General features: G+C 41.3%; 52 protein-coding genes (1 of these 52 running past the window's edge). 50 read left to right on the top strand and 2 right to left on the bottom strand.

Annotated elements, in window-relative coordinates:
• Positions 1–191: 191 nt before the first annotated feature.
• Positions 192–1,655: an MBL fold metallo-hydrolase gene (locus DN730_RS10250; protein ID WP_115468046.1), complete on the bottom strand. Its 1,464-nt coding sequence runs from the start codon at positions 1,653–1,655 to the stop codon at positions 192–194.
• A gap of 383 nt (positions 1,656–2,038) precedes the next feature.
• On the opposite strand from DN730_RS10250, the gene DN730_RS10255 reads away from it, so the two are divergent.
• From DN730_RS10255 to DN730_RS10345, 19 genes are all read left to right on the top strand, one after another.
• Entirely contained in the window at positions 2,039–2,401 is a 363-nt protein-coding gene (locus DN730_RS10255; protein WP_115468047.1) for a MarR family EPS-associated transcriptional regulator, read from the top strand.
• Positions 2,398–3,399, top strand: a complete 1,002-nt coding sequence (locus DN730_RS10260; protein WP_115468048.1) for an NAD-dependent epimerase — start codon at positions 2,398–2,400, stop codon at positions 3,397–3,399. The genes DN730_RS10255 and DN730_RS10260 overlap by 4 nt, the downstream gene beginning before the upstream one ends.
• Complete coding sequence (locus tag DN730_RS10265) at positions 3,396–4,577, top strand: nucleotide sugar dehydrogenase (protein WP_115468049.1); 1,182 nt, start codon at positions 3,396–3,398, stop codon at positions 4,575–4,577. The genes DN730_RS10260 and DN730_RS10265 overlap by 4 nt, the downstream gene beginning before the upstream one ends.
• A gap of 9 nt (positions 4,578–4,586) precedes the next feature.
• The gene (locus DN730_RS10270) at positions 4,587–5,777 is read left to right on the top strand and encodes a UDP-N-acetylglucosamine 4,6-dehydratase (protein ID WP_115468050.1); all 1,191 of its coding nucleotides are present in this window, start codon (positions 4,587–4,589) and stop codon (positions 5,775–5,777) included.
• A 12-nt stretch (positions 5,778–5,789) separates the two neighbouring features.
• Positions 5,790–6,938, top strand: coding sequence for a LegC family aminotransferase (locus DN730_RS10275; RefSeq protein WP_115468051.1), 1,149 nt, complete (start codon positions 5,790–5,792; stop codon positions 6,936–6,938).
• A gap of 1 nt (position 6,939) precedes the next feature.
• Positions 6,940–8,091 (top strand): UDP-N-acetylglucosamine 2-epimerase, encoded by a 1,152-nt coding sequence (gene neuC / locus DN730_RS10280; protein WP_115468052.1) that lies wholly within the window; start codon positions 6,940–6,942, stop codon positions 8,089–8,091.
• Between the two features lie 5 nt (positions 8,092–8,096).
• The gene (gene neuB, locus DN730_RS10285; RefSeq protein WP_115468053.1) at positions 8,097–9,170 is read left to right on the top strand and encodes an N-acetylneuraminate synthase; all 1,074 of its coding nucleotides are present in this window, start codon (positions 8,097–8,099) and stop codon (positions 9,168–9,170) included.
• Positions 9,163–9,825, top strand: a complete 663-nt coding sequence (locus tag DN730_RS10290) for an acetyltransferase (RefSeq protein WP_115468054.1) — start codon at positions 9,163–9,165, stop codon at positions 9,823–9,825. Before neuB ends, DN730_RS10290 begins: the two co-directional genes overlap by 8 nt.
• 2 nt (positions 9,826–9,827) lie before the next feature.
• Positions 9,828–10,889, top strand: a complete 1,062-nt coding sequence (locus DN730_RS10295; protein ID WP_115468055.1) for a nucleotidyltransferase family protein — start codon at positions 9,828–9,830, stop codon at positions 10,887–10,889.
• Positions 10,890–10,892: 3 nt separating this feature from the next.
• Positions 10,893–11,873, top strand: coding sequence for a Gfo/Idh/MocA family protein (locus tag DN730_RS10300; RefSeq protein ID WP_115468056.1), 981 nt, complete (start codon positions 10,893–10,895; stop codon positions 11,871–11,873).
• A gap of 13 nt (positions 11,874–11,886) precedes the next feature.
• A complete protein-coding gene (locus tag DN730_RS10305) occupies positions 11,887–12,597 on the top strand; it encodes an acylneuraminate cytidylyltransferase family protein (protein WP_115468057.1) in 711 nt (236 codons plus the stop codon).
• A complete protein-coding gene (locus tag DN730_RS10310) occupies positions 12,572–13,342 on the top strand; it encodes an oxidoreductase (RefSeq protein ID WP_211313866.1) in 771 nt (256 codons plus the stop codon). The genes DN730_RS10305 and DN730_RS10310 overlap by 26 nt, the downstream gene beginning before the upstream one ends.
• Positions 13,339–14,709: a hypothetical protein gene (locus DN730_RS10315; RefSeq protein WP_115468059.1), complete on the top strand. Its 1,371-nt coding sequence runs from the start codon at positions 13,339–13,341 to the stop codon at positions 14,707–14,709. The genes DN730_RS10310 and DN730_RS10315 overlap by 4 nt, the downstream gene beginning before the upstream one ends.
• Before the next feature lie 106 nt (positions 14,710–14,815).
• Complete coding sequence (locus DN730_RS10320; RefSeq protein WP_115468060.1) at positions 14,816–15,724, top strand: sulfotransferase; 909 nt, start codon at positions 14,816–14,818, stop codon at positions 15,722–15,724.
• A 706-nt stretch (positions 15,725–16,430) separates the two neighbouring features.
• Positions 16,431–17,075: an imidazole glycerol phosphate synthase subunit HisH gene (gene hisH / locus DN730_RS10325; protein ID WP_115468061.1), complete on the top strand. Its 645-nt coding sequence runs from the start codon at positions 16,431–16,433 to the stop codon at positions 17,073–17,075.
• A complete protein-coding gene (locus DN730_RS10330) occupies positions 17,068–17,877 on the top strand; it encodes a HisA/HisF-related TIM barrel protein (protein WP_115468062.1) in 810 nt (269 codons plus the stop codon). Before hisH ends, DN730_RS10330 begins: the two co-directional genes overlap by 8 nt.
• Positions 17,878–17,903: 26 nt before the next feature.
• A complete protein-coding gene (locus DN730_RS10335) occupies positions 17,904–19,181 on the top strand; it encodes an N-acetyl sugar amidotransferase (protein ID WP_115468063.1) in 1,278 nt (425 codons plus the stop codon).
• A 3-nt stretch (positions 19,182–19,184) separates the two neighbouring features.
• Positions 19,185–20,300 (top strand): N-acetyl sugar amidotransferase, encoded by a 1,116-nt coding sequence (locus tag DN730_RS10340; RefSeq protein ID WP_115468064.1) that lies wholly within the window; start codon positions 19,185–19,187, stop codon positions 20,298–20,300.
• A gap of 257 nt (positions 20,301–20,557) precedes the next feature.
• Complete coding sequence (locus DN730_RS10345) at positions 20,558–21,826, top strand: oligosaccharide flippase family protein (RefSeq protein WP_158541203.1); 1,269 nt, start codon at positions 20,558–20,560, stop codon at positions 21,824–21,826.
• 54 nt (positions 21,827–21,880) lie between these two features.
• Here DN730_RS10345 and DN730_RS10350 read toward each other — a convergent pair whose 3' ends face one another.
• Positions 21,881–23,605 carry an SLC13 family permease gene (locus DN730_RS10350; RefSeq protein WP_115468066.1) on the bottom strand — a complete coding sequence of 575 codons (1,725 nt, stop codon included), beginning with the start codon at positions 23,603–23,605 and terminating at the stop codon, positions 21,881–21,883.
• Between the two features lie 163 nt (positions 23,606–23,768).
• On the opposite strand from DN730_RS10350, the gene DN730_RS10355 reads away from it, so the two are divergent.
• The 31 genes from DN730_RS10355 to kdsB all read left to right on the top strand — a co-directional run.
• Complete coding sequence (locus DN730_RS10355) at positions 23,769–24,488, top strand: COG3415 family protein (RefSeq protein WP_115468067.1); 720 nt, start codon at positions 23,769–23,771, stop codon at positions 24,486–24,488.
• A 46-nt stretch (positions 24,489–24,534) separates the two neighbouring features.
• The gene (cysD, locus tag DN730_RS10360; protein WP_115468068.1) at positions 24,535–25,437 is read left to right on the top strand and encodes a sulfate adenylyltransferase subunit CysD; all 903 of its coding nucleotides are present in this window, start codon (positions 24,535–24,537) and stop codon (positions 25,435–25,437) included.
• The gene (cysN, locus tag DN730_RS10365) at positions 25,437–27,347 is read left to right on the top strand and encodes a sulfate adenylyltransferase subunit CysN (RefSeq protein ID WP_115468069.1); all 1,911 of its coding nucleotides are present in this window, start codon (positions 25,437–25,439) and stop codon (positions 27,345–27,347) included. The genes cysD and cysN overlap by 1 nt, the downstream gene beginning before the upstream one ends.
• A 17-nt stretch (positions 27,348–27,364) precedes the next feature.
• Positions 27,365–28,162 (top strand): 3'(2'),5'-bisphosphate nucleotidase CysQ, encoded by a 798-nt coding sequence (gene cysQ, locus DN730_RS10370; RefSeq protein ID WP_115468070.1) that lies wholly within the window; start codon positions 27,365–27,367, stop codon positions 28,160–28,162.
• 424 nt (positions 28,163–28,586) lie between these two features.
• Positions 28,587–28,958 (top strand): class I SAM-dependent methyltransferase, encoded by a 372-nt coding sequence (locus DN730_RS19450; protein ID WP_115468071.1) that lies wholly within the window; start codon positions 28,587–28,589, stop codon positions 28,956–28,958.
• Positions 28,959–29,470: 512 nt separating this feature from the next.
• On the top strand, positions 29,471–30,520 hold the full coding sequence (locus DN730_RS10380; protein WP_115468072.1) for an Ldh family oxidoreductase: 1,050 nt from the start codon (positions 29,471–29,473) through the stop codon (positions 30,518–30,520).
• A 94-nt stretch (positions 30,521–30,614) separates the two neighbouring features.
• Positions 30,615–31,361 carry a glycosyltransferase family 2 protein gene (locus DN730_RS10385; protein ID WP_147290575.1) on the top strand — a complete coding sequence of 249 codons (747 nt, stop codon included), beginning with the start codon at positions 30,615–30,617 and terminating at the stop codon, positions 31,359–31,361.
• Complete coding sequence (locus DN730_RS10390) at positions 31,354–33,249, top strand: hypothetical protein (protein ID WP_115468074.1); 1,896 nt, start codon at positions 31,354–31,356, stop codon at positions 33,247–33,249. Before DN730_RS10385 ends, DN730_RS10390 begins: the two co-directional genes overlap by 8 nt.
• Complete coding sequence (locus tag DN730_RS10395) at positions 33,246–34,439, top strand: Gfo/Idh/MocA family protein (RefSeq protein WP_115468075.1); 1,194 nt, start codon at positions 33,246–33,248, stop codon at positions 34,437–34,439. Before DN730_RS10390 ends, DN730_RS10395 begins: the two co-directional genes overlap by 4 nt.
• Before the next feature lies 1 nt (position 34,440).
• Positions 34,441–35,169 (top strand): acylneuraminate cytidylyltransferase family protein, encoded by a 729-nt coding sequence (locus DN730_RS10400; protein WP_115468076.1) that lies wholly within the window; start codon positions 34,441–34,443, stop codon positions 35,167–35,169.
• Complete coding sequence (locus DN730_RS10405) at positions 35,159–36,991, top strand: hypothetical protein (protein WP_115468077.1); 1,833 nt, start codon at positions 35,159–35,161, stop codon at positions 36,989–36,991. Before DN730_RS10400 ends, DN730_RS10405 begins: the two co-directional genes overlap by 11 nt.
• Positions 36,991–38,088, top strand: coding sequence for a CDP-glucose 4,6-dehydratase (gene rfbG, locus DN730_RS10410; RefSeq protein ID WP_115468078.1), 1,098 nt, complete (start codon positions 36,991–36,993; stop codon positions 38,086–38,088). The genes DN730_RS10405 and rfbG overlap by 1 nt, the downstream gene beginning before the upstream one ends.
• 11 nt (positions 38,089–38,099) lie before the next feature.
• Positions 38,100–38,510 carry a WxcM-like domain-containing protein gene (locus DN730_RS10415; RefSeq protein WP_245957941.1) on the top strand — a complete coding sequence of 137 codons (411 nt, stop codon included), beginning with the start codon at positions 38,100–38,102 and terminating at the stop codon, positions 38,508–38,510.
• 1 nt (position 38,511) lies between these two features.
• Positions 38,512–39,276 carry a glucose-1-phosphate cytidylyltransferase gene (rfbF, locus tag DN730_RS10420; RefSeq protein WP_115468080.1) on the top strand — a complete coding sequence of 255 codons (765 nt, stop codon included), beginning with the start codon at positions 38,512–38,514 and terminating at the stop codon, positions 39,274–39,276.
• Positions 39,277–39,346: 70 nt separating this feature from the next.
• Positions 39,347–40,264 (top strand): NAD-dependent epimerase/dehydratase family protein, encoded by a 918-nt coding sequence (locus DN730_RS10425; protein ID WP_115468081.1) that lies wholly within the window; start codon positions 39,347–39,349, stop codon positions 40,262–40,264.
• Positions 40,245–41,186 (top strand): glycosyltransferase family 2 protein, encoded by a 942-nt coding sequence (locus DN730_RS10430; RefSeq protein WP_115468082.1) that lies wholly within the window; start codon positions 40,245–40,247, stop codon positions 41,184–41,186. Before DN730_RS10425 ends, DN730_RS10430 begins: the two co-directional genes overlap by 20 nt.
• A 2-nt stretch (positions 41,187–41,188) precedes the next feature.
• Positions 41,189–42,469 carry a hypothetical protein gene (locus DN730_RS10435; protein ID WP_147290576.1) on the top strand — a complete coding sequence of 427 codons (1,281 nt, stop codon included), beginning with the start codon at positions 41,189–41,191 and terminating at the stop codon, positions 42,467–42,469.
• Complete coding sequence (locus DN730_RS10440) at positions 42,453–43,304, top strand: polysaccharide deacetylase family protein (protein ID WP_115468084.1); 852 nt, start codon at positions 42,453–42,455, stop codon at positions 43,302–43,304. The genes DN730_RS10435 and DN730_RS10440 overlap by 17 nt, the downstream gene beginning before the upstream one ends.
• Positions 43,301–45,433, top strand: coding sequence for a DegT/DnrJ/EryC1/StrS family aminotransferase (locus DN730_RS10445; protein ID WP_115468085.1), 2,133 nt, complete (start codon positions 43,301–43,303; stop codon positions 45,431–45,433). Before DN730_RS10440 ends, DN730_RS10445 begins: the two co-directional genes overlap by 4 nt.
• Before the next feature lie 11 nt (positions 45,434–45,444).
• On the top strand, positions 45,445–46,467 hold the full coding sequence (locus DN730_RS10450) for a hypothetical protein (protein ID WP_115468086.1): 1,023 nt from the start codon (positions 45,445–45,447) through the stop codon (positions 46,465–46,467).
• 24 nt (positions 46,468–46,491) lie between these two features.
• Entirely contained in the window at positions 46,492–47,526 is a 1,035-nt protein-coding gene (locus DN730_RS10455; protein ID WP_115468087.1) for a polysaccharide biosynthesis protein, read from the top strand.
• Between the two features lie 3 nt (positions 47,527–47,529).
• Positions 47,530–48,648: a UDP-2-acetamido-2,6-beta-L-arabino-hexul-4-ose reductase gene (gene wbjC, locus DN730_RS10460; protein WP_115468088.1), complete on the top strand. Its 1,119-nt coding sequence runs from the start codon at positions 47,530–47,532 to the stop codon at positions 48,646–48,648.
• A gap of 18 nt (positions 48,649–48,666) precedes the next feature.
• Entirely contained in the window at positions 48,667–49,809 is a 1,143-nt protein-coding gene (wecB, locus tag DN730_RS10465) for a non-hydrolyzing UDP-N-acetylglucosamine 2-epimerase (RefSeq protein WP_115468089.1), read from the top strand.
• Complete coding sequence (locus tag DN730_RS10470; RefSeq protein ID WP_211313868.1) at positions 49,794–50,987, top strand: glycosyltransferase family protein; 1,194 nt, start codon at positions 49,794–49,796, stop codon at positions 50,985–50,987. The genes wecB and DN730_RS10470 overlap by 16 nt, the downstream gene beginning before the upstream one ends.
• On the top strand, positions 50,980–51,933 hold the full coding sequence (locus DN730_RS10475) for a UDP-glucose 4-epimerase family protein (RefSeq protein ID WP_115468091.1): 954 nt from the start codon (positions 50,980–50,982) through the stop codon (positions 51,931–51,933). The genes DN730_RS10470 and DN730_RS10475 overlap by 8 nt, the downstream gene beginning before the upstream one ends.
• Positions 51,930–52,481, top strand: a complete 552-nt coding sequence (locus DN730_RS10480) for a sugar transferase (RefSeq protein WP_115468092.1) — start codon at positions 51,930–51,932, stop codon at positions 52,479–52,481. The genes DN730_RS10475 and DN730_RS10480 overlap by 4 nt, the downstream gene beginning before the upstream one ends.
• A 2-nt stretch (positions 52,482–52,483) precedes the next feature.
• Complete coding sequence (locus tag DN730_RS10485; RefSeq protein ID WP_115468093.1) at positions 52,484–54,397, top strand: polysaccharide biosynthesis protein; 1,914 nt, start codon at positions 52,484–52,486, stop codon at positions 54,395–54,397.
• A gap of 25 nt (positions 54,398–54,422) precedes the next feature.
• Positions 54,423–56,030 (top strand): aldolase catalytic domain-containing protein, encoded by a 1,608-nt coding sequence (locus tag DN730_RS10490; protein ID WP_115468094.1) that lies wholly within the window; start codon positions 54,423–54,425, stop codon positions 56,028–56,030.
• A complete protein-coding gene (locus DN730_RS10495) occupies positions 56,017–56,682 on the top strand; it encodes an HAD family hydrolase (RefSeq protein ID WP_115468095.1) in 666 nt (221 codons plus the stop codon). The genes DN730_RS10490 and DN730_RS10495 overlap by 14 nt, the downstream gene beginning before the upstream one ends.
• Positions 56,679–57,398, top strand: a complete 720-nt coding sequence (locus DN730_RS10500) for a 3-deoxy-manno-octulosonate cytidylyltransferase (RefSeq protein WP_115468096.1) — start codon at positions 56,679–56,681, stop codon at positions 57,396–57,398. The genes DN730_RS10495 and DN730_RS10500 overlap by 4 nt, the downstream gene beginning before the upstream one ends.
• Before the next feature lie 201 nt (positions 57,399–57,599).
• Positions 57,600–57,671, top strand: partial view of a 3-deoxy-manno-octulosonate cytidylyltransferase gene (kdsB, locus tag DN730_RS10505; RefSeq protein WP_115468097.1) — the 5' end (the start) only. The gene runs 672 nt beyond the window's last position; the window shows 72 of its 744 coding nt (coding positions 1–72); the start codon lies at positions 57,600–57,602; the stop codon falls past the right edge of the window.

Raw genomic sequence — 57,671 nt, forward strand, 5'->3', positions numbered from 1 at the left:
GGGTATAAAAATATCAAACTTTAATGTCAAGGGGAGTGGGTAAGGTAGAGTTAAAAAATATCAAACTTTACTTTACTCAGGCCATCTAAAGCGTCATTTTCATATCAAACTATAATGTCGCTGTACACTCCTGTGGGTCGGGTTTCAGCTCGACAAATTTCTTGTCGCAATTCATTTTGAAATTACCATATTTAACCAATTACCACGTCACTCTCTGGTACCGCTTCCTGCAATACCCTCTGCAACATCTTTTTGGCTTTATCATCCCCATGCACTAACTTAACTTGCTTAGGCCTTTTCTCCATCCCTGTTATAAACGACACCAAATCGCGTTGCCCCGCATGAGCTGAATACCCGCCAATCTGCCAAACTTTGGCATTGATTTCATATCGCTCGCCATCGAGTGTTACATAACCATTGGGCCGTTCGTGATAGGTTAAAATCTCACTTCCAGGTGTACCCTGAGCCTGATAGCCGACAAACACCACATCATTACGATGATCCCCCAATAACGCTTTGAGATAATTTACAATCCGCCCGCCTGCACACATGCCCGACGCCGCAATGACGATCGCAGGGCGTGACTGCTTTGCTAAATACGCCACTGTTTGAATATGTTCCTCATGGCTGTTAATCGTCGTTAATTGCTCAAAACTCAACGGATGCCTGTCGCTTTTCAGCACTGTTGTTGCTTCCTTATCCCAATACGGCTTTAACTCGCGATAGACGGTCGTAAACTTACTCGCCAACGGCGAATCAACGACAATATCTAAATCCGACCAATGTACTGCTCGACCACGACTGGTATGGCTAATTGTCTTATCTTGACGAGAAGGGGGCTTCTGGGCGTGAATAATCGACTCAATCTCATACAACAACTCCTGAGTCCTTCCAATTGAAAATGCTGGAACCAGTACCACGCCACCATCCGCCAACGCCCGTTCCATAGAGGCTTGCAAACGCTCACGACGGTGCGCCCGATCTTCATGGTTGCGATCACCATACGTACTCTCCAACACCAACTGATCTGCTCTTACTGGCGGTAATGGTGCTGTCAGCAACGGCGCGTAAGGCGCTCCCAAATCACCCGAAAACACCACAACCCAACGCTGATCTGTCGATCGGAATTCATTCCGACAATCACCTGCGTCCTCTACCCGGTACGTCACATATGCGGACCCCAAAATATGCCCCGCTGGGCTCAACATCACTTGCAACCTTTGTCTCGACTCAACCAACTCAACCTTATGCCAATCACCATACTCAAGCAGCACAATCTGCTGTACCAACCGTGCCAAACACGCATCAATAATGCTGCGATTCCGCGTCACCCCAACTTTCAACGCATCTTCAATCACCAACGGCAACAACTTCGCACTCGGCACACTGCAAAAAATCGGTCCATCAAACCCTGCCGCCAGCAGATACGGCAACCGTCCAACATGATCAATATGCACATGGGTAATCACCAATGCCCGCACTGTCGACACATCAAACTCAATGGCCAATTTTGCTGCTCCAGCTCCCGATCCTGATGTTTCAGCTCCCTGAAACATCCCAATATCGATTAACACACTGTTTTGTGCATCGAGGATCAACTCATGGCACGACCCCGTAACGCCATTCACCGCTCCATGGTGTTTAATTTCATACATCCTTATTACTCCTCTTCGTTTGTAAGTTGGGATTATTCCGAAACCCCCTAAACTGACGGCGCCTGCCTACCATTTATACAACGCTAACATCCACAAATGGGAATATTTACCATTTGTTGACTCAAATTATGACCACTTTTCTTCCATATTGTGTTTACACAAACTAACGCTCTGCATTATCATTGTTCATCTCTTGAACGCATGCCCTCGGCAAGGATCTAGCACGTGGCTATTTCAACAGCACCTCGACTCCCACACATCGAGTTTTCATCTCATGATGTTTGCTTGCCTGCGTCTTACATCTCTCTGTCACAAACACACTGTATATTGTTAGGATTTTTCGCTGTTGCTGCAGCTTACACAACACCTTACGGCAACGCACAATGCTGACAGAAGAGTACCGCTACAAAATTCTAAAAGAGCTAGAAGCAGATCCACACGTGAGTCAGCGTGAGCTTGCGAGGCGCCTTGGTATAAGCCTCGGTAAAGCTAATTTTTGTCTCAAAGCCCTGATCGAAAAAGGTCTTGTCAAAGCTGAAAATTTCAAGAATAACGCAGATAAAAGCGGGTATTGGTATTTGTTGACCTTAAAGGGCATCGAAGAAAAGGCCGCCCTAACGAAGCGGTTTTTAGAGAGAAAGATACAAGAACACGAAGAGCTTACTGCGGAGATAGAAATGCTCAGGAAGGAAGTGCAACAAACAAATCATCAAAATATGACTCAGCGGAACGATCAAAGTATATGAAATATTTAGTGACTGGCTCAGCCGGATTTATTGGTATGCACGTCTGTGAACGTTTGTTAAATGCAGGGCATGAAGTGGTCGGGCTGGATAGCCTTAATGCTTATTACTTACCCGCGTTAAAACAGCATCGCCTTGAGAAACTGCTACCACATGAAAGTTTTAGGTTTGTAAAAATGGATTTATCTGATCGTGACGGTATGGCGACTCTATTTAAAGAAGAGCAATTTCAGCGAGTGATCCATTTGGCTGCTCAAGCAGGCGTGCGTTACTCGTTAGAGGCGCCATTCGAATATGTGGACAGCAATTTAGTCGGGATGATAACGATTCTTGAAGGCTGCCGTCACAACAAAGTAGAGCATTTGGTATACGCCTCGTCCAGTTCTGTGTACGGTATGAACACCAAGATCCCATTTAGCGAATCTGATACGGTAGATCACCCGGTGTCACTGTATGCTGCGACCAAGAAATCTAATGAGCTGATGGCACATTCGTATTCTCATTTATACGATATCCCTACAACAGGGCTACGTTTCTTTACTGTGTATGGCCCGGGTGGCCGCCCTGACATGGCACCTTGGTTATTTACTGAAGCAATTCTTAACGACAAGCCCATCAAGGTATTTAACCATGGCAAAATGATGCGTGATTTCACCTACATTGATGACATTGTCGAAGGAGTTGTTCGCATTCAAGATGTCCTGCCGCAAGCGCAACAGAGCCAAGGCACTACTGCGCCTTACTCGATTTACAATATTGGCAATAATCAACCCATTCAACTGTCCGAGTTTATCGAAGCGATTGAAACTGCTTGTGGTAAGTCAGCCAAGAAAATCTACATGGATATGCAGCCAGGAGATGTGCCAAAAACCTACGCAGATACAGCCCAACTAGAGGCTGCCGTAGGATACAAACCCGCCACGACGATACAAGAAGGTATGGTGAAGTTTGTAGAATGGTATAAGATTTTTCAGGCAAAGCTTAAGGAATCGGGTAAATGAGCCAACAACAACTTAAAATAGCCATTGCTGGTACAGGCTATGTCGGTCTTTCTAATGCCATGCTGCTAGCACAGCACAATGATGTAGTCGCGGTCGATATCGTGCCAGAAAAAGTCGAATTGCTGAATAACAAACAGTCACCGATAGCTGATGCTGAAATTGAAGATTTTCTAGCGAATAAAGCGCTTAACTTCACTGCCACTTTAGATAAGCAGCAAGCCTACCGAGGTGCAGACTTTGTCATCATCGCTACGCCAACGGACTATGATACTGAAACCAACTACTTTAACACAAAAAGTGTAGAAGCAGTGATTCAAGACGTTAATATGATCAACCCAGATGCCGTGATGGTGATTAAATCGACGGTTCCAGTGGGCTATACCAAGAGCGTTAAAGAGAAGTTTAACTGCGATAATATCATCTTCTCTCCGGAGTTTTTGCGTGAAGGAAAAGCTCTCTACGATAATTTATATCCTTCCCGTATTATAGTCGGTGAGCGCACTGAGCGCGCCCAACAGTTTGCTGATTTGCTTAAGCAGGGTGCAGTCAAACAAAATATTGAAGTGCTATTGATTGACAGCACCGAAGCTGAAGCGGTGAAGCTGTTCTCAAATACTTATCTAGCGTTACGAGTGGCTTACTTTAATGAACTCGATACCTACTGTGAGTCGCATGGTTTAGATACTAAGCAAATCATTGATGGTGTCTCTCTGGATCCACGCATTGGCAACCATTACAACAATCCCAGTTTTGGTTACGGCGGCTACTGCTTACCAAAAGATACTAAGCAGTTACTGGCCAATTACCGAGATGTACCGAATAACTTGATCAGAGCGATTGTTGACTCTAACTCAACGCGCAAGGATTTTATTGCCGACTCAGTCATCAAGCGTACTCCTAAAGTCGTCGGTATTTATCGTTTAGTAATGAAAACGGGTAGTGATAACTTTCGTGCCTCGGCCATCCAAGGCATTATGAAGCGTATCAAAGCCAAAGGAATTGAAGTTGTGATCTATGAGCCAGTGCTAGAGCAAGCCGAGTTTTTCCACTCCCGCGTGGTTAAAGACCTAGCAGAATTTAAACAGATCGCAGATGTAATCGTCGCAAACCGCTTAGCAGAAGAGCTTGGCGATGTGAGCGGAAAGGTCTACACACGTGATTTATTTGGGAATGATTAGAGAGATATTATGAGTGATATTTTAAGCTTAATCGGCAGAGATAGAGCTCTGTTTAGTGCTGATATCAGCGAAAATGAAGGGAAACTATCGCAGATCGTCTCAGCGTCTAAATTTCTAGTTTTAGGTGGTGCAGGCTCAATCGGTCAAGCTGTCACAAAAGAAATTTTCAAACGTAACCCTAAGAAGTTGCATGTTGTTGACATTAGTGAGAACAACATGGTGGAGCTGGTGCGTGATATTCGCAGTTCGTTTGGCTACATTGAAGGTGACTTTCAAACATTCGCGCTGGACATCGGCTCAATAGAATACGATGCTTTTATAGCAGCAGATGGTGGCTATGACTACGTACTGAACCTATCAGCGCTGAAACACGTCCGTAGTGAAAAAGACCCTTTTACATTAATGCGTATGATTGATGTAAATGTCTTTAACACCGAAAAGACCATCCAGCAGGCGATTGATGTTGGTGCTAAAAAGTATTTCTGTGTCTCAACGGACAAAGCTGCGAATCCAGTAAATATGATGGGCGCATCAAAACGCATCATGGAGATGTTTTTAATGCGCAAAAGTGAGTTTGTCGACATATCTACCGCGCGCTTTGCTAACGTTGCTTTTTCTGATGGTTCACTGCTACATGGATTTAACCAGCGTATCCAAAAGCGTCAGCCAATCGTTGCTCCGAATGATATCAAACGCTATTTTGTGACACCGCAAGAGTCAGGTGAGTTGTGTCTTATGTCTTGTATCTTTGGTGAAAATCGTGACATTTTTTTCCCTAAATTAAGTGAAGCCCTGCACCTAATCTCCTTTTCAGATATTGCCGTTAATTACCTCAAGCAGCGCGGTTATCAACCGTATTTATGTTCGTCAGAGGATGAAGCTCGTGAGTTAGTTCATACTCTTCCTGAAAAAGGTCAGTGGCCGTGCCTGTTTACTGGCAGCGATACAACTGGGGAGAAGGATTTCGAAGAGTTCTTTACCGAAAACGAGGTTCTTGATATGTCTCGTTTTGAAAATCTTGGCGTTATTAAAAATACACCTGAGTATGATCAAGCGTTACTTTCTTTGTTTGAAAGTAGCATTTTAGAGATGAAAGCGGCTCGTAGTTGGTCAAAGGAGCAACTCGTCGAGCTATTTTTTAAGATGATTCCTGGTTTTGGACACAAAGAAACTGGCAAATATCTTGATGGTAAAATGTAGGTAGTCTGACTTATGAAATCCCCTTCGATCGTTAAGTTTATTAGAGATACTTATCAAACGAACGAGTTTATACCTCTGCACGTACCTACATTTCAAGGCAATGAGAAATCCTATGTAATGGAAACACTGGATACTACCTTTGTTTCAAGTGTAGGCAAATTTGTAGATGACTTCGAGCATAAAATCGAAGCCTACACAGGTACAGCGAAAGCGGTTGCGACGGTCAATGGTACGGCAGCGCTACACACGGCATTATATATGGCTGGAGTACGACAAGGTGACTTGGTTATTACTCAGGCACTAACGTTTGTTGCTACATGTAACGCGTTGTACCACATGGGCGCTGAGCCTGTTTTTGTGGATGTGTCCCCCGTAAGTTTAGGTCTGTGCCCAAAAGCCGTAGAGGCATTTTTGAGTGATCAAGCAGAAGTGACAGAGACCGGCTGTATACATAAACCTACCGGTAAGCGAATCCAAGCTGTGGTGCCGATGCATACTTTTGGTCATCCGATAGAGTTAGATGAGCTATTAGCCATTTGTCAGAAATGGAGCATTGCACTGGTTGAAGACGCGGCTGAGAGCTTGGGTTCGTTTTATAAAGACAAGCATACAGGTACGATCGGTGATTTTGGTGCTTTGAGTTTTAATGGGAACAAAATCATTACCACTGGAGGCGGTGGTATGGTGTTGTGTCAGTTGTCTGATAAAGGGGGGCGTGCCAAGCACGTGACAACTACGGCCAAGGTTCCTCATGCTTATGAGTTTTTTCATGATGAGCCAGGTTTTAACTATCGTATGCCAAATATTAACGCTGCTCTCGGGTGTGCTCAGATGGAAGTTCTAGACAACTATCTTCAACAAAAGAGGTGTTTAGCAGAGCACTATCGTCGCTTTTTTTCAGGCTCTGAGTATCAGTTTTTCAGTGAGCCAAATTATGCGCAATCGAACTACTGGCTTAATGCAGTTATCTGCCCAGATCAAGAAAGTCGTGAGAGATTATTAAAAGAAACCAATGCTGCCGGTGTGATGACACGCCCTATTTGGAAACTGATGCACCGCTTGCCTATGTTTGAGAATGCGATTCGAGCAGATCTTAGCTTTTCAGAGTTTATTGAAGAGCATCTAGTGAACTTGCCAAGCTCGCCAGTTGAGGTTAAGTGATATGAGAAAAATTGCCGTGTTTACTGGAACCAGAGCCGAGTATGGTTTGCTGTATTGGTTGTTGAAAGATATTCAGGCTGATCCAAGTCTAATATTGCAGCTACTTGTGTCAGGGACGCATCTTTCCCCAGAATTCGGTGAGACCTACAAACAGATAGAAGATGATGGCTTTGTAATAGACGAGAAAGTTGAAATGCTCTTGTCATCAGATTCAGCGGTCGGCACCGCTAAAAGTATAGGGCTTGGAGTAATCGGCTTTACTGATGCGCTTGCTCGTTTAACGCCGGATGTTTTGGTGATTTTGGGGGATCGTTTTGAGGCGCTTGCCGTTGCTCAAACTGCCATGATTCTGCGCATTCCTGTTGTTCACTTGCATGGGGGAGAGATCACCGAAGGCGCTTATGATGATGCAATTCGTCATGCGATAACCAAGCTAAGTTATTTGCATTGTACGTCGACTGAAGAGTATCGTGATCGCGTTATTCAGCTTGGTGAATCACCGGATAGAGTTAAGAATGTCGGTGCTGTTGGTCTGGATCATTTGTCTCGCGCCTCGTTTATGAGTATAACTGAGTTGAGTGACTCTTTAAATTTTCCTCTTAGCCCTTCTTATTTTGTAGTCACCTATCATCCAGTTACATTAGGTGAGGAGCCTCCAGAACAAAGTTTCCAAGCTATGCTGGATGCACTAGATGCCTTTCCAGACTATCAAGTGATTTTGACTTATCCGAATGCAGATGATGGAGGGCGTCGAATTATCCCACTGCTGGAAGCTTATGCTGCTCTTCGATCTAAGCGTATACTGGCTATTCCTTCTCTTGGGCAAGTCCGTTACCTCAGTGCTGTAAAACATGCCTCTGCGGTGATAGGTAACTCATCAAGCGGTATTATTGAAGTGCCTTCTTTTGACGTGCCAACCGTGAATATAGGTATGCGTCAAAAAGGTCGTCTCTCTGCTCGAAGCGTTATTGATGCAGAGCCTAGGGTAGAAAGTATCGCTTCAGCCATAGAGTGTGCTGTCTCTAGGGCATACAAGGAGAAGGATGAGATTATTCTTAATCCATATGGTTCTGGTGACGCAAGTGGTCAGATAATAGATATGATTAAAAATATGATATTCGCCCCATACAAACAGTTTTTCGATGTTAGGTAGTAGTTATGACAGTAGTAATTGCTGAGGCTGGAGTTAATCATAACGGCGATGAAAAGCTTGCATTTGCCTTGATTGACGCAGCTAAAGAGGCTGGAGCTGATATCGTAAAGTTTCAGACATTTAAAGCCAAAAACTTAGTAACAGAAGATGCAAAACAAGCAGAATATCAAATAGCTAATACCAAGAGAGAAGAGTCGCAGTTTGCAATGCTTAGTCGGCTAGAGCTGCCTTATAAAGCTCATCATGAGCTGGTGAATTATTGTAACTCTCAAGGAATTGAATTTTTGTCGACAGCTTTCGATCTTGAAAGCCTTGATTTCTTAGTAAACGACTTGGCTCTCAAGCGATTAAAGCTACCATCGGGAGAGCTAACTAATGCGCCTTTAGTCTTGGCTCATGCCCGCACTGGTTGCGATTTGATCGTTTCAACCGGCATGGCTTCATTGTCAGAGATTGAGGCTGCTCTGGGCATAATAGCATTTGGTTATACTGCGAATGGATCAACACGCCCTTCTTTGCAAGCTTTCCAAGAAGCCTATGTTTCTGACATAGGACAAAAGGTCCTGAAAGAAAAAGTGACGATTCTTCACTGTACTACTGAATACCCTGCGCCGATGAAAGAAATTAACCTCCGAGCTATGGATACCTTGGGACAGGCATTTGGCTTATTGGCAGGTTACTCGGATCATAGTGAAGGAATCACAATACCAGTAGCTGCTGTGGCTCGCGGTGCGGTATTGATTGAGAAACACTTTACGTTAGATAAAAATATGGAAGGACCTGACCATAAAGCATCGCTTGAGCCGCAGGAGTTAAAAGCAATGGTAGCCGCAATACGTCAGGTAGAACAAGCGCTAGGGTCTCGAGTTAAGAAGCCAACAGTATCTGAAGTGACTAATAAACTTGTCGCAAGAAAAAGCTTGGTGGCCGCCAAAGATATAACAATTGGCGAACTGATGACAGAAGCAAACTTAACGATCAAGCGCCCGGGATCAGGAGTGTCTCCTTATCTATACTGGGACTATATCGGTACTGTGTCGAGCCAAAACTATAAGGCTGGAGACTTGATCCGTGAATAGGTCATGTAAACAACCGATTGTTTTGATCGGTGGTGGTGGCCACGCTGCGGTACTTGCCGAAATACTGCTCATGCAAAATAGAGAAATTGTTGCCGTTATAAGCCCAGAGGCAATTCATGAGCGGGCTATATTTAAAGGAATGGTACATCTCAAAGAAGATAGTGATGTGTTCACATTTGATAAAGGCCAAGTAAAATTAGTTAACGGTATTGGTATGTTACCAAAGTGTACATTGAGAAAAAAAGTGAATGAACGTTATCTACAATTGGGTTACCAATTCGAATCTGTGATTGCCGACAGTGCATATGTGTCACCGTCGGCTCTAATTGAAGAGGGAGTCCAGGTTCTTCCCATGGCTATCGTGCATACTGGTGCAATTATAGGGTCTCATAGTATTGTAAATACAGGTGCGCTTGTAGAACATGATTGTAAGGTAGGCTGCTATAACCATATCGCTCCTAAGGCTACGCTTTGTGGTCAAGTTGAAACAGAACAAGATGTTTATATAGGTGCAAGTTCTGTGTTGACTCAGAATATGAAGGTTGGGAATACATCAGTAATAGGGGCTGGCGCTATAGTTACAAAAACATTAAAGCCTTGTAGTATTTTTTATCCTGCTAAAGGTACTCTTAAGCAACAAGAGCATGGATTATAGAGATGAGTCATAGTTGGCAAAAAGCATTAATAAGTGGGTCTAGTAGTATTAAAAAGGCGCTTAGGATTATTGACAGCGAAGCTTTGCGAGTGGCCTTAGTGGTGACTCCAGACCGGAAATTACTGGGAATTATTACCGATGGTGATATACGTCGAGCCTTATTAGATGGACTGTCTTTAGAAGAGCCTGTTAGTAAAATTATGAATACTAGCCCTATTATCGCTTCTGACAGTGCGACGAAAGATCAGCTAGTTGCTTTAATGGAGAAACACCAAGCTCTATCAGTTCCTATTGTTGGGCAAGATGGTGTGGTAACAGGACTTGAAACACTCCATAGCGCCTTAAGTAAGAAACGCTATCAAAACCCTGTCTTTATAATGGCTGGTGGTTTTGGAACACGACTGAAGCCTTTAACAGACAACTGCCCAAAGCCTATGCTTAAGGTTGGCGATAAGCCGATATTGGAGACGGTTATTAAGAGTTTTATAGCATCAGGTTTTAATAATTTCTATATTTCAACTCATTATATGCCAGAGCAAATTCATGAACACTTTAAAGGTGGTGAAGAGCTTGGAGTTAGTATTTTTTATGTGCATGAAGAGTCCCCTCTAGGGACTGGTGGGGCACTTGGACTGCTTCCAGATAATATCCCACAAAACCTCCCTCTAATCATGATTAATGGTGACGTACTAACAACGGTTAATTTTGAGCGCTTGCTCAAGTTTCATGAAGAGAATAATGCTGATGCCACGATGTGTGTACGTGAATATGACTATCAAATTCCTTATGGTGTGATTAATGGTGAAGGTAATAGAATTACTAGTATGGTGGAGAAGCCTGTTCATCGTTTCTTTGTTAATGCTGGAATATATGTATTATCACCAAGAGTCGTAAACTCAGTTGAGAAAAATGAGAGGATTGATATGCCTTCTCTTTTAGAGAAGCACATGAGGGATCGTCAAAATATACTGATGTTTCCTATTCATGAATACTGGTTAGATATTGGTCGAATGGATGACTTTAAAAGAGCGCAAGTCGATATTCACACTTTGGGAATGGAGTAATTTATGCAAACAGTTGCAGTTATTGGTCTTGGTAATATCGCTAAAAGACATCGTAGCAACCTTAAACACCTATTCCCAGATTGTAAGTTATTGGCTATGTCTGCCAGTGGTAGGGTGCCAGATGAGCTTGTATCGAATTGTGATGAAATAGTTACATCTATAGAAGAAATTATTTTAGCTAATACAGAGTTAGTTGTGATTGCATCTCCCGCCTCTCTTCATGTTCAGCATGCTATTCCACTTCTTAACGCTAGAATACCCACGTTAATAGAAAAGCCGATCTCAATGAGTTCTTCGGAGAGTCAAAGAATAATAGATGTATCTTTAACGCATAGTGCACCTGTAGCGGTAGGTTACTGTCTACGCTATCTGCCTTCTGCAAACTATGTCAAAAATGCTTTAGATAAATGCCTGATTGGAAAGATATATAACGCTTACATTGAAACAGGTCAATATCTCCCAGATTGGCGGCCAAATATAGATTACCGTGATAGCGTCTCTGCACAAGAAAATTTGGGAGGCGGAGCCTTGTTAGAACTCAGTCATGAACTAGATTATGCTCAATGGTTATTGGGCTCGTTGAATTTAGAGCATGCTATTTTAAGGCGTAGTGAAGAACTCAGTTTAGATGTTGAGGATTGTGTTGATATTATATTTAAAAATGACGCTGAGACTGTAATTAATATTCATATGGATATGCTTCAGCGCAAAGCATATCGTAAATGTCGATTCGTTGGGTCAGCAGGGGTCTTAGAGTGGGATCTAATTGGAAATAGTCTTAAATTAATAGACTCTGAATCAGAGACTATGCTTTACGAAAATCCAAGCTGGGATAAAAATCAAATGTATCTTTACATGTTGGAAGATTTTATTAATAAGATAGAGGGGAAATGTTATTCGTGTGTTGATATAAATGAAGCTCATCAAATCATAATACTAATTGAAAATATTAAATCATCGTATAACCAATATCAATCAAACTGAGGTTTACTAGAGTATGCGAAATCATGCCTTTGTTTTTGCTCGAGGAGGCTCTAAAGGGCTACCTGGGAAAAATGTTAAGCGTCTACTAGATAAGCCTTTAATACAATATTCAATTGAAACAGCCAAAGCATGTCCGTCGATAGACATGATATTTGTTTCGACAGATGATCGTACGATCGCTAGTGTGGCGCGAGAAAATGGCGCGATAGTAATTGAGAGACCTGAAGAGCTAGCGTCAGACACCAGTCCAGAGTGGTTATCATGGCGCCATGCCGTTGAGTGGGTGTGTGAACATTACGGTAATTTTGAAGGCTTTGTTAGTCTACCCACAACCAGTCCTTTAAGAAGTGTAGAGGATGTCGAGAAAGCTATCTATCAGAGGATAGCTAGTGATGCTGATATATGTGTCTCTATCACTCCTGCAAATAGAAGTCCCTATTTTAATATGGTAAAGAAACTAGCCAATGGATCAGTCACACTTGTTAATAGTCTCGAAGAAGGGGTTTTTAGACGTCAAGACGCCCCTGAAGTCTTCGATATTACGACGGTAGTATATGTGGCCGCCCCAGATTTTGTGCTAGGTAGTGACAGTTTGTTTAGTGGAAAAGTAAGTGGTGTCGAAGTGCCTAAGGAACGAGCTGTAGATATTGATGATATATACGACTTTATGCTTGCTGAAGCTATTTTGAAGAGTGAAAATGATGGAAAAGCTGTTAGAAAATAAGAAAATTTTAATTGCTGGAGCTGGAGGGTTATTAGGGGCGAACTTAGTCTCAGAGGTCCTTGAGCAAGGAGCTAGCGTTATAGCTGCTGACTTGAATGTTGCGGGGTTGAAAGAGTGTCTTCTCTCCAAGGGGGTGAATGTTAATTCCAAAGATATAGAGTTAATAGAGCTTGATATCACAGATGAAAGTAGTGTTGAGAACATTTTTTTTAATCATGACTTTAATGGTGCTGTTAATGCTACTTATCCAAGAAATAAAGAATATGGAAAGCATTTTTTGGATGTTAGTTTAAATAGTTTTAATGAAAACCTATCATTGCATCTAGGAAGCGCATTTTTATTTTCTCAACAGGCAGCCGCCTATTTCATTAGAAAAGGTGAACCTTTTTCACTTGTTAATATATCATCTATTTATGGTGTGGTTGCCCCTGATTTTGATATATATTCTAATACGTCAATGACGATGCCGGTAGAATATGCAGCAATAAAGGCTGCCATTTTGCATCTGAATAAGTATATTGTTTCTTATGTTAAAAATAGTGATTTTCGAATAAATAGTGTGAGTCCTGGTGGGATTTATGACGGACAGCCTGAGATATTTTTGAACGCATATAAGGAAAAGACAAATGGTAAAGGGATGCTATCTGTTAAGGAAGTATTAGGTGGTGTTATGTTTTTACTTTCTGAACAATCAAGATATATTACTGCTCAAAATATAGTGGTTGATGATGGTTTTAGTTTATGATTGAAAGTTCTTTAGAAAATCTTAAAGATTCTGGCTTTATGGATTGTATTTCAGAAAAAACAAATTTGGAAAAAGATGCAGTTTATGGCTTTTTTTACAATTTTATCTTGTTCGAAAGTAAAAGTGATAAGGTTTCTCGCTCTTTCTTTCTTTCTTTCTTAGTTTTGTTTTTTGTACCTATAAGGCTACTTTTTAAATTCAATCGTAAGAATAAAAGTTTTCATGATGTTGCGTTCAATATTTGGAATGATGATTATAAAGTAAAGGTGTATGAAGAGTACTATAAAGATTTGGTTTCTCTTTTAGGTCTGAAATCTATATTTCATTTAAATTCCTTCTCTAAAAAGGAAAGAGTTGGTGATAAAGAATATGTGGCGCAATATATAGATAAGGTTCTGGTTCTTAAATTACTTTTTAATGTTTGCTTTAACCTTAAAGTTTTAAGGCAGTGTTATGTTTTGAGTCGACTTTATAAAGTTAATCTTTTTTATGTGCTTGCAAGGTTTATGAATGTTTTTTTTAAATCTCATGGGCTTGCAAAGGATATAAGAGTAAAGGTTTATGTGACTGCAAACGATTTGTCTGCGTCGCTTTTAAATTATTTTATGTTTAAAAAGTTTGGAATTAAATATATATTGATTCAGTCTTCTCTAAGGGATAGCCGTCTTTTGCAGTATAAGGGAGCTGATATAATATATTGTTATGGGGAGCATCAAAAGTCTTTATATGATAGTAAGGTCAATCAGTTTGCTAGAATAGTTAGTTGCGGTAGCATTAAAAATGCTAATTATCTTAATAAAAAAACCATCAAAGAATATGATGTATTGTTAGTTGAACAGTATTCAGATAAATCAGACTATATTTATTCCACTAATGAGTCATATATGAAAATTTTGAAAAATTTCATACGCTTTTCTCAGGAATTCCCAAACTTAAAGCTTGTATATAGAACTAGACCTGATAAGAGATCTCAGAGAGGGCGTATTAAGATTTATGATTCTATCTTCAATGAACTGGAGAACTCATCTATAGAACAGGATTCAGAGGGTGCATCATATGACCGAGTAATTAGATCTAAGTTAGTTATTGGATATTTTTCAACTTTATGTTTTGAATCAATTGGATTGGGTGTTCCTGCGACCTTTTTTTATTATAATGATCATCAGTTTGAAGTCTTTGATTATGATAATTCAGGAGAGGATGTTTTAGTTACTGACTCCTCTTATGAGGTTTTTAAAAATAAGTTGCTGGATAGGTTAAATAGCGATAATTCAGATTATTTTTCAAAGTATAAATCCATTTACATGAATCAAAAAGATGGTTTAATTGAGACTATCTCTGAAGACATCAAAAAAAGCGTTTTGTGATTGCGCTGTTTGCTATGTTTAGTTCAGGTGATGTATTTCTGGTTTTAAAATTAAAGTGTTTGATGGTGTTTCTAGTTAGTGTTTTTATGATTTTAAAGAGGTGGGAATGAATATATTAGATTTAAATGGTTGGGCTAAGTCTCTAGATGATATGATTATAATTGGTGGAAGTGCTCGAAGTGGAACGACAATGATGGGGAAGTTAATTAATTCTCTTGAAAATACGGAGTATAAATTTGAGCCTCCTGTACTAGTCTCTCTACTTTTGAAGTTTAAAGAGCTTCCCATGAAATCTGTTAAAGAGATTCTTCAATTCTATTTTTATGATGATTTTCTTCTGAACTCTTTGGCGGGAAGAAATGTTAATATGAATTTGAATGATGATAGCTGTATTTTGCATTCCAAATCTAAAGATCAAATATTAAATCGTCAGAACTCATCGTTTAGGCAAACTCAATTGGAGGACTTGGTAAAGGATATAAATTTTAGTTTTAAGCTTCCCGATGTTACATTCTTTCTTAATGAAATGGATCAATTGTTTCCAGGTAATAGAAAAATCCTAATGCATAGATCATACGGTGATGTAATAAGCTCCTTGCTTATGAAGCGATGGTTCTCTGATGAATGCTTAGATCAAAATCACCCTTGTCAAGTATATGCAACGCGATTAATAAATGGAGTTAAGGTGCCGTTTTGGGTAGAGGATGACAGTTTATGGCTAAAAAGTAGTGAGATTGATAGGTGTTCTCAATATTATCTATCTATTTGTAGAAGTATATTAAATGCTAATGATTCAATAGTGGTTGATTATGATCGATTTGTTGAATCGCCTTTTTCTTCTTTTAGGAAGTTGAGTGAAGTAATTAATCTAAGCTTCACGGAAAAGACAGATGAGTTACTTGGAACAATATACAAAAAAGAAGGTAATAGTTTTGAAAATTTTTCAGGTTTTAATAGTGTACTATTAAAAGAACTTAAAATTATTGATGAAAAGGTCAAGGATAAGGCGATCTGAATTTCATTTTAAAAGAGTTTTTAATGGGTAGTAAGGCTATAAGTTGACTTTTTGTGGAAAGTTATTATTTGATGGTGAACGAGGTTAATGCGTTTAAATAAACCAGTGTTAGGTCAATGCTTGTATATAATTCCTTATTCGTGCCTGAAGAAAATTAATTTATTTTAAATTGTATGTTTCTTAATGATGATATTGGTTTCAGTTTAACTATATTGTCTTTTATTCTAAAATGATGTAGTGCAAGAATGTTTTTATGAAGGCGATTGTTTGTGGTATTGCTGCATCGATAGAAATCTCTTTTTTTACTGGTTAATATGTCCTCTATTTATTATGTTGTTATGCGAAAGATGGAGGTTCTTCGATGATTATTCCTGTAGAATATTTGACGATTAAAACAGCTTTTTCTGCTGGGGGAATATGTGGGTGTTTATGTTAATGGTAACAAAATTCGAGTGACATATTATGTCTCCGATCGGTTTGTTGGGTCAACAATCTGAACTTTTTACAAGCCTATAAAGCGCAACTAATAGTACGAAATTCTGGATGTGAACGATGTTACTGGTACAATTACCTATCTGTTATTGAGTTTTTTAGATATGTTACAGGAAAAATATTGCTGTGAATGCAGGATTTTCGATCTCGTTCAATTAGCAGCTTTTACGATGACAGTTAGATACTGTCTGTAGATAATTCAATGGGGTATTCAATGACACAAAGTTTAAAAGTGGCCCTGATCGATTATGGCATGGGCAATCTCAAGTCCATCAAAAATGTGATTGCGCATATTGGGGAACATGAGGTTCTGTTAACAGCAGACCCAGTCGAGATAGATCAGGCCGACGTGGTGTTTTTGCCTGGAGTGGGTGCATTCGGCGATGCGATGAAGAATCTACGCGCGCGAAATCTGGACGCTATTCTATCCGAGCAGGTGCTGGTTAAGAAAAAACCGACTATTGGGATTTGTCTAGGTATGCAGCTGCTGTTTGAACGCTCCGCTGAGGGGGGAGACCACCAAGGGCTTGGCTGGATTCCTGGTCATGTAGAGTATTTGGATTTACCCGCTGGCTTTCGGGTACCACACATCGGTTGGAATGATCTTATCCTTGAGCAGGATAATCCTTTTTTTGCGGGGTTGGGGGCAGACAGCAACTTCTATTTTGTTCACAGTTACCATGCGATCTGCGACCCTCAGTACTTACTGGCAACAGTCGACTACGGTATGAAGGTGACGGCTGCTGTTCAGAAAGACAATGTGGTGGGTATGCAGTTTCACCCGGAAAAGAGTCAGACAAACGGTTTAGAAACAATGCGACGCTTTTTTCAGTGGGCACAGGAGTATAGACATGCTTAAAACGCGCCTTATTCCTTGTATTATCACCAAAAATGAGTTGGTGGTGCAGAGTTTTAATTTTCACCGTTACTTGCCAATTGGCAATATTAGGACGGCCATTGAATTCTTTTCTAACTGGGATGTGGATGAAATTATGATCATTGACATTGATGCCAGTAAAGAAGGCCGTAGCCCGAATGTGAAAGTGGTGGACCTGGCTGTTCAAGATTGTTTTATCCCATTAACGGTGGGGGGAGGGATCAAAACCATTGCTGACATTCACAGTTTGCTTAATGCGGGTGCTGATAAAGTTTGTTTGAACCGTTCTGCTGTTGAAAACCCTGCGTTCGTTACTGAGTCCGCCAGACTCTTTGGTAACCAGTGCATTACTGTGTCTATTGATGCCATTGCAACGGAGCAGGGCTACAAGACATGGGATTATGTCAACCAGCGGGTGATGGCGGAAACGCCTGCAGAGCTGGCGCGAAAAATGGAATCCTATGGTGCTGGTGAAATCCTGCTCAATTCGGTAGATCGTGATGGTTCCCGCTTAGGATATGACGTCGAGTTGTTGCAGTCCGTTACTCAAGAACTGAAAATTCCAGTGATTGCCTGTGGCGGTGTTGGGCATTTCGATCATCTGAGTGATGGTGCTTTGAAAGGTGGTGCTCAAGCTGTTGCTGCGGCTAATATTTTCCAGCATACCGAACACAGTACCATTGCTGCCAAATCCCATTTGCTGCGTTCAGGCGTGGATGTGCGGCTTAGTTCTGCGGTGAAATATAAAGACTTTGAGTTCGATGCCTTAGGGCGTCCATACTAAACTGGTAAGCACTCTAAGAGGCTGAAATGAATTACTGTAAACGATGCTTATACCCTGAGAACCACCCTCTTAATTTGTGGATTGATGAAGAAGGTGTATGCAGTGGCTGCCGTGTGCATGAAGAGAAATATAAAATAGATTGGTCTGCTAAAGAAAAAGAACTGGCAGAGTTGCTGAATCATTACAAGGAGCGCCCTGGTTCGTCTTATGACTGCGTTATTCCAGTCAGTGGTACGGGTGATGATTTCTTTGTAGTAGATACCATAAAGAATAAGTTTGGCTTGAAGCCTCTGCTGGTGACCTACAACACGCACTTCAATACTAAGGTGGGAGTTCGTAATCTGGCCAGGCTGATTACTGAGTTGGATTGTGATCACATGTATTCCACCGTTGGCCCAGATACGGTTAAGGAAATCACCCGGCTGACACTGCAGAAAATTGGCGATATGTACTGGCATGTTTTGGCGGGAAGTGCCACGTTCCCTGTACAGGTGGCTACCAAGTTACATATTCCGCTGGTTATCTGGGGGGTAAATGGTTGGCTGGATCAGGTGGGTATGTTTAGCCACCATGACCGGGTAGAGATGACCAAAAAAGTGCGTAAAGAACATGCATTGCGTCGTCACGATGCAGAAACTCTGATCGGTGGCAGTGACAAAGTCTCAGACAAGGATTTGCAGGCCTTTACCTATCCATCCGACGAGCAGTTGGAAAAATCGCGTGTACGTGGCTTATATCTGGGTAACTATGTGTTTTGGGATTCCCAGAAGCAGATTGAAGATATGATTGAAAAGTATGGTTATGAAACGATGGAGCAGGAACGTACCTTTAATCATTACGAGTCTATTTATTGCTGGAACAATGCCAGTGTTCATGATTATGTGAAATTTTTGAAATTTGGTTATGGCAAAGTGTCTGATCACGCATCAAGAGATATTCGACTGAAACGAATGTCCAGGGAAGAGGGTATCGAACTGGTGAAAAAATATCAGGACGTAAAACCCCAAGCCTTGAATAAATTCCTGCAGTGGGTTGGTTTAAGTGAACAGCAATTTATGGATTACATTGAACCTTTCCGTGATCCAGAGTTGTGGCGCAAAGAAGCGAATGGCGAATGGACTCTGCTGGACTCAATTGTTAACCATGCTGATGATGAGGGTGTGGATCCAGTGCGTCTAGAGGTGAATGATCCCAGAGAGTACAAACTGACAGGACTAATGGAAGAGCACTCGCTTGATGACGATTATATTCTTTACGGCCGAGCCTATATGGACGAAGCCAACTACAAGGCCATCGAGGGGTAAGTCATGCGTTATTGTACAAAATGTGTCATGCCCGACACGAAACCGGGCATTGTGTTGGACGAGCGTGGCTACTGCAATGCCTGCCGTTCACGTGAAGTAAAAGGAACCATCAATTGGCAAGAACGAGCCGAACAGCTTGATTCCATTGTTGCTGATATCAAAGCCGCTAAAAAGCCTTTTTACGATGCGGTCATTCCTGTCTCTGGCGGGAAAGACAGCTGGTTTCAGGCTATGAAGCTGGCAGATCATTATGGTCTGAAAGTACTTTGTGTTACCTTGGGATCACATATGCCCACTACAGAAGGTATTGCGAACCTGAATAATATGATCAAAGATCTGAATGTGGACCACATGAAGATTACGATTAAACCTAGTGTGTTTAGAAAAATTCGCCAAAAATGCTTCCTGCGTCAGGGGGAGCCAAACTGGGCTGAGCACTGTGCGATGTTTTCTAGTGTCGTTAATGTCGCATTGATTTACGAAGTGCCTTTAGTGGTATGGGGTGAAGACATTGCCTTTGAATTTGGTGGATTGCAGCATGATGTCAGCAAACCCAGCGCATTGGGTATTAATAAAAGTGATCTGATTAAAGAGAAGACCATCCATTACTGGTTGGATGATGATGTTTCAGAGCGGGATATTTTCTTTTACAAATACCCAGACTACGAATTACTCGAAGAGGCGGGCATTCAAAGTATCTACCTTGGTCATTATTTATGGTGGGATGGTCGTAAAAACTACGAGGCTGTAGCCAAACGCGGTTTTGTTGGGCGCAGTAAGGTGCCTTTTTCTGGAGATCGACTCAATTACGATAATATTGATGAGAAGCTTTGTGAGATTAACATCTGGTTCAAGTATTTGAAATTTGGTTTCTGGCGAGTTACAGACCAGTGTTGCTATGATATCTGGAATGATCGTCTAAGTCGTGATGATGCCATTGATATAGTAAATCACTTTACCGATCAATTCCCTCAGGAGTATTTCCAAGACTTCCTGCGCTTTCATATGATCACAGAAGAACAATTTTGGGAGACCGTTGATAAATTCCGTAACAAAGATATTTGGGAAATGATCGACGGTAAGTGGCGGTTGAAATACCCGTTAAAGCATCAGGGCTGATAATAACTCGGATAAAATAGGGAGTGTGTAGTTTTATCTTCCTGTGTAGTTTGGATATTATGCGTGACCAGCTCTGTATATCACTGATTAGTCAAATGCAGTTATTGGGTCGGTTTACATAGAATCCTCGCCTTTTCGCGGGGATTTTTATATTGGTGTCATGCTTAAGTATTCGAAAAATCAATCTAGTTTAGCCAATATTCGATTTAGCTGACAAAATTAGAAAATCAAACCGAATAAATGTCGGGAGTGAAAAATTGAATTTTTTTTTAAGGTTTGTGAAAGATAGCAAAAACTCTGTATTTATTGTATATCTTTCCAGCAACATCGTATCAGCATTAATTGGATTTTTGATGGTGCCTATTGTTACTCGATTGCTTACCCCTGAAGAGTATGGCGCTTTTAGTATTTTTCAGACTTTTATTGCTGCATTTGGAATTTTCGTTGGCTTAAACGGTAAAGGGCTAATTCTTAGGAATCTTTTTGATGAAAATAAATCAAGTGATATAAAGCACTATATTTCAGGAAGTATGTCTATAGCTCTATTGAGTTCGCTCGTGATCTCAGTTCTATTAATAATCTTCTTGATTTTTTTTGATATAAATATTAATAGTGAATTTATTTTTATTGCTTTGGTGATAGCTTTTTTTACATACCTGATTGATTTGAGAAAAATAATCCATCAAGGAATGAGTCAACCACTGATGTACTCTTTTTATCAAATTGGAAGTACATTAATGACCTTGATTTTTGTTTTTGTTTTTATGCAATACTATAGCTTTGGGCTAGATGGAAGGGTTTTATCTGCGCTGCTTGGTCCAGCATTATTTTTTATTGCGGCATTGTATAGTTTCAAGAGGAGCGATTTTTTATCTTGGGGCGTGCCTAAAGCTAATGTTTATAAAGAATTACTGAAATTTGGAATACCAATGCTTCCTTATTCTATATTTGGAGTTGGTTTTTTATACGTTGATCGCTGGGTTGTTGCTTCAAAAATAGGAATGCATGAGGTTGGTCTTTACAGTGCAGCAATTCAGCTTATATTACCTATTACTATTTTCTTCGACTCTTTGGCAAAAGCTTACTCCCCATGGCTCTATAGAAAGTTGTCTGACAAAGAAAATCATTTTTCCTTAATCAGGCATCAGGTCTTGTTAATTGCTGCTTTAGCTATAATGCTAGCTCCGGGATATTTTATTTTGAAATTCCTTGCTGATGTTATATTTCCTCAAGAGTATCATATTGGAAGCAGTTTGTTTTTTATAATTTATGTATCATATTCAATTATCGGAATTTATCGAATTATAAATACCTCATTGTTTTACTTTTTGAAAACAAAACATATATCTGCGATTACTTCATTATGTTTCTTTATATATATAGCTTCACTTTTACTTCTTGTAGATGATTTTGGTCTAATCGGTGTTGCAACCTCCTATTTAATATCTTCAATTTCACACTTATTGCTGACAATTATCGATAGTTTTATAGTTGATAGAAATGATCGAAATTTATGTCTCCGCTAATTATATAAAATTGAATCAAATTTATCTGTTTTGTTTATAAAATTCTCAGTGCGTTTAGAAAAACGGAAAAACTATCGGAGTCAATATCAATACACTAACACTATATAACACAGAAATAGGTAGCCCTGCTTGTATAAAGTCAGACACTCTGTAGCGTCCAGGTGAAAACACCATGAGATGGGTTTGATAGCCAAACGGGATTAAAAAGCAGGCGCTTGCACCATAGGCAACTGCGAGAATAAAGGGAGTAGGGTCTGCGTCAAAGCTATTGGCGATACTCAGTGCAATGGGGAAGGCTAAAGCTGCTGCAGCATTATTGGTGACAGTTTCAGTCAATAACAAAGTCAAGAAGAAAATGCTTATAAAAGCAATATATACATCCACAGAGCTCACATATTCTTTGAAAAAGTCAGCAATTAGTCCAGCCGCAGCAGAATGCTCAACACCATAGGCAATGGCTAAAGCTGAACCAATAACCATGACTAACTCAAATGGGAAGCGGTTGCGCAGCTCAGTAGTAGTGGTGAGTCCAGAGACAAGACAAATCCCCAACAAGAGCAAAAGCCCCTTAAACAAAGGTAATAACCCTATTCCAGAGGCGACGATGGTGGTGAGAAAGCCGCCAATCACTATGATACTTGCGGTTAGGCTTAGCTGAGCGCTTTGGCTCCGTTCACTAAGCAAATGAAAATTGCGATCAACGGCGCGGTTGTTGCTAAAATCATGGCCGACGGCCAACAGTAGGCAGTCTCCGACTCTAATTGGGATTCGCCCCAACTGTCCTTGTAAGCGTTTGTTGCCGCGCCGTATTCCCACTACTCCGGCGTCAAACATGGCTCTGAAGTCAATTTCTTGGAGGGTGCTATTTGCAATATCTGCATCACTGGTTACAACGGCTTCGAGTAGATTGCTGCCCATTAAGTCATCGACACGTTCGCCTAGCACAGAAAGTCCTGGAAAGCGCTGTAAAGTCTGTACTTTGGTGATTTCCCCAGTAAAAATTAGGATGTCTCCGGCTGCTAGTACCTCATCAGGATGTACTGGGGAAATTAACTTGCCTTGACGTTCGAGTTCCAACAGAAACAAGCCATCTAGTTTACGTAATTGATTTGTTTCAATGTCGTGACCAACCATAGGTGAATCTTTATCTAATTCTGCGGTTAGAAAATAGGATTGTTCCTCAGTGATTTCTTGCTGATGATTCGGTAAAAAATGGCTGATGAGCAAAATACCAGCAAGACACAGCAGGGCTACAGGTATGCCAACCCAAGCGAAGCTAAACATACTAAACTCCTCTAGTCCCGCATTTACCGCAAAAGAGTTAACGACTAAGTTTGTGGAAGTGCCGACTAATGTGGTGATGCCACCTAGTACCGACGCATAAGACAAGGGAATTAATAAGCGCGAAGGGGCGACATGTCGTTGCCTCATAATGCTGTTCAATAGCGAAGAAACGACTGCAGTATTGTTCAAAAAGGCGGATAATAAAGCACTGCTGGTCACTATTCTGAGTCTTGATTGAGCTTCACTGCGATGCAAGAGAAATTCAGCCATGCGATGAAATAAGGGGGATTTTTCTAGTACTCCAGAAATAAGAATGAGTAGCACTAGAGTTGCTAGAGCTGAGTTTGTATACCCCTGCAAAAAAGTATTGATAGGCACTAAATCAAACAGTAGGTAAATCGCCGCTAGCACGGTGAATGCGGTGGCTGGGCGTATACTTGTTTTCACCAAAGTGATCAGTAGTGTTGCTATCGACAATAAAACGATTATACCCACCTAGGTTCGCTCCGTTTAAATAGGCAAAGAAGGTGGTATTTTACGTCGATTACTACTAAAATGTCGATATTTTAATCTCATTATTTTTTATCTAGATTTTAATAATTTCAATAAAAACAATGAGTTAGTCTATACTTTTGGTTAAATAGGTTTCTGCCAGGTTATGCTCGATAAAAATAAAGTCGAAGCAATTAAGTTGCGTTTGGCGGGGGTGCCCCTACAACAAATCTGTCATACCACCAGCTTATCGGCACCCACAGTGCTTAAGGCGATGAGTCAGTTTGAGTTGCATGGTTGGCAAGGGTTGCAGAACAAAAAAGGCGGTCGCCCGAAGTGTGATACTTACGATATAGGAGAGCAGGTGATTTCTACTCTCCTTCTGTGTGAAGGTTGCTGGCTAGATCGTGACCTTTGGGCATCACGACTTAGCGAGCAGATGCAAAAACAGATCAGCGCGCGTAGTGCTATGAGGTATTTGCAAGACGCTGGTTTGACAATGCCAGTGTATGGCTGGCGACAACTGATTGTGAAATCATCTCAATCGAAATGGTCCCATCGTCTACGTAAATTGCAACATGATAGGGCTGCGAGGCTGGCACCGACCATCGCTTGCTGCAAAGAGGTCGTGGTCAATAAGCAGCGCTTATTTGTACTAACAGTGCAAAGCGAACGAAAGAAAGTGCTCTGGCAAGTAAATCGTAACTGGCCAAATATAGGTTGGTTAAGGAAGGCGTTACTAGAGCTTGAGAATGACAAATCGTGTTATGCATTGATGGTAGGGGTGTCTGCAGCTTCTGCAGCGGGTATTGCAACAGAGCTGGGGAATATGGGTATAAAGCTGCTTATTCCCTCTCCAGAAGAAACAAAATTACCGTGGTATTAGTGTAAGCAGTCATCACCCATTGAATACGACAACAAGAGGATAGGATATGTCTTCATTGACACACTTAAAACGACTGGAAGCGGAAAGCATTCATATTATGCGGGAAGTCGTTGCTGAAGCAGAAAACCCCGTTATGCTTTACTCGATTGGCAAAGATAGCGCCGTCATGCTGCATTTGGCAATCAAAGCCTTCGCACCGTCACTGCCGCCGTTTCCGTTGCTGCATGTGGATACCCGTTGGAAATTCCAAGAAATGTACAAGTTTCGCGATGAGATGACGAAAAAATTTGGCTTGGAGCTGCTTGTTCATGTTAACCCTGAAGGTGTTGAAAAGAACATCAATCCGTTTGATCATGGCTCGGCGTTGCACACGGACATTATGAAGACCGAAGGCCTAAAACAAGCGTTAAATCAGTACGGTTTTGATGCGGCGTTTGGTGGTGCTCGCCGTGACGAAGAAAAGTCCCGCGCTAAGGAGCGAGTCTTTTCCTTCCGTACAGCTGATCATCGTTGGGATCCGAAAGGTCAGCGTCCGGAATTGTGGAAACTCTACAACGCCCGCAAACATAAAGGCGAGAGCATTCGAGTCTTCCCGCTGTCCAACTGGACAGAGCTCGATATCTGGCAATATATCTACTTAGAAAGCATCCCGTTGGTGCCACTTTACTATTCTGCCGTGCGTCCAGTGGTAGAGCGCAATGGTGCACTTATCATGGTCGATGATGAGCGCATGCCATTGCGAGAAGGGGAAGTGCCAATGCTGAAAAACGTACGTTTTAGAACACTCGGCTGCTACCCACTAACCGGTGCGGTGGAATCAACCGCAGCAACCCTACCGGAAATTATTCAGGAAATGCTTTTGACGAAAACATCAGAACGCCAGGGGCGTGTCATTGACCATGATTCCGCAGCATCAATGGAGAAGAAAAAACAAGAGGGGTACTTCTAATGGCGCATTTATCTGATCTAATTGAAACGGATATCGAACAGTACCTAAAGCAGCACGAAAACAAAGGTCTGCTGCGTTTTATTACCTGCGGTAGTGTGGATGACGGTAAAAGTACCTTGATTGGTCGCTTGCTATTTGACTCAAAGATGCTGTTTGAAGATCAGCTTTCAGCCATGGAAACGGATTCCAAAAAATACGGCACTCAAGGGGAGGGGATTGATTTTGCTCTGCTAGTAGATGGTCTGGCAGCGGAGCGTGAACAAGGGATCACCATTGATGTGGCTTATCGCTTTTTCTCCACAGATCGCCGCAAATTTATTGTGGCAGATACGCCGGGGCACGAACAATATACCCGTAACATGATCACCGGAGCGTCAACTGCAGGTGCGGCGATACTCATGGTTGATGCCCGAAAAGGTATTCTCACGCAAACTCGCCGCCATAGTTTTCTGATGTCACTGATTGGTATCCGTAAAATCGTGGTAGCCATCAATAAAATGGATTTGATGGACTATTCTGAAAAGGTGTTCAATCAAATACGAGACGACTACCGCGAATTTGCCAAAGACCTGGGTTTCGACGAAATTGTCTTTATACCGATGTCGGCGCTCAAGGGGGACAATATCACCGCCCACAGTGAGGCAACGCCTTGGTATCAAGGGGCGACCCTGATGGGCTTCCTAGAAGCGGTTGAAGTGGATGAAGATCGCTTGCAGCGTTTACATTTCCGTATGCCGGTGCAGTGGGTAAACCGTCCTAACCTAGATTTTCGGGGTTTCTCTGGCACCATCGCAAGTGGTGTGATTCGCCCAGGTGATGAAGTACGCGTCCAGCCTACTGGTAAAATCAGCACGGTTGCGTCTATCTACACCTATGATGGTGATTTAGATGAGGCCGTGGCTGGGCAGTCGGTCACGCTCACGTTTAGAGATGAAATTGATTGTTCTCGCGGTGACGTGATCTCTACAGTGGAGCAGCCGGCCCAAACCGCACAGCAATTTGAAGTCACTATAGTGTGGATGCACGAAGAGCCACTGCTGCCCGGGCGCCCTTATCTAATGAAGATCGGTACGCAAGCGGTGACTGCGACGGTTACGGATATTAAATACCAAGTCAACGTGAACACGTTGGAGCATACTGCCGCTAAAAAACTAGAGCTAAATGGTATTGGTGTTTGTACCGTGAGCCTAAACAGGCCAATTGCTTATGATGCTTACAAAGCCAACCAAGACACCGGTGGCTTTATTCTCATCGACCGTATGAGCAACAACACTATCGCTGCGGGTATGATTCATTTTGCCCTGCGTCGTAGTCAAAATATTCATATGCAGCATGTGGATGTGGACAAACTAGCTCGGGCTCAAGCTAAGGGCCAGAAACCGTCCATTTTGTGGATGACAGGGCTATCGGGGGCGGGCAAATCTACCATTGCCAATCTAGTGGAGAAAAAACTTCACGCCATGGGAGCTCATACCTATCTGCTTGATGGTGATAATGTGCGTCACGGTTTGAATAAAGACCTTGGCTTTACCGATGGTGATCGTGTTGAGAATATTCGTCGGGTAGCGGAGGTTGCCAAACTGATGGTAGATGCAGGCTTGATCGTCATTACTGCGTTTATTTCCCCATTCCGTTCTGAGCGAGATATGGCTCGGGAGCTTGTGGTAGAAGGTGAGTTCCTAGAGGTTTTCATTAATACACCACTCGATGTGGCGGAAGACCGTGATCCAAAAGGTTTATACAAAAAGGCCCGTCGTGGTGAGATTAAAAACTTTACTGGTATTGATTCGGCTTACGAAGTACCAGAGCAAGCTGAAATAACATTGGATACTACCAAACTGACTGCTGAGCAAGCGGCGGATCAAGTGGTGAAATACCTGATAGAAAACGGCATGGTGCATAGTGCCTAAAGAAAATGGAGACAAGAATGGATAATCAACAACTGGCAGAGCTACTGCCTGCCATAGAACAGATTGCTCTGAATGCCGGTGGTTGCATTATGGAGATCTATCGGCGCGACTTTGAGGTTGATTTCAAGGCTGATGAGTCGCCACTAACAGAAGCTGATAAAGCTGCTAACACGGTTATTGTCAAAGAATTGCAGCAACTGACACCACATATTCCTATATTATCGGAAGAGGCCGTCGAAGCTTTTAAAGGCCCGAATGTAAACGGCTTGTATTGGTTAGTGGATCCACTAGATGGCACTAAAGAGTTCATCAAACGCAATGGTGAGTTTACGGTAAATATTGCTCTGATAGAAAATGGTAAACCAATACTTGGTGTGGTTTATGCGCCTGTACTTGAAACGTCCTATGTGGCTGCTCGGGGATTGGGGGCATTTAAAATTTATAGGCAAATGAGGGCGTCTATCCAAGTGAATGAAGAGGCTACATTGCAAGCTTATCTTAAAGTAGTAGGCAGTCGCTCCCATGTGAGTGAGGAGGTTCAAGAGTGGCTCGGCAAGCTTACTAACTATGAAATGGTGTCCATGGGAAGCTCCTTAAAGTTATGTTTGGTTGCCGAGGGTGTGGCAGACCTGTATCCGCGTATTGGCTTGACGAGTCTTTGGGATACGGCGGCGGCGCACGCGGTAGTATTGCAGGCTGGAGGGGTAGTTGCAGACACCGAAGGTAATGCACTTTCCTATAGCAACCCAGAAACTGTACTGAATCCATACTTTTTGGTAGGTAATATAGATCTAGTTAGCTCGCTTTGTTCGTGATCATAGTGAGAAGGGCTTTCCAGTGCTTGAGTATTGAGGTATGCGCTTTTTGGGCTTTGAAAAAAAGTGATATAAATATCATCAATGACAAACTCTCCAGAAATTTGAGATCGATTTGGAAAAATCTGATAGGGGTCACAGGATGTTTACAATGCGCATTTTTTATAGTGCATGTTCTTTTGGTTGCATGTGCAAATCAAAGCCCGATTCGAGAATGTTTTCGTTGGCGGAGATAGCTGTCATTTCAATATAGTTTGGCTTATTCGAATATTATTTAAACTCGTCTAATTAATTTGTTTAACTTAAAATTATAGTAAGTAGCAATGAAAAGTAATTCAGCTGATTTAGGCGTTCTGCATAACAAAGTAAAGCACGAATTAGTCCCAAAGCACTGAGATGTTGGTGAGTCCGATCAGAGCTTCCAATGTTACTCTACCACCTCGAACAAACAACAAACTTTATAAGCTTTTTTGAGGAAGCAATCAAAAAACTCGCACAAAATTTGAAAGATCAGAGTGTAGTTTCTGATATCGGTGTAGGTGTGGGTATGACTAGCGCTTTAATATCAAAAATGAAAGGCGTTCGGAAAGTTTGCGCGTATGAGATTAGTGAGTCTGGAAAGTCTCAGGTACCATTTGTTTTGAGGCATTTCAATGCGCCCTCGGAGAAAATTGAGTATATATCTGGTACGTTTCGAAACATGAGTGTGTCGGCTTCCTGTGATTTGATTGTTATGTGTGGTAGTTTTCACCACTGTGATGACGCTGATCTTCCTTTGTTATTTAATAGCCTGTAAAACTGGGTGGGAGGATATTGTTGGCTAACGAACACTACGTTGATAGTGTCTGGGTTTTTAAACGTTTGATAGCATTGATTAAATATAAGCTACTTCAAAAGCAAGCATCATATACATTCGGACGTTTAAATACCCCCGATCCCAGCGATGGGGAGCAGTAGAGGGAGTTGAGTGCTTTAAAAAAGATTCTCAGCGATAATGGTTTTTTATACGAGATTTACGAGCATAATGATGATTTATGTAAAGACAAGCCAAGCTGGTATGCGGCATTAGGTGGGCACTAATACCATGCTGATCTTACACCTGTATAGTTAATGACGGTTTACGCTAAGTCAAATGAGATCATTGATTTCTACCTAAATCAAGCCAACGAATATAATCAGTTTGGTTAAGTGGAGATTGCAGAGCGGCGAATTGCCATGGGTGTTGTTAAGAGATGGTTAAATAAGATATTGCAGTTTTTTTAATTTACGGTGAGGATTAGTAAAATTAAAATGTCAAGAGAGAGTGTGATGCTTAAAAAATATTCATATGAAGATCTGGTTGAACTTTGTAAGGGGGTGCTTATCGCGTCTGGGTGTAATCAGTTCTCAACTGATGCCGTAGCAGAGGGGCTTTGTGAAGCTTCTTTGCGTGGAGTAGACTCTCACGGTATTCGATTGCTGCCACATTACCTGAACTCACTGAAGGAGGGTAGAAAAAATGGGAACCCAGACTTCGGTCTAACCTACAAGTACCCCTCTGTTGCTCGTTTAAACGCTGACAATGCTGTTGGTTTGGCTGCAGGGCGATTTGCGATTATTGAAGCAATGAAATTAGCGGATGAGTACGGTGTATCTGCTATTTCTGTCCACAACTCCAGTCACCCTGCTGCTATGGCAAGCACTGCTTTAACCGCAGCACGAAAAGGGTATTTAGTATTTGCCTTTACAAATGCTGATGCGCTTGTTCTGTCTGAGAATGGAACTCGACCTTTCTTTGGGACTAACCCTGTATGTTTTGCGGCCCCTAGGCGAAATGAAGAGCCATTTTGTCTTGATATGGCTGTTAGTAAGATGCCTTGGAACAAAGTATTGTTGGCTAAAAACACAGGCGATAAACTACCCGACGGGTACGTTGCTGATAGTGATGGACTTGAGACAAATGACCCAGTTGAGGCACGCTCTTTATTTCCGGCTGGGGAGTATAAAGGATTTGGGTTGGCTGCCATGGTTGAGGTAATGTGTGGTGTTTTTGCTGGTGGGCCAATTGGTCGCGAGCTAAAAGCTATGTACAATGCGCCGATGGATCAAGGACGAGACTTATCTCAAATGTATATCGTGATGAAGTGTGATGCGAGTGTGTCTGAGTCACTGTTTCTAGATAGAATGTCTGACTTAACTCAAATGGTTCGTAATGAGCCTGCTAAGGAAGGAAAGAAGGTGATGATGCCAAATGACCCACAAATAAATAATGCCAAAGAAAGAGATAAGAATGGCGTTCCTTTAGACGAGGTCACCATAAGTTTGCTTAGTGAAGCAGCTGAGAGCTTTGGCTTGAGTATGCCACAAGCAATTAAGTAGTAATTTCATTTGTCTCGAAGTTGTATCTCCGAAATGAGGTGCAGCGAGTATTCCTCGAAGTTGCATCTCGAAAGTGAGGTGCAGCGAGTATTCATTGAATAGCAGATTCTTTACTTGGAGAGCGGGTCGCGTGGTTCCTTATGATGTCTTGATTCGCTGCAAAAATGAAATGGCTGATCTTCCTGATGCAGCTAGAGCACTTGCAGCACAAAGTATTTCCCCAAACAAAGTTGTTTTTGTTGACAGTGGTAGTACGGACGGTTCTAGAGAGTTTGCTCTGGAAAACGGCTATGAAGTAGTCGATTATGTCACGCCCAAATTTAACTACAGCGAGTCTCTTAACCTAGGGATGGAGTGTTGCACGAGCCCGAGAGTTCTTGTCTTATCAGCACATTGCATTTTGGTTGATACGATTAGTGCTGAGCGTCTTCTTGAGTCTATGGATATTTTTAAAGCTGCAGGCGTTTTTGGTCGCCAGATTCCAACGGAACGTAGCGACCCTCTGGATATACGAGATTTGTTAACAGTGTTCGGGCGAGAGAGGGTGATCTATGAAGAACATCCGTTTTTCCATAATGCATTTTCAATGATTCAACGAACAATGTGGGAAGAAGTGCCGTTTGATGACCGTATTAATGGCATCGAAGACAGACTTTGGGCGTTGGAGGTTTGTCGGCGTGGTCATAAAATCGTCTACGAGCCAAACGCGGTAGTTTATCATGAACACGGCCTAAACCAGACTTCCGACCCAGCTCGTGCGCTGCGTGTTTGTCGGGCGCTGGCAACGCTTCATGACGACGATATTGTTAAGTTCTCGCGAGAAATACGTGCAGATGTCTGAGGTTCGATTTATTCGCAAAAAACCAAATGATAGCTGGCTTTCGAAATGTTCTAAGGCTACCGATATCACTTATATAAGTGACTCACCAAGTTTGCGAGCCGAAATGGCTAACTTAGGTTTAAAGGTAGTTGGCACTCATAATTTCACTAGTTTGGTCTTTTGGTCTCGTTTAATTGACGAAAGAGATGCCGCATTAGATTGTGTGGATACACAGTTTTTACTAAGGATTCTCAACCTTTCATCTAGTCTAGATAATTCTCTTAAATTTCATTTGAGGTTTGCAATTACAGAGTTGCTTTATGAAATGCTTTTAGCTGAGGTGGTTCTTACTGAATATGGTTATCAGCAATTTTCTTTTGATGAGGGATTTATAACAAATCGAATAATGAGAGAGCGATATGGCTTAGATCGTGACCCTATTTCCGGAATTTTTTACGATCAGACTTCAACTAGCTATAAGAGCAATGAGCAAGGTCTTCCTGATAGGGTCAAAAAGTCGATAGCTTCGTTAGTATCGACAGCTTTATTTGAAACATCACTCGTGTGGGCAAGGTTTTTTTGCAAACGCGGTATTCTTGCAACCAGTCCAGGTTCTGGTTTGAGGGGGGCTGTAGAGGGGGTATTTTCTAATGAGGAGCCTCTGCCACCTATAGTTTATCTACACGGTAGTGTAGGCCATGGAAAAAGTTTTTCGGGACTGTTTGCCAGATTGCAGGCTTGCTTTAATCGAAACGCGTCAGAGGTTATGGCTTTTCCTCTTTCAAAGAGTAATCCCCTTCAAGAACCAGAATTATATTCTAAAGTGGCAAGTGTTGCGGGCTACATTGCAACTAAATCTCGGCTTGCAGAGGGAGGAAGTGATTCTAAGCTATGTGAATCTCGATTATCGGAATGGCTAGTTTATATTCTCTCAGATTGGGCGGTCAAACGTAAGCGTGATGACTATGTAGTGCGTCGCTTCGTAGATATAATGAAGCCTTCAGCGGTTGTTGCGCAACACTCGTTGGATTTAGCTGCGAATCTTGGTTCTGTGGCGAAGTTAAGACGTATTCCCTCGTTTTTGATTTCTCACGGATCTCACGTGATCAACTCTTCTGTGTCTGCCAATGAAGAGTGGAGAATTCATGCCAAAACTATATTTGACGGGCCGTATGATTACACAGCTATTCAAACGCCTGCTTCAGCTAAGTTTTATAATGATTTGTCGAGGTTGGCCGCTGCTTACGACACTGGACCACTAATAGTTAATGGCAAGCCTAGATTTATGGAAAGGCATAAACGAGAGCAGCTTTTTGGACAACATGCTAATAAGCAAATCATTCTGCACGCTGGAACGCCCAAGCCACCCTATGCTTTACGTCCTCTTATTTATGAAACTACAGATGAATATTTAGAGAATATTCGAAGTTTTGTGGAAGCTGTCTCAGTTAAATCTGATGTGTATGTTGCGATCAGGTTTAGGCCTAGTTGGGGTATCTCGAAAGAAACTATTGAGCAAGCCTTGCCTTCGACAAAAAACTGGGGAGTTTATAGTCAAGGAAGTTTTGATGAATATTTGGAGCAATGCGATGCGTTAGTGAGTTATTCATCGACTACCATAGAGCAAGCGCTTTATGCCGGTTGTCCTGTTATTCTTTGGTCTGCGGGCTTAGGTTATGAGCATTTGTCAGCTTTTTCCTTGGGTTTCGAGAGTGATGAAAAATTAACTGGAGTTTGGATGAGTGATAAACAGAGCTTGCAAAGCGATTTAGAAGCCATCGCGCGTTGGCGCTTGTCAGATGCCGAAAAAGATAGGGAAACGTTTCAGTTTGTTTATGACTCTTTTAGATCGAAACAAAGGAATCTTATGAAGCTTTCTGAATTAAACAGAATTGGTGAATCAGTGTGATCGATATTATCGTTGTTGGAACTGGAATGTATACGATTGGGAGGAATACAGATGGTTTCGGTACCATAGTTCCTGCCATAAATGAATGGGCTAAAACAAGTGGAACAAATGTCGTTGTGCATCTTGTTGGCTCTCATGGGAAGAATAATTCTGAAATTAGAGAAAAAATTACTGCATTTCGGAAACTGACTACCAGTGAGCTGGAGTTTGTGCTTTATCCTCAGGATGATGTGGAAGACAAGAAAGCTTATGTAAAGGTTATGTCTTCAGTTGTTAATCCTGCTGCTTGTGTTATTGCTGTTCCTGACCATTTACATTACGAAGTTACAGTTGAGGCTATAGAAAACAAAATACCTTCTCTGGTAGTTAAGCCGCTTACTCCTACTTATAAAGAGTCTTTGGCTTTGTCTCAGCTTGCCAAGAAGAATGATACTTATGGTTGTGTTGAGTTTCACAAGCGTTTTGACTTGGCAAACAGGATGTTTCGAGACAGCTATCAAAAAGGTGAAATTGGGCAACCACTCTATTCAATTGTTGAGTACAGTCAACAGGTCAGCATTCCTTCTCAAGTTTTTAGAGGGTGGGTAGAAACGACCAACATATTCCAATACTTAGGTGTTCATTACGTTGATATAATTCGATTTGTTACAGGAGCTACTCCTCTTAGGGTCTCTGCTATAGGACAAAAAAAGTGCCTGAAAGGTATGGGAATAGATACTTATGATTCAATTCAGTGCACTGTTGAGTGGGGGTTGCCCGGCGAGAAACAAGTTTTTGCACAAACCTTGTTGGTAAACTGGATAGACCCTAAAAGTTCGCCAGCGATGTCTAATCAGAGAATTAAAATGATTGGCACAAAAGGTCGTTATGAATCAGATCAAACCAATCGAGGAGTAGCGGTATATTCTGGCGATAGTATGTACAATACACCAAACCCATATTTCTGTGTTCCTTATGGTACTGAGGAAGGTTCGATAAGTTGGGAAGGTTATGGGATTGAAAGCGTCTCAACGTTTTTAAACGATTGCGTGCACCTTGCGAACGGCGAAACTTCTTTAGACAAACTAAACGGCTCTCGTTCTACCTTTGAAGAGAGTCTCGTAAGTAGTGTGGTGGTAGAGGCATGTAATAAAAGTTTGGAGCTGTCTGGCGAATGGATAGTTATCGACGAAATTTTAGAAGGAGTATGAAATGTTGAACAGCGTACATGCCATGATACCCGCTAGATACGGTAGCACACGTTTAAAGCTTAAAAATCTATGTATGATCGGTAGTAAGCCCATGGTATCTCATGCAATTGATGCTGCTTTGGATAGTAGCGTTTTTGGCAGAGTTTGTATTAATTCTGAAAATGAAATATTTAAGCGTATTGCAGATAGGCATGGTGTAGATTTTTATCATCGTACTTTTGCGTTAGGGTCTTCGGAAACTAAGAGCGATGATGTAGTTAAGGATTATTTTGACAATAACCCAGATGCAGACATATTAGCCTGGGTGAATCCAACTTCCCCATTTCAAACAGGTGAAGAAATTGAGCGAGTTGTCAACTTTTTTGTAAAAGAGAATCTAGACTCTCTTATTACAGTTGAAGAGAAAATGGTGCACTGTGATTATGATGGAGAGCCAGTTAATTACTCGACCAGTGAACTGTTTGCCCAGACTCAAGACCTGACTCCCGTTAACCCATTTGTATACTCTGTCATGATGTGGCGTCGTGAACCTTTCTTAAAAGAGTATGAAGAAAAAGGACACGCTTTTTTTTGTGGGCATTTTGGCACTTATCCAGTCAGTAAACTGACTGGGATTATCATAAAAAACTCGTCTGACTTAATGATGGCTGACTATTTAATGCGGTGTAAGGAAGCTGAGAGTGCTGGCTATGAATTAAAATATGATGAGATTGTGGAGCATGGGCACTAAAAAACTGGAGGTATATTTTAATAACCCCGATCAGCCTCACAATAGTGAAGTCTTGTGTTGGAATAGGGTAGACAGAGAGGCTTCTGGCGAGAAAGTTGTTTCGCTTTTGGACTATATAGAAGCCCATAGCGATGTATGTCGATCTCATTTCTTAGCTTTGATTGAGGAAATAAAGGGTAAGGTGGTTGAGCCACTTTCGGACCCTATAGGACATGACAAGAGCGTTAATGAAAAAATCTGGCATTATTCTCGTTTCGCCGAATTATCCAACCATGCGAAATCGAAGAACCTTGATGTGCTGTTAAAGGTAGTGGCAACTAAGTTGTACTTTGAGCGGGGGAGCTATCAATCATTATGCTTTATAGGGTTTCCACAAGATCTTTTGTTGGCTTTGTTCGCGTATTTTCCCGGTTCTGAATTTTTCCCTTCGGCTGATACGGGGGCGCTGGCTACCCAGCCTGCATTGCAACATGCGCATAGCGGTGGCGTTCTAAAACTTAAGAGCATCGCTTATTTTTGGGTACTTTTATTAGGTTCGCTTCGAAATCTTTTTAGTCGTAGAAAACGTATTGGTGTTCCAGCAGATATTGATGTGCTTTTTGTGGATTACTTGTATGAATTTGATGAAAGTGATCTTTCTGGATACCGATCTCGATATTGGTCGAAATTACCTGAAAGGTTAAATGAAGTAGGGAAACGTGTGGCATGGCTTCATCTTTTTGTGAAACATAAGAAAACTCCTTCAATACGGATTGCACGTGAGTTAGTGCGTCGATTTTCCGCCAAAGGCGCTTGCCACACTATATGGGAAGATAGTTTTAGTTGTGCTGATATTGTGAAGGCGTGGTTGATGCACAAAAATCTAAGGGCGAGAGCGCGCAAACTCCGAAACGAGTTTAGTCGAAACTCTCCACATCCTTTGTGGCCCTTGTTGGAGTATGATTGGATTCGTTCGTTTGAGTCGGTTGAGTCGTTAAAGAACCTTGTATTTGACCAGTCTTTGATGCATTTGCTGCCGAAAGATCTATCAAAAGCGTCGGTAATATATATTTGCGAGAATCAGCCTTGGGAATATGCAATATGCGATGCAGCTCTAGCGCGAAATTGTAACAATGTTGTTGCATCATTGCAGGCTACTGTTCGATATTGGGATATGCGTTACCTGCAAAATATTTGTAAGCCGCATTATGTGAACGGAAAGTTTTTAGAAGCACCACATTTTGTGGCCTGTAATGGTCATGATTCAGCTCAAAGACTTGTAAATACTCCGAGCTTTGCGCTTCATCAGGTTGAATCATACAGAATGGGGAACCACCATAATAATGGTGCTGTGTGTATTCGCTCTTATAATGAGCTTGTTGTTGCAGGGGAATATACTGACGCTTATACATTGGCTCTCTTCGCCTGCCTTCATCGCTTGGGTGAGACGTTTTTGTCAGGTTTTCGTGTTTTTTACAGGCCTCACCCTTCAAGTCAGCTGGAAGTGCCAGGGATCTATTTAAATTGGCTTGAGACGATTCCAAAAGAATATGATCTGAGTCGGGCCCGTATGATCATTACAGATGCTAATACCAGCTTTGCAGCAGATTGCTGGGAAAGAGGCTTACCTCTTGCGTGTTATGTCGAAAGGGCGAGCTTAAATATGTCGCCAATATACGGAAAAGCAGGCGTGCTTTTTTTTAATGATCCTATTGATTTAGGTGAATATCTAGGCAAACATTTCCCGGGCTCGGACAGTGAGCGGCCAACTAATTCTCTCTTCAATTCGAATGAGGGATGTCGGGGATGGTTTAATATTTTAGGGCTAAAGGAGAACAGTTGATGTCCCTCAAAGAGACATTTCGTGGTAAGCGAGTTTTAGTAACAGGTCATACAGGTTTCAAAGGCTCTTGGTTAAGTCTTTGGCTCTCCTCTCTAGGAGCGCATGTGTATGGTGTTTCAGATGTTGAATATGATGAGCCATCAAATTTTTCTGTAAGTCGAGTACCTGAGGTCCTAACAGAAGATATTCGTTGTGATATCCGTGACCTAGACCAACTTAAAAAGCATGTGTCTCGTATACAACCAGATTTCTTGTTCCATTTAGCGGCACAGCCAATTGTTAGGCAGTCCTATTCTGATCCAATGACTACCTTCACAACAAATGCAATTGGCTCATTAAATATCTTTGAATCAATTCGAGAAATGGACAGTGAACTGGTATGTATTATGATAACCAGTGATAAAGTTTACGAAAATAAAGAGTGGATTTGGGGGTATCGTGAGCAGGATCAACTTGGTGGGATTGATCCTTATAGCGCTTCAAAGTCAATGGCAGAAATTGGGATCAGATCTTACTACAAAAGCTTTCTAGCTGCTAAAGAGAATATCAAAGTTGCTGTTGGTCGCGCAGGAAATGTTATAGGAGGTGGGGATTGGGCTTCCGATAGAATAGTGCCAGATTCAATGAGGGCTTGGGCTGCTGGTGACGACGTAATACTGAGAAACCCCCACTCCACTAGGCCTTGGCAACATGTCCTAGAGCCGCTAGGGGGCTATTTGCTACTAGCGCAATATATCAAGAATGCAGAGAAGAGTTATGAGTTAGAGGCGTTTAATTTTGGTCCTAGTGCCGAGCAAAATGCATCTGTTGGTGAACTCGTTAACCTAATGGGTGATAGGTGGGGAGAGTGTCGCGTAGAAGCTGAACAGAACCTATCTACGCAAAAAGAGGCTGGTTTACTTAGATTGAATTGCGATAAAGCGCAATCGCTTTTGGGCTGGACAGCCGTGCTTGATCTAAGACGATGCGCAAATATGACAGTAGATTGGTACAAAGCGCATTATGGGAAGCAAGAAGACATGCAGCTGCTCACATTTAAACAAATTGCTGAATACGAAGAAGGGTTGTACCAGGTTATTGCTAAGCAGACAGTATGAGGGGTGACTTAATGGAAGTGCGGTCGAGTAGTTTGCAGGTGATATCTGTTCCCGGCGGGGATGTGAAGCATGCGCTGAAAGTGTCTGAAAGTGATTTTCGGGGATTTGGCGAAGCATATTTTTCGACGATTGAGTACAAGTCTGTAAAAGGTTGGAAGTTGCATAAGGAGATGGTTTGCAACTTAGTAGTTCCTGTGGGCACTGTTAAATTCGTAGTAAGAAACGCTGCTGGTATGTTCAATGAGTACGTTATTGGCAGCACTAACTATTGTCGGTTGACTATTCCCCCTGGCCATTGGTTCGCGTTTCAGGGGCTTGCTGAAGAAGTAAGTGTCATACTAAATATTTCCAGTATTGAGCATGATCCGAAAGAGTCGGATAGATGTGAATTGGGTGCATTTAATTACGAATGGGATGTTTGAGATGAAAACAATAATATTAGCTGGCGGATTTGGTACCAGATTGGCGGAATACACTGATATAGTACCCAAGCCAATGGTTGAGATCGGTGGGAAACCCATTATTTGGCATATAATGAACCATTATGCCAGATATGGGCACAACGACTTTTTATTAGCATTAGGCTACAAAGCCGATTTTGTCAAAGATTATTTCTATAATATAGCGTTTAAGACATCCGACTTTCGTATCGATATGGCGACCGGAGAGTGCGAAACGCTCAGTAAACAGGTCCGTGATTGGAAAGTTTCGTTAATTGATACAGGGTTGGACTCCATGACAGGGGGGCGTATCAAACGCCTTAAGGAGCATCTGAACGGAGAGCGGTTTATGGTGACGTATGGAGATGGCCTGTCGAATGTAGATATTAATGAGCTTGTCAAATTTCATGAATCTCACGGTAAAATGATTACAATGACTGCTGTCAGACCCAAAGCACGATTTGGTGAGTTACTATTTTCTGATGATGGACAAGTAACTAGCTTTAAAGAAAAGCCTCAAGTTGATCAAGGTTGGATCAATGGTGGGTTTATGGTCGTAGAGCCTTCTTTCCTGGATCTTATAGAGAATGATGCAACTGTTTTGGAGAAAGAGCCTTTGGAAAAAGCGGCTGCAATGGGAGAACTAATGAGCTTCTGTCATGAAGGCTTCTGGCAGTGTATGGATACTAAGCGTGATCGTGATAACCTAAACGAACTCTGGAATACTGGAGCGCCTTGGCTTAAGTAAAGGTGCTGTATCTTTGCGCATGGGTAGTTACGATTTAGTTTAATTACGGAATTTCAGTAAAGGAAAAGTAATGAAAGTAGAGAAATACTTGGTCCTCGGTGGAAGTGGGTTTATCGGTAGCAATATTGTTAAAGAGTTGCAGCGACGAGGCCAAAATGTTACTTCTGTTTCGTTACATAGCGTAGACCAGGATTGCCGAATTAGTGGAGTCCGTTATTTAGAGGTTGATCTAACAATTGAATCAGAGGTTCAAGTTCTCTACAGTGAGCAATTCGACTATATTATTAACGCTATGGGATATGTAGATCATTCTTTATATTCAAAGGGGGGGGATAATGTAGTCAAGGCTCATTTGCTATCTACCTTGTTACAGTTTCAGTATATACAATTAAATGTCCTGAAACGCTATCTGTATATCGGTTCTGCTGATGAATATCCGCATCAAAATACTGTATTGTCGGAAGTTACTAGAGAAGAACCGGTGTCTCCTTATTCTTTTTCTAAAACTACTGTAGTGCACTTTCTACAAATGCTCTCTCGTTCTGAGCAAATCCCCACCACTGTAGTTCGAGTTTTTCTAACTTATGGGCCAGGACAAAATGAACAGCGTTTTATTCCCCAAATAATTAGCGCTGCAAATGCAAATAGAACCATTGAAACAACGATAGGTGAACAAAAGCGAGATTTTTGTTTTATCGATGATTTAGTTGAGGGAATTGTTTTAGCGTTGCATAACCCAAGTGCAATCGGTGAAGTTATAAATCTTGCATCTGGAAAGGAAGTTATGATCAGGGATGTGGTGCAAAAAATAGTGGACCGACTAGGCGGAAGTATAAATTTTGGGGCTCGCCCATACCGACCTAGCGAGGCTATGTATCAAGTAGCTGATACTAGAAAGGCTTATAGCCTTATAGGCTGGACACCAAAAGTCGCCTTGGACGAAGGGCTTAAAAGAACGATAGAGTGGTATGACAACAATGATAGTTGAAGATAAACGCGAACCTCTTGTATCGGTGCTAATGAACTGTTATAACGGAGAAAAATACCTACGTGAGGCGCTAGATAGTGTTTTGGCGCAGACTTACCAGAATTGGGAGCTAATTTTCTGGGATAATCAGTCCACAGATAACTCTAGAGCCATTCTTGAAGAATATTTACCCAATGAGCGTATTCGCTACTTTTACGCACCGATTCATACAAACTTAGGAGGAGGGAGAGCAGCAGCATGGGAATACATCAGAGGAGATTATTTGTGTGTTCTCGATGTGGATGACTATATGCTTCCCAATAAGGTTGCACTTCAGGTACAGCACCTTGAAGAGAATGAAGATGTGGGCGTTTCAATTTCTAATACCCTTTTTTTTAGTGATCGTTTTGAAGAAAAACTATACTCTGTTCCACCTCGAATTGATTTAGGGTTGCAGTATCTCATAAGAAAATATTATGTTTCGCTGGAGTCGACCATGATCTCAATGAAACATGCAAGGAAACTCCAAGAAGGTTTTTCATCTGAATATAGTCATATAGCTGATTTTGATTTAATCGTTAGAGTTTGTTCCATTTCAAAGATTAGTTATCTTGATGCCGTATTGTCAGGATGGCGTGTGCATAAAAATAGTGGTACATGGTTAGAGTCGCATCGTTTTAATATTGAGATTATTAAATGGTGCGACTCTAGGATTGAATTACCTGAATTTAAAGAAGTATATGATGATATATCTTTTCGTCGTAAACGAGCATATTTTGAAAATTTGATGTTTGATGCTTCAAAACTTTCATTTAGAGAATTGTTTAAATTAAACTCGGCTTCGACTTCTAAGTTGTATCTGGCTCTTGGGTTGATGTTTTTACCTTTTTATAACGCATTGTCCAAGTACCGAACTCTCAGATTTCAAAAAAAATGGTGGTAGCTTTGAATCGAGAGTATGGGGTTGAAAAGCCTCACCTAACATTTGGATATCGGCAATTAGTAAAGGTGTTTGTCCTATATTGGGTGCTGGTTTTTACATTAAGATTTTTATTAAACACTCTTTTTCAGTCAGAGCTTTATTTTAGTGCTGTAACTCTATTTAGTATACTTTTTTTATTATTTTGTTCCTTTCCAAAGTTGAATTTGTACTTCTTTAAGTTGTGCCTAATTGACCAAGTATTACTTGTTTTAGGTTTTGTTTTTTGTGGTTATGGGATTATAATATTCGATTATATTTTTTTTCAAACTTCCTTTATAATTTTCATAGTACCTATATTACTGTTTCTTTTAGTTTTAGGGAGGGATGTTAGAAAGATTGTTGTAAGAGGTTATCTTTTTTTGGGTATAATGGTCTCACTGGAAATAATTTTTGAATTTATTTTTTTTAATCATTATTTTTTGGGTCTTGGAGAAGATTTTTTAACCACATATGATTATTTAGAGTATCGTTCTTTGTTTAGCCATAATGAATCTTATGCGGATGATAGAGCTGTAGGTGGCATTTTGAGGGTAGATGGACTATTTGGATATAACCATACCACAGGTGCGTTTTTGGCTGTATTAGCCGCTTTCTTTTTTGAATATGTTAAATATGCAGCTAGATATCGGATTTTCTATGCTTTATATTTTTTTCTTTTTTTGTTGGGGGTTTTTGCATCGACTTCTACTACTGCAATACTTGCTCTAGCTTTATCTTTATTTTTTTCAGTTTTCCTTGATGTTGGTGTGAAGCGATTAACTAAGGGAGGGCTATTCTTTTTTGTTGTGGTTTTTTTTGTGGCATTTTACTTCTCGTCATTAGGTGGGTTTTTATTTGACAGACTAAATCAAAACTTGGAATCCACTTCGTATGTCTCGGCTTTCATTCCGGCATTTCAGGATTTCTCTCATTTTTTGCGTTATTTGGCGGGCTTTAACTCGGCGCATTCCTTTATTGCAGAGTCAGACTTATTTCGAATAATCTCGAATTTTGGAATCATAGTTGTCTTTATTCTCTTTTATAGAGTGTCTAGACTTTATCTTTGTGTTTTTCGATCCAATTGCTATGCAAATGGTGTGTTAATATATCGGGCATCAGGAAGTGCAGTATTGGCTGGTTTCCTAGTTTTGATTCATACTTCAGCTACACTAGGTTGGAATGTAGGTAGTGCAGTTTTCTTATTTTATAGCTTATTGATGGTTCACTTTTATCAAAATAGGGTTGGGAATGGGGCAGATGTTTAAAATAAGATTTTTTGCTAAATTTTTGTTGATGATCGTTTTGTATCTACTGGTTCTACTCAGGAAGGGGAAAAGTATTGGTCAGGTCAGAGTTCTCATTTTTCACGAGGTTCTAGAGCTAGATCGATTTAAAAAAGTGATTTCATTCTTAGGGAGAGACTGGAATTTTATAACTCCCAGTCAATTTATTGCTTTTAATGAGGGTAGAGCCACATTAAAAGGAAGAAATTTACTGGTAACGTTTGATGATGGTTTTATATCTAGCTGTCATGCTCAAAACCAAGTTTTGCAACCCAAGGGGATAAAGAGTATCTTTTTTTTGGCGACTTCATTTATCGGTATTGATTCTTATGATAAATGTAATCTATTTATTAAAGAACAGTTTGATGTTGATCAATATGGGTTCGAGCATGCTCGATTCCCGATGAGTTGGAGGGAAGCGAACTTATTAAGTGATTCTGAAAATCTTATAGCATCTCACACCGCAACTCATCCTAGACTTAGTGATATTTCTTTAACTCGCTTGAAGCGTGATATTGATTTGGCCTCTTCGCAATTGGAGTCCGAGATGCAAGTTTTCAGTCAGAAAGATTTTGCATTTCCATTTGGTGGTATTTCTAGTATAGATCGTGAATCATTTGAATTCTGTAGTTTACGGTTTGAAAGAATTTACTCTGGTTTTCGTGGTAATAATACCCCAAATTGCAAGTTGATTTTTAGGGACTCCATTAACTTAAATGAGCCACTTTTTTATACGAAAGTTTACCTGTCGGGTATTCTTGATATGAATAGGTCTAAGATCTTCAAAATTCTTGGCTGTAAAGAGGTTGCGTCGTGAAGTTTTTTTTAAAGCCAAAGTTTTCTATTTTAGATGCTTTTGCGCATCCTGTTAAACATTCTCATTTTGATAGGTTGTTTGGTGCCAGTGCTCAAAGTCCTTTTTGGTATTCTCGCAGTTCGATTTCATTACTTCAGGTTGCTATATGGAAGTATAAAATCGTTGGTTCTAAACCCACGGTTTGGGTACCTTCCTATATTTGTCAAGATGCCTTGGAAAATCTTCGAATATTCGGATGTGAAATTGAGTATTATGATGCCGGATTTGACTTGAAATATTCAGGCGTTGCAAAGCAATTAAAAGAAGTAAAAAGTGATGACCTAGTTGTTTATGTACACTATTTCGGTAGGAACGAAGCAATAGGACTTGCAGCAATCGCTAATCTAGTTAAAAAGTCCGGCGCTTGGTTGATTGAAGATGCCGCTCATTGTTTAACTCAACAAGGAAATGTCGGGCGTTACGGTGATTTTGCTCTTTACAGTCCATACAAACGTTTTAATATTCCTAATGGTGGTTTGCTTGTTGCGGGTGAGTCAATAATGTCTACTTTAGTGGACAACAGCTTCATTGGAAGTCGCGACTTTATGTATTCTACGTTTAGATCTGATTTAGCCGTTTTAGGTATAAAGGTTGGCAAATCGTTCGGATGCATTTCTAATATTAAATGGTTTGCTAAGGAGTTCGTTAGATCGATCATCGGCTCTCGTAGATACTCCTATTTATCTCACTCATCTTCCGAGTTGCTCTTGCGCGATAACACTCCTAAGTTTGTAGACTCTCCAGAAGTTAGTTATTTGTCTCCATTCTTGCTAAAGTTATACCTTGGTTCTATTGAGTCACGTACAAATAAACATCGTCTGATCAATTATGCTTATGAAAAGCTCATCGATGTTATCCGTAAAATATATAATTTTGATGTGGAAATATTTTGGTCTGACTCTTCTTATTTGTTCGAAATTAGGGTTTTATCATCGGCTGACTCGTTAAAACTCTCTGAGTTGTTATATGGTTTCGGGCTTCCAGTTATAAGGTGGCCTAATCTTCCCAAAGAGTTAGAGTACATAGAATCATCTGCTTATTCTGTTTATGAACGATCCATCTTCCTTCCAGTGAATGAATCGATATCCTTAAGCTCTATCTATCGTATAGTCAGTTCAATTGTTACTAATGATCTATCTTCTAAGGTGGATTCTTATATTTCAAGTTTGCCTAGTTCTTTTGTTCAAAGTAATTCATATATGAATGCACGTTTAAGCCTTACTGCTGGAGAGCTAGTTACCTTAGATGATGTGTCAAGCAAGACTGGAGTTGTCGGTATAGGAAGGCGCATTAAAAAGCTTGGAGCCAGTATTAACTTATTCAGCTTCGGTCCTTCTTTATCTGGTAACTTTGCTGAGTTATCTAATGACCTCGAACATTTTGGGTGTAAATATGGATTTTGGTTTAAATTAAGAGCTCTTGTTATTCATCCTAAATTAGTATTATCTCCTGATTCATTATTTCTTTTTTGGTATTCAGGTTTTCGTAAGTTGCCGATTAGGTCTTGGCGATCTTCAGTCATTGATTTGAAGTTGTCTGACGATTCTATTCGGGCAAATCTTAATAAAAAATGGCGTAATCAACTTGTCAAAAGTGAAAGTTTTGATTTGGATGTTAGTTTTTCTAATGAAGTTGAACATATCCTAGAAATTGCCCGGTTGAATGAAGAGTATCTTAAATCTATTGATGCTAGTGGAACGAATAGTAAGTTTATAGATAACTTAATTTCAGAATGTTCTTCTTCTAGATCTGACCTTGATTTAGTATGTTTAAGGGCCTGCCATGAAGGGGATTTAATTGGTGGAGTAATACTTGCGATATCTCCCGAAGAGTCTACTTATTTCGTGGGTTGGTCTAACGATAAGGGGCGTGAACTTTATGTGATGCAGCGTTTACTTTGGAATTCAATAGTTTATGCCAAAAACACTTGTTCTTGTGAGTTTTTTGATATGGGTGGTATTGATGTTCTAAATACACCGGGTGTTGCTAAGTTTAAAATCGGTCTCAATGGCACTCCCTATACGACAGCCGGAACTTATATCTATGTTCCGCGATGTTTTCGTGCACTTGTAGACTTTCTGTTTTTTTAGGCTTTTATTTCGTGTCTCTGAGTATTGAGTTATTAGTATTTATGACTAGAGTTTTAGTTAATGGAACAGCAGCAAAAGAGGGAGGGGCGCTAACTATATTGAATAGTTATATAGAAAGTAAATCGGCTGATTCTCAAGATTTTTTCTATATTTTTTCGCCTATTTGCCCAGACGTTATGCCGGTAAACTCTAAATGGATACGCTTTCGAACCGGCGGTTTTTTTACATTATTTTTTTCCCTATTTCTTTCTGGGTTATTCGCTGTGTTTCTTCGCTGTGATAAGGTGGTTAGTTTTTCAAATATAAATACGATGCTTACTTTTTTTTATGTTAAGCGTGTCACCTATTTTCATAATATGCTAATTTTAGAATCAAATTCGATTAAGTATCGATTCTTGCGCTTTTGTCTTAGGTTTTTTTTCCAGTATAACTCCAAGTTTATATTTCAAAGTTATTATGTAAAAGACAAATTTTCTACCGTTTTGGGATTGCCACGTTTTTCATCAGTTTGTTGGCCTGGCATAAAATCCTACAAGAATGTCAGACAAGATACCTATGAAATTCGAGGTGGTGATTTTTATTCTCTAGTTTTGCCAATTACTGATACGTCAAATGATAATAAGAATTTCGATTACGCTCTTCAGCTGTTATCATTGGATAGTGACAGTAAGCTTCGTTTTAGTGTTACATCCTCCCCAGAATCAGGGGCCTTATCTTCGTGTGATTGTTTGAGTTTCGTCGGTAGCGTTCCTCATGATGCTTTTTTAGATAGTTTGAAGCGATACGATGGTGTTTTAATTTTATCTAAAACTGAATCGCTTTGTTTGCCTATATTTGAGGCACTAAATCAGCAGGTGCCGGTTTTTGTTTTAGAGCAGGATTACATTAAAGGTCTTTATCAATTATTTGGTGATATAAAGGGGCTTTATGTTTTTTCTGATTTTAGGTCGTTAATAGAGTCTCTAGAGCAAGCGGCTTTAGACACTGATGATTATTATGATAGCCGTTATGTTACTTCAGATTGGGATTTCTAATTTTATTTTAGTTTTTGGAGTGTTATGTTTAAAAATAGAGTGTTGATGATATCTGGAGGAACTGGCTCTTTTGGTAATGCCGTTCTTAAGAGGTTTTTAGATACCGATATTGCTGAGATTCGTGTTTTCAGTCGCGATGAAAAGAAACAGGATGATATGCGAAAGAAGTACGCGAATCCTAAGCTTAAGTTTTATATCGGTGATGTGCGCGATTATCAAGCGGTTCTTAATGCGACTCGTGGTGTGGATTATATCTTTCATGCCGCTGCACTAAAACAGGTTCCCTCATGCGAGTTCCACCCAATGGAAGCTGTCAAAACCAATGTTCTGGGTACTGAAAATGTGCTTGAGGCAGCTATCCAGAACCAAGTAAAGCGAGTCGTGTGTCTGAGCACTGACAAAGCAGTTTATCCTATCAACGCTATGGGGATCTCTAAGGCGATGATGGAAAAAGTTATGGTTGCTAAATCTCGCAGTGTAGATCCTAGCAAAACCATTATTTGTGGCACTCGTTACGGTAATGTGATGGCATCGCGTGGTTCGGTTATTCCGCTGTTTGTGGATCAAATACGAGCAGATAAGTCGCTGAGCATAACAGACCCTAATATGACTCGCTTTATGATGACTCTTAGCGACGCAGTTGATCTGGTATTATATGCTTTTGAGCATGGCAACAATGGTGATATGTTTGTGCAGAAAGCTCCAGCGGCAACAGTTGAGGTGCTGGCACAAGCGGTGTCGGACTTACTCGGTAAGCCCGATTATCCTATTAACGTCATCGGTACACGGCACGGCGAAAAATTATATGAAGCTCTATTGAGCCGCGAAGAAATGGTCTGTGCTGAGGACCTGGGCGACTACTACCGAGTTCCACCTGATCTGCGAGATTTAAACTATGGTAAGTTTGTTGAGCAAGGAGAACAGGAAATATCTAAGGCGGAAGATTACAATTCGCACAACACTCAGCGTCTAGATGTAGAAAGTATGCAGCAATTACTGTTGAAGCTTGAGTTTATTCGAGAACTGCGCGACGGACGTTACGTAAACCCCGAGGAGTAATCCATGCGAGTATTGGTAACTGGTACCAACGGCTTCATTGGTAAAAACCTGTTGGCTCACCTGACCGAACGAAAAGACATTGAGGTAGTATGTTTTACCCGAGAACACTCTGAGTCAGAATTGCCTGCCATGCTGGACGGTGTGCAGTTCGTATTTCATCTTGCTGGTGTAAATCGACCACAAGACACCGCCGAGTTTGTAAAGGGTAATGTAAGCTTAAGTCAGCAATTGGCTGAAGCCATTAGGGCGACGGATTGTAAAGCTCCGGTTATTTATACATCTTCAATTCAAGCGGAGCTGGATAACCCTTATGGTTTATCCAAGCGAGCTGCGGAAGATGTCTTGCTGGCCCTGCGCGACGAGGGTGTGCCTGTTTCTGTCTTCCGTTTGCCGAATGTGTTTGGTAAATGGGCTAAACCCAATTACAACTCTGTAGTAGCGACCTTTTGTCACAATATTGTGAACGACCTCCCCATCCAAATTAATGACCCTGATGCGGCGGTTAATTTGGTATACGTTGATGATGTGATCGAACATTTTCTCGCACTGCTGGATGTTAATCGTGTTGGCAAAGGGTTTGAAACTGTTCGGTCGGTCTACCAAATTACTGTAGGTCAACTCGCTGAGCAGTTATATCGCTTTCGAGATAGCCGCCAGAGTTTGATTACCGAGCGTGTGGGGAATGGATTGGTTCGTGCTTTGTATTCCACTTATCTCAGTTATGTGCCGAAAGAGCGTTTTACTTACGAAGTTCCCAAATACGGTGATCCGCGTGGCGTATTTGTAGAAATGTTGAAAACACCAGATGCTGGTCAGTTCTCTTACTTCACAGCGCTCCCCGGTATTACCCGTGGTGGCCATTATCATCATACAAAAACAGAGAAATTTTTAGTTATTAAGGGTAGAGCTTGTTTTAAGTTTCGGCATATAGACACAGGTGAGTTTTACCAACTGGAAACCAACGGAGAAGAACCCGAAATAGTCGAAACAATGCCTGGCTGGGCACACGACATTACCAATATTGGTGATAATGAAATGATTGTTATGTTGTGGGCGAATGAGGTTTTTGACCGAGAAAAGCCAGATACCTACGCTTGCCCGTTAACGTCTGCTTCCCAGTAAATTAAATGGTACCGTGATATGACAACTACTGTTGCAAAACTAAAAGTAATGAGCGTGGTAGGCACGCGTCCTGAAATCATTCGTTTGTCTCGTGTGATGGCCAAATTGGACGAGCACTGCGAACACATTCTTGTGCATACTGGTCAGAACTACGATTATGAACTGAATGAAATTTTTTTTCAGGATTTAGGCATTCGCAAGCCTGATCATTTTTTGAGTGCTGCTGGTAGCACAGGTGCTGAAACTATTGGTAATGTGATTATTAAGGTTGATCAGGTACTAGCTGAGGTAGAACCCGAAGCTGTATTGGTATTGGGAGATACCAATAGTTGTATGGCGGTACTTCCAGCCAAGCGCCGTAAGATCCCGACCTTCCATATGGAAGCGGGTAACCGTTGCTTTGATATGCGCGTACCGGAAGAAATTAACCGCCGTATTGTTGACCACACTTCCGATATTAACTTGAGTTACAGCACTATTGCGCGTGATTATCTTGTGGCAGAAGGTCTGCCTCCGGACCGTATTGTTAAGACCGGCAGTCCGATGTTTGAGGTGCTGAACTATTACCGCGAAGGTATCGATGCCTCTACGGTGTTGGAGCGGCTGAATCTTGAAGAAGGGCAGTTTTTTGTGGTGAGTGCGCACCGTGAAGAAAACGTGGACTCCGACAAAAACTTTATAAAATTAGTGGACGTATTGAACACGGTTGCCGCGCATTACAATCTGCCAGTCATCGTCTCTACCCACCCACGAACCCAAAAACGTGTTGATGCTATGGGTGTTAACTTTCACTCAAATGTGCAATTATTGAAGCCGCTGGGTTTTAGAGACTACAATAAGCTGCAATTAAGTGCGAAAGCTGTATTGTCTGATAGCGGCACTATCAACGAGGAATCATCGATTCTGAACTTCCCTGCCCTGAACATTCGTGAAGCGCATGAGCGTCCAGAAGGTATGGAAGAGGCCGCTGCTATGATGGTTGGCTTGGAAGTTGGGCGGGTTATGCAGGGCTTAGGCATTTTGGAAAACCAAGCCCAAGGCAAGCAGCGTGACTTGCGTTTAGTGGCTGATTACAGCATGCCTAATGTTGCTGACAAAGTAGTACGCATTATTCATAGCTACCGTGATTATGTGATGCGAACGGTGTGGAAGCAGTATTGATGTTCAAGCGCTTGGATTTAGCCATTATTAATCGAAGTTTTTGGCCGATTTATCCGGTGATTGGTGAAGCGCTTATGCGATTTGCCGAGCAGCAAGCAAAAACGCATAAGGTTGGTGTGATTTTACAAGACCATGCCGATATTCGAGCTCAGTTATCGATGCATCAGCGCGGCGAGAAGGTTGATTTTTATCCCGCACATGCCTTTTCTGTGTCAGGTAGCGCCATCCTGCGTCGGGCGTTAGATGCTGTTTTTTTTATGTTGTGGGTATTTGTTGTGCTGCTGATCAAACGCCCCAAAAAGGTCTATGTGTCTACAGATCCACCAGTTTTAGTGCCCTTTATTGTGATGCTTTATTGCGCAGTTTCACGATCTCAGTATGTTTATCATTTGCAAGATATTCATCCAGAAGCTGCTAATGTTGTGATTCCGATTAAGCCCTTTTTATTTCGAATAATGTGCTGGTTAGATTCTGTAACGATGCGCCGGGCGAGTTTGTTGATCACCATCACCCAAGAAATGGCAGATCAGATCCGTATGCGCTCAGATACTCGGTCACCCATCGAGGTGTTGGCAAACCCTTCTGTATCCTTCAATCAGGTCAAGCTATCTGAGCAAAAAAAAACGGGTTTTACATTTTGTGGTAATGCTGGACGTTTACAGCGAATCCCTCTGTTAATCAAAGCAATTGATCAATATTGTCAAAAAGGCGGTACATTGCCATTTGTGTTTGCGGGTGCAGGTGTGTACGCCTCTGATTTGGATCAGTTAGCTCAGAGGCATAGCAATGTTACCTATAAAGGAGTGGTTTCTGCCTCCGACGCTGCCCAATTAAATGCCGACTTTGAGTGGGCGTTACTACCCATTGAAGATGAAGTGACACGTTATGCTTTTCCAAGCAAGTCATCGTCTTATGTTTTCTCTGGCGCTTTGATTGCTGCGGTGTGTGGTAGTGAAACCAGTGTAGCCCGATGGGTCGTTAACAATCGATTAGGCGAAGTTATCGTGCCGTCAGATGAGGCTTTGAGTCAGTTTTTTCTTAATGTGGAGAACGCCCTTTATGACGCCAAAGATTTTGATCTTGAGCGTTCAGAGTTAAAGCGTAGTCTTGGATTCGATATGTTTGTGCAAAAGTTAAATACCTTGGTTTTTGATATGGATGGTTGCAAAAATGGGTAATGTGCTACTACTAACTGGTACTACAGGTTTTGTTGGCTCTGCTTTGCTATCTGAATTAAAAAAGTTATCAGACCTACGGGTTGTTGGTGCAGTTCGTTCTGGTGTCTCTGATGATTCAGTTGTGGTTGGTGACATTGACGGCTCCACTGATTATTCATCAGCACTTAACGATGTTAATGTGGTGGTTCACGTCGCAGCGCGTGCTCACATCATGCGCGACGAAGTGGCTGACCCGCTGACAGAGTACCGTAAGGTTAATGTAGAAGGTACGTTGAACCTTGCTAGGCAGGCTGCTGATGCAGGAGTAAAACGATTTATCTACGTTAGCTCGATAAAGGTTAATGGAGAGAGTACTTCTGCGTGTCCGGCGTTTACTGTTGAGGCTATACCAGCCCCCGAGGACCCATATGGCCTTAGCAAATACGAGGCGGAAGTAGGATTAAGAAAACTGGCTCAGCAAGCGGGCATGACAGTTGTCATCGTTCGTCCGCCGTTGGTTTATGGCCCTGGTGTTAAAGCTAATTTTTTAAACTTATTAAAGTTATCTTCAACAGGTTTGCCATTGCCATTTGGCATGCTGAGCAATCAGCGCAGCATGATTTACGTAGAAAACTTGGTAGACTTCATTATCAAGTGTATTGATCATCCTGCTGTGGCGAATCAAACTTTTTTAGTATCAGATGGAAATGACGTGTCTCTTCGCGATTTGGTTGTTTTGATGCGTCGGTCAATGAGGCGTGCTCCTCGCTTGCTTCCAGTGCCTGTCTCTTTGTTTAAACTTGTAGGTTGTCTAACTGGCAAAAGAGCTCTAGTGGATAGACTAATCGGAGACTTGCAAGTGGATTCCTCCAAGGCTCGTACACTATTGAACTGGACGCCCCCTTATACCTTAGAGCAAGGTATTGAACTTACCGTGGATGACTTTGTTAGCAGGAACAAACCGTGATACGACTATTAGACTTTATTTTTGCTTTTCTGGGACTGTTGTTTGGCTTTCCGGTTTTACTGGCTATCTATATTATCGGCTTGTTTGATACAGGCTCTCCCCTATTTATCCAAGAAAGAGTTGGTCGCCATAAAGCGCCATTTAAATTAGTTAAGTTCCGCACTATGAAAGTAGATACGGCATCTGTAGCGAGCCACCTGGCCTCGACTTCATCTATCACCAAGTTAGGTAGGTTTCTACGCAAAACTAAATTGGATGAGTTACCTCAGCTGTGGAATGTGTTAAAAGGTGAGATGAGTCTGGTTGGGCCTCGTCCAAATTTATACAACCAAGAAGAGCTGATCGCAGCCCGCGAGAAGTGTGATGTCTATAATGTACGTCCCGGTATTACAGGCTTAGCTCAAGTTAACAATATTGACATGTCTACCCCAGAGCTGCTGGCGCAAACTGATGCCAAAATGATCGCTGCTCTTTCTTTTGCAAATTACTTTACTTATATAATTCAAACCGTGTCTGGCAAGGGCTCCGGCGATCGGGTAAAACGATAAATATGGATAAGCTTCTTGAAGGGCTATTTCGGCTACCTAGACGTTTGAAACGGACGATTTCTCTGCTTATAGATGTCTTTGCTATATCTGTTGCATTCTGGGGCGCTTGGGTTATCCGTATTGATAACTCTTCGGTATTTTACCAGGAGGGTAATTGGGTCATGCTGGCTGTAATTTTGCCGGTAACCATTCTGGCGTTTGCTAGATTTGGCTTATACCGAGCTGTATTACGCTATATGGGGATAAAGGTTGCCGGGGCGATAATGGCGGGTATAGGTGTTTCTACTTTCACCGTGGTGATGACAGGCTTCTTTACCGGTTACCCATTACCCCGCACCGTTCCGCTGTTGTTCGCCATGCTGCTGCTGATCTTTATTGCTGGTAGCCGCTTTGTTGTTAGGGCTATGGTTGCAACCGCTGGGCGCAAAAGTCGGGAAAAAGTAGTAATATACGGTGCAGGATCCGCAGGACGTCAGTTAGCACAGGCTTTGATTCATGGGAATGAATATGATCCGTTTGCCTTTATTGATGATGATAAAAACCTGCACAATACCTTTGTGATTGGCCGACCTGTTTACAGCTTTAGCCATTTAAAGCACATGCTTAACGATACGGAGATCAAGCAAGTGTTGCTAGCTATGCCAAATATCTCCCGTTCTCAAAAAAGCTCAATCCTCTCCAAGTTAGAAGCACTCAAAATAGAGGTTAAGTCCATTCCAGCTATGTCAGACTTGGTTTCCGGCGATGCAGCTATCGACCAATTGCGGGATGTCGCTATCGAGGACTTGTTAGGTCGCGAACCTGTCACCCCTAGAGAGGATTTGATGGGGCAAAATATCACTGACAAAGTGGTCATGGTTACTGGTGCAGGGGGCTCAATCGGTTCCGAGTTGTGTCGGCAGATTCTTCTACAAAGGCCTAAAGTTTTAGTCCTGTTTGAACTATCAGAGTTTGCTCTATATAGCATCGATAGGGAGTTAAGCAAGCTGGTCCTAAAACATGGTTTGCAGGTCGAGATAAAGCCGATTATTGGCACCGTACAAAAACCTAATAGGGTTGAAACAGTGATGCGGAGCTTTGGTGTGCAAACGGTGTACCATGCGGCAGCTTATAAACATGTGCCATTGGTGGAGTACAATCTAGTCGAAGGGGTACGCAATAACGTATTTGGTACCTTCTACACCGCTCAAGCTGCAGTCGATGCGGGGGTAGAGCGTTTTGTATTAGTATCTACCGATAAGGCGGTGCGTCCGACCAATATTATGGGTACCTCTAAGCGAGTTGCCGAATTGGCCTTGCAAGCCCTCGCAAAGCGCTATGATAAGACGACTTTCTGCATAGTGCGCTTTGGTAACGTATTGGGTTCCTCTGGGTCAGTGGTGCCGTTATTTCGTGAACAAATTCGTAAGGGAGGGCCTGTTACTGTTACCCATAAGGATATTACCCGTTACTTTATGACCATACCTGAGGCTTCTCAATTGGTGATTCAAGCTGGGGCTATGGGTAAAGGTGGTGATGTATTTGTATTAGATATGGGGGAGTCGGTGAAAATTGCCGACTTGGCCCGCAAAATGATTCACCTAATGGGATTGGAAGTAAAAGATCTAAATAACCCAGAAGGGGATATAGAGATTCAATTTACCGGCTTGCGCCCAGGAGAAAAACTCTATGAAGAGCTACTTATCGGTGACAACGTAGAGGCGACAGAACACTCTCGTATCATGACCGCTCAAGAAGTTTTCCTAGGGTGGGATGAGTTTCAGGCTTTATTGGCAGCCTTAGATGACAGCTGCCATCACTTTGATATACCGGCGGTGCAGAAACTGCTACTAGATGCACCTACTGGGTACAAGCCAAGTAGTGACTTGGTTGACCTTGTTTGGATACGATGTAGCGATTACAAGGAGCTTCATTGATTATTTGGTGGCATAGGGAGGATGTATGATCTTAGATTGCACTTTAAGAGATGGTGGCTACTACAATAATTGGGATTTTCCCAAAGAAGTCGTTGATGCATATTTAACTGCAGTTGCTGTTGCTGGTATAGAATATGTCGAGCTAGGTTTGCGTAACTTTTCTAAAAAGGGCTTTCTAGGTGCTTATGCATACACAACCGAGCAACACCTGAACACATTAAATTTACCTTCTGGACCGACATATGGTGTTATGATCGATGCTAACACTATCTTGAGCTCTTCTTTGGATACGGAAACGGCTGTTGATGCATTGTTTGTCCCCTGTGAGCAAAGTAAAGTTGATTTAGTTCGCATTGCCGCACACTTTCATGAAGTGGATAGATCAGAGGCTATTGTTACACGTCTAAAGGAACTTGGTTATAAAGTTGGTTTTAATTTAATGCAATCAGGAGGCAAGCCTGCGGATCTGATTGCGGAAAAAGCGCGTACAGCTAGCTCATGGGGCGAAAACCTCGATGTGCTCTATTTCGCCGACTCACTAGGCAATATGGACTCGCAAGAGGTAAAGCGAATAATTAGTATCATCCGCAGTGAATGGCGTGGACAACTAGGTATTCATACTCACGATAACCTAAGTAAAGGGTTAGATAACTGTCTTACAGCGAGGGACGAGGGTGTTGAGTGGTTAGATGCAACCATTACAGGTATGGGGCGGGGGGCTGGTAATACACAAACCGAGCGGCTATTGACGGTGCTAGCAAGAGAATCTTCTAAATATCGTACACAACCTATTTATGAGTTAGTTATTCGTCAATTTGAATCACTTCAAAAGCAATATGGCTGGGGAACGAATTTACTTTATTTCTTAGGTGCAAAGAACAATGTGCATCCCACTTATATTCAGAACCTATTATCTAATGGTCATTTTGGCACAGAAGAAATCATCGGAGCTATTGAGTACCTAAGTCACTTAGAAGGCGCGTACTCTTACAATGGGGATATCCTTGCAACTGCTTTATCATTCAACTCTACTTGTGCCCCTGTTACAGGTACACATTCACTTGAGGGGCTTTTCCAAGGTCGTGAAGTCTTGTTAGTTGCGAATGCTCCGAGTGTCGATCAATACCTAGAAGCAATAAATCAATATATTGTTAGCAAAAAGCCTGTAGTGCTCTCACTAAATATCAATCATTTCTTAGATGAGGGCAAAATTGATTATTTTGTGATGACGCACAATGCAAGATTCTTATCTGAGTCAAAAGAATATCGTAGGCTTAAAAAGCCACTTGTACTTCCCTTGCACAGGTTCGAAAGAGAAGAGCTTGATGTTCTGGAAGAAGTGGAAACCATTGATTATGGATTTGATGTTGACGCGAAGAAAAGAATTCGAGTCGATAAAACCTTCACAGTAAGTCCTTATGACCTAACAGCAGCATATGCACTTGGTGTTTCTATAGTAGCAAAGGCTGATCGGGTATCTTTGGTAGGTTTTGATGGTTTTGATAAAAATGATCCACGTCAAATTGAGATGATTGATATTATGCAGCAATATCTTGAGCTGGGTTTGACGATTAATGCGTTAACACCTACAAGTTATCCTCTTGAGCAAGGCTCTATTTATGACCTTAATTGATCGGTACGACTATTATGTTTTTGATTGTGATGGAGTGATTCTAGATTCCAACCATCTTAAAATTGAAGCAATGAAAAATGCTCTATTAGCGCTTTCAGTTTCATCTATCGATGTGGATAAGTGTTGTGAATATTTTGCAAAAAATTTCGGTAAATCTAGATTTCATCATGTTGAAGCATTCGTGGATCAGTATCTAGACTTAAATGGTGGCTCTAAAGAACTCTTCACTTCTCAATGTTTGCAGTTATATTCGCAACAATGTATGTCTCTATACCTAGACGCACCTATTACCGAAGGTTTTATAGAGTTTGTTCAAAATTTGACTGGGGATAAGTTTGTTGCAAGTGGATCTGAGCAAGGTGAACTACGTGAGATACTAAAACAGCGTAGTTTAAGTCAGTATTTTAAACAAGTATATGGGTCGCCCAGAGTAAAGTCTGACTTATTGGCTTCAATTATTGAAATAAAGAAGTCTAAAAATGGGGTAATGATCGGTGATGCATTGTCTGATTTGGACGCAGCCAAAGACAATGAAATAGATTTCATTGCGTATAGATCATGTTCATGCATTCCGCAGCACTTAACTGTTGCTACTCGAGATTCTGGTTTTTATGTAGTTGACTCTTGGAAAGAACTAAAGAGATATATATGAAATACGCAGTAGTGATACCAGCTAGATATAAATCTAGTCGATTCCCAGGAAAGCCACTCGCTAAAATTTTAGGAAAGCCTATGATCCAAAGAGTATGGGAGCAATGTTGTAAAGCAGTTGATAGTGAAAAAGTTTACGTTGCTACAGACAGTCATGAAATTTCTAGAGTTGTAAAAGAGTTTGGCGGTCAAGTGGTTATGACTAGTAGCGATTGTTTAACTGGTACTGATCGTCTTGCAGAGGCAAACAAAACTCTAGATTGTGATTTTTTGGTAAATGTTCAAGGAGATGAGCCAGTAATCGATCCAAAGAATATTGACACAGTAATAAGTTTATACCAAGAAACTGGTAATATTACTAATGCATATTGTGAAATTACTAGTGAAGATGAGTTTAGGTCTTTTACTGTACCTAAGGTCGTAGTTTCTGAATTAGGGAAGCTTTTATATATGAGTCGCTCTCCAATTCCGTTAAGTAAGAATGATGAGTTTATAAAATCGTATAAACAAGTCTGTGTATATGCATTTGGTCGTAGTGATCTCGAATTTTTTAGTTCAATAAAACGAAAAACACCACTTGAGACTATCGAGGATATCGAAATACTTCGCTTTTTAGAGTCTGGTTATGAGGTTTCTATGATAGAGGTTCCTAGCGGCTCCTTGGCTGTAGATATTCCTGAAGATGTTCATAAAGTTGAAGAATATATTAAGTCATAGTTATTTTTTGACATTAGTGTAGGTTTCTCTAAGAGAAAGTAGTGTCGATTTTCTTGCATGAAAATACGAGGAACAAACCAAGCAAATATCTGCTCTGCATATTAGCGTGTAGTGCTTCCATGTTAAAAGTTCAGGCGTTTATGAGTTTCACATCAGTGTTGCTTTTCTTTGATTAAATATTGAGTTCTAAAGGTAAAATTAATGGAAAATTCTAGGGTTGTTGGACTTATACCTTCGCGATTACAAAGTTCTAGGTTGCCTAATAAGCCAATA

This window comes from Marinomonas piezotolerans (assembly GCF_003362755.1).
Taxonomy (GTDB): domain Bacteria; phylum Pseudomonadota; class Gammaproteobacteria; order Pseudomonadales; family Marinomonadaceae; genus Marinomonas; species Marinomonas piezotolerans.

Excerpts from the sequence above, each read along its gene's own strand:
- DN730_RS10305 (WP_115468057.1), top strand. The coding sequence starts at position 11,887 with ATGCGAAATCATGCCTTTGTTTTTGCTCGAGGAGGCTCTAAAGGGCTA.
- cysQ (WP_115468070.1), top strand. The coding sequence starts at position 27,365 with ATGGATAATCAACAACTGGCAGAGCTACTGCCTGCCATAGAACAGATT.
- cysN (WP_115468069.1), top strand. The coding sequence starts at position 25,437 with ATGGCGCATTTATCTGATCTAATTGAAACGGATATCGAACAGTACCTA.
- DN730_RS10390 (WP_115468074.1), top strand. The coding sequence starts at position 31,354 with ATGTCTGAGGTTCGATTTATTCGCAAAAAACCAAATGATAGCTGGCTT.
- neuC (WP_115468052.1), top strand. The coding sequence starts at position 6,940 with ATGAGAAAAATTGCCGTGTTTACTGGAACCAGAGCCGAGTATGGTTTG.
- rfbF (WP_115468080.1), top strand. The coding sequence starts at position 38,512 with ATGAAAACAATAATATTAGCTGGCGGATTTGGTACCAGATTGGCGGAA.
- DN730_RS10430 (WP_115468082.1), top strand. The coding sequence starts at position 40,245 with ATGACAACAATGATAGTTGAAGATAAACGCGAACCTCTTGTATCGGTG.
- hisH (WP_115468061.1), top strand. The coding sequence starts at position 16,431 with ATGACACAAAGTTTAAAAGTGGCCCTGATCGATTATGGCATGGGCAAT.
- DN730_RS10380 (WP_115468072.1), top strand. The coding sequence starts at position 29,471 with ATGCTTAAAAAATATTCATATGAAGATCTGGTTGAACTTTGTAAGGGG.
- DN730_RS10330 (WP_115468062.1), top strand. The coding sequence starts at position 17,068 with ATGCTTAAAACGCGCCTTATTCCTTGTATTATCACCAAAAATGAGTTG.
- DN730_RS10260 (WP_115468048.1), top strand. The coding sequence starts at position 2,398 with ATGAAATATTTAGTGACTGGCTCAGCCGGATTTATTGGTATGCACGTC.
- neuB (WP_115468053.1), top strand. The coding sequence starts at position 8,097 with ATGACAGTAGTAATTGCTGAGGCTGGAGTTAATCATAACGGCGATGAA.
- DN730_RS19450 (WP_115468071.1), top strand. The coding sequence starts at position 28,587 with ATGTTACTCTACCACCTCGAACAAACAACAAACTTTATAAGCTTTTTT.
- DN730_RS10255 (WP_115468047.1), top strand. The coding sequence starts at position 2,039 with ATGCTGACAGAAGAGTACCGCTACAAAATTCTAAAAGAGCTAGAAGCA.
- DN730_RS10300 (WP_115468056.1), top strand. The coding sequence starts at position 10,893 with ATGCAAACAGTTGCAGTTATTGGTCTTGGTAATATCGCTAAAAGACAT.
- DN730_RS10440 (WP_115468084.1), top strand. The coding sequence starts at position 42,453 with ATGGGGCAGATGTTTAAAATAAGATTTTTTGCTAAATTTTTGTTGATG.
- DN730_RS10400 (WP_115468076.1), top strand. The coding sequence starts at position 34,441 with ATGTTGAACAGCGTACATGCCATGATACCCGCTAGATACGGTAGCACA.
- DN730_RS10320 (WP_115468060.1), top strand. The coding sequence starts at position 14,816 with ATGAATATATTAGATTTAAATGGTTGGGCTAAGTCTCTAGATGATATG.
- DN730_RS10265 (WP_115468049.1), top strand. The coding sequence starts at position 3,396 with ATGAGCCAACAACAACTTAAAATAGCCATTGCTGGTACAGGCTATGTC.
- DN730_RS10500 (WP_115468096.1), top strand. The coding sequence starts at position 56,679 with ATGAAATACGCAGTAGTGATACCAGCTAGATATAAATCTAGTCGATTC.
- DN730_RS10475 (WP_115468091.1), top strand. The coding sequence starts at position 50,980 with ATGGGTAATGTGCTACTACTAACTGGTACTACAGGTTTTGTTGGCTCT.
- DN730_RS10490 (WP_115468094.1), top strand. The coding sequence starts at position 54,423 with ATGATCTTAGATTGCACTTTAAGAGATGGTGGCTACTACAATAATTGG.
- DN730_RS10405 (WP_115468077.1), top strand. The coding sequence starts at position 35,159 with ATGGGCACTAAAAAACTGGAGGTATATTTTAATAACCCCGATCAGCCT.
- rfbG (WP_115468078.1), top strand. The coding sequence starts at position 36,991 with ATGTCCCTCAAAGAGACATTTCGTGGTAAGCGAGTTTTAGTAACAGGT.
- DN730_RS10315 (WP_115468059.1), top strand. The coding sequence starts at position 13,339 with ATGATTGAAAGTTCTTTAGAAAATCTTAAAGATTCTGGCTTTATGGAT.
- DN730_RS10295 (WP_115468055.1), top strand. The coding sequence starts at position 9,828 with ATGAGTCATAGTTGGCAAAAAGCATTAATAAGTGGGTCTAGTAGTATT.
- DN730_RS10310 (WP_211313866.1), top strand. The coding sequence starts at position 12,572 with ATGATGGAAAAGCTGTTAGAAAATAAGAAAATTTTAATTGCTGGAGCT.
- DN730_RS10335 (WP_115468063.1), top strand. The coding sequence starts at position 17,904 with ATGAATTACTGTAAACGATGCTTATACCCTGAGAACCACCCTCTTAAT.
- DN730_RS10340 (WP_115468064.1), top strand. The coding sequence starts at position 19,185 with ATGCGTTATTGTACAAAATGTGTCATGCCCGACACGAAACCGGGCATT.
- wbjC (WP_115468088.1), top strand. The coding sequence starts at position 47,530 with ATGCGAGTATTGGTAACTGGTACCAACGGCTTCATTGGTAAAAACCTG.
- DN730_RS10485 (WP_115468093.1), top strand. The coding sequence starts at position 52,484 with ATGGATAAGCTTCTTGAAGGGCTATTTCGGCTACCTAGACGTTTGAAA.
- DN730_RS10425 (WP_115468081.1), top strand. The coding sequence starts at position 39,347 with ATGAAAGTAGAGAAATACTTGGTCCTCGGTGGAAGTGGGTTTATCGGT.
- DN730_RS10355 (WP_115468067.1), top strand. The coding sequence starts at position 23,769 with ATGCTCGATAAAAATAAAGTCGAAGCAATTAAGTTGCGTTTGGCGGGG.
- DN730_RS10495 (WP_115468095.1), top strand. The coding sequence starts at position 56,017 with ATGACCTTAATTGATCGGTACGACTATTATGTTTTTGATTGTGATGGA.
- DN730_RS10455 (WP_115468087.1), top strand. The coding sequence starts at position 46,492 with ATGTTTAAAAATAGAGTGTTGATGATATCTGGAGGAACTGGCTCTTTT.
- DN730_RS10250 (WP_115468046.1), bottom strand. The coding sequence starts at position 1,655 with ATGTATGAAATTAAACACCATGGAGCGGTGAATGGCGTTACGGGGTCG.
- DN730_RS10415 (WP_245957941.1), top strand. The coding sequence starts at position 38,100 with ATGGAAGTGCGGTCGAGTAGTTTGCAGGTGATATCTGTTCCCGGCGGG.
- DN730_RS10270 (WP_115468050.1), top strand. The coding sequence starts at position 4,587 with ATGAGTGATATTTTAAGCTTAATCGGCAGAGATAGAGCTCTGTTTAGT.
- cysD (WP_115468068.1), top strand. The coding sequence starts at position 24,535 with ATGTCTTCATTGACACACTTAAAACGACTGGAAGCGGAAAGCATTCAT.
- wecB (WP_115468089.1), top strand. The coding sequence starts at position 48,667 with ATGACAACTACTGTTGCAAAACTAAAAGTAATGAGCGTGGTAGGCACG.
- DN730_RS10275 (WP_115468051.1), top strand. The coding sequence starts at position 5,790 with ATGAAATCCCCTTCGATCGTTAAGTTTATTAGAGATACTTATCAAACG.